This is a genomic window from Cellvibrio sp. QJXJ (assembly GCF_024452345.1).
In the GTDB taxonomy this organism is placed as follows: Bacteria; Pseudomonadota; Gammaproteobacteria; order Pseudomonadales; family Cellvibrionaceae; genus Cellvibrio.
Genome location: NZ_CP101662.1, coordinates 3,919,352 through 3,977,022, shown reverse-complemented (window position 1 = coordinate 3,977,022; position 57,671 = coordinate 3,919,352). Strand labels below are relative to the sequence as shown.

Here is a 57,671-nt window from a genome sequence, read left to right as displayed (position 1 = left end):
ATCAAGCTTCAAACCACTGCTTTACACCGCAGCACTGGAAAATGGCTTTACCCCAGCATCGATAATTAATGACGCCCCGATAGTGATTGAAAATACCAGCACTGGCGTAGCCTGGCGCCCGGAAAATGACGATGGCAAGTTTGTTGGCCCTATGCGCTTGCGTCAGGCGCTATATCGCTCTCGTAATCTCGTATCGATTCGCTTGCTGCGCAGCATTGGCATGCAGACCGCTCTCGACAGCCTTGCTCGCTTTGGGTTTAACCCCAAAGAATTCCCGCGCGACCTGACACTGGCATTGGGCACACACGCCTTGACGCCGATGCAAATGGCAACAGCTTATGCCACATTTGCCAACGGCGGATTTAAAATTGACCCCTATTTGGTGACACGCATTGAAGACGATAAAGGCAGGGTTGTTTACGAAGCCAGGCCAAAACGGGTATGCAAAGAATGTGAACAAACACAGGTGAGTTATGCCGATGACGGCTCCGAGCTACCGGCAATGCCAAGCATGGACAGCAGTGAGCGCGCACCACGCATCATAGATGCCCGCGTGGCATACCTGATGGACTCCATTCTGCGCGATGTCGTCGACAAGGGCACAGCAAGGCTTGCCAAACAATTGGGACGCAGGGATCTGGCAGGTAAAACCGGCACCACAAACGGTCCAAGGGACACCTGGTTCTCCGGCTATAACCCGAATATCGCCACTACAGTCTGGGTGGGCTTTGATCAAAACACTTTACTGGGCAAGCGTGAATTTGGCAGTTCTGCTGCGCTACCAATATGGATCGACTTTATGCGCACAGCACTTGAAGGGGTGCCAGACCAACTACCCCGCCAACCAGAAGGAATCGTGACGGTAAGAATCAACCCGGACACCGGCAAACCTGCAATGCCAGGCGACCCGGACGCCATCTTCGAGGTATTCCTTGGTGAAGATACGGCGCGCACATCGGCAGCCGGTAATGAAGTAAGCGAACAAGTCACCCTTCCAGAAGAGCTCTTTTAATTAAATCTTTAGCGCGATGCGCTCACCTGCATGGCAGCAGGTGAGCGCAATTGCACGATAAGCGGTTTGAAAGAGCGCGCTTTTCCAGTTTGGCGCACCTCGCGCACCCTAACCCAGCCACGCACATCAAGCCACTGCCCCTTTAGAGCCAGCCAATCCTGTTTGCGATAACCAAATTGCGCCCAATCGCGCTTGGCGATACGTGCCACTAAATTACCTTCAAATTCTATCCAGACCGATGAATTAACATCAACACGAGCCACACGCCCGCGCAAATGACGAAAACCACTATCGCGAGCCGAAAGCGACTTGACCGGATACGCATTCCAATAACGATTACGCCACACACCAAGAGCTTGCGCCTGCGCGCGCTGCTCAAAGGCGAGCAGACATTGCGACTGAGCCGCATTAGGTGGAACCGCTATCTGCAACACCATGCCACGCTGCAAAAGGTCAGCAGCCAGACTGCGCCCTTGCGAATCGTAAACATGGGCAAGCAAACGACCATAATGGTCCGCGCGCGCGCGCTCGAATCCGAGCCTAACCCTACCTCCGGCTCGCTGGATAAATGCTTGTGCAGCACTGTGCGCCTCGCGCCCGAGAGGCTGGGCGGGCTTTTGTCCACGGGCGATTTCCGGCGCGTTGATGCCTAATACCCTCACCGAGCGGCCATCCTCCAGTTTGAGGGTGTCACCGTCGGATACCCTCTTCACTTTCAGCAAGGCACCTGTGGGGTGACCGCAATCAGCTAGACTGCCGAGCGAGAATAGCAGGCATAAAAAAACGCCGGGAATTTTCATTCCCGGCGTTTTTACTAGCAATGCCAGCAGGCGCTGAATCAAGAAATTAGTCTTTCTTGGCACCAGCGATACGACTGCCGAAACGCTTGGTGAAGCGATCGATACGGCCACCGGTATCAACAATTTTTTGCTTACCAGTGTAGAAAGGGTGGCAAGAGCCACACACGTCTACGTGGAGTGCTTTGCCCAGGGTTGAGCGAGTAGTGAAGCTATTGCCGCAGCTGCAAGTTACAGCAACGTCAACGTAATTTGGATGAATATCTGCTTTCATGATGAATGCCTTTTGTGAGCTGTGCCGCCACCCGATCTGCTTGCCGGGCACCGCACATAGGTTAAAAAAAACGGCTGTTTTCAAGGAGCGGCGATACTACCAGAAAACCGGTAGTGCGCAACTGAAAACAGCCGTCTCGCACAAAAAACACTCAATAGAGTCGCAAATATCGTGGTTATTGCGGACGAGGTGACCACACCTTGCACCAGCCCGCTGCTTTCACTTCTTTGCCGGGGAAAATATTACAGCCAACCCATTCAGCACTTAAATCACCCTTGGCTTGCGCACAGTTGGCACAATTGCTAGCAGCCTGCGGGCTCTGCTCAACATAACCTAGTGCACTTGCCTGTGGATCGGTCGGGCTAACCTGCACTGGCGCCTGGGCCACAGCCAGATTGGTGACAGGAATCAGCGCCAAACCAGCGCCAATTCCAGACAATTTCATAAAGTCTCTACGTTTCATACACTTCACCTCTTGGGGTTATTAATTGACTAAACACGGTTTTTGCTTGTTGTAATAACTAGTTGTAATGATTCTTAAGTTGTTTATCGCGCGATACCCAAGGTGCCATTTAACTGCTGTTGCGCACAATAAACATTGATATGTATCTATAGCAGGTGTTTTCCTGCGTAGCTTTATATACGCCACAAAAAACCAATCAGGCCAACACACAAGATCGATAAGACGCAAAATCATGGCGGTTATAGGCTATTCTTGGCACCTGTTCGATTAACCCAGTCACTGCAATGACCCTCACGCCGCCATCAATCCTACTCGAAATAGCCCTGCCAGTTCCCCTGCGCCGAAGCTTCGACTATTTGCCGCCCACCAACCTGAGTCCAGAACAGTTAGCGCAACTGGAACCGGGCATATTGATTCGCGTGCCATTTGGTCGTCAGGAGCTGATTGGCATACTGCTCCGCAGCAAAAGCACCAGCGATCAACCCAGCCACAAACTGCGCCCCGCATTGGCGCTTATCGACAACCAACCCGTACTGGAGAGCGAGTTACTCGAACTCTGCCTGTGGGCGGCCGATTACTACCAGTGCGCCCCCGGCGAAGCCCTGCAAACCGCCCTGCCCGTATTGCTGCGCCAGGGTGAAGCAGCGCAGCTGCGCGGCGAACAGATTTTTCAGCTCACCACCGAGGGCAAAGGCCTGCCCGAGGGGGCACTCAAGCGCTCGCCCAAACAAGCGGCGCTGCTGGCGGCCCTGCAAACCCGCCACCAACTCAGCCGCGGCGATCTCGAACAGCTGGATATTCCCCGCACAATCGCTAAAACCCTGATCGACAAGGGACTGGTCGCCCTTGTCGAAGTGACGCCCAGCCGCACAGCACAACCCGCACAATTACTGCGCGAGCCGCCACTGCAACTGAGCGACGAACAGCACAGCGCGTTTGCTCAAATCGCATACAGCAGTTTTAAAACCTACTTGCTCGACGGCGCCACCGGCAGCGGCAAAACCGAAATATACCTGCAAGCAATCGCAGAAACGCTCAAGAAAGGTAAACAAGCGTTAGTATTGGTGCCAGAAATCGGCCTGACCCCACAGACACTGCAGCGTTTCCAGCGCCGTTTTAACCTGCCAATTGTCGCCCTGCACTCAGGTCTCAATGACCGCGAGCGGCTGGACGCCTGGCTGCAAGCGCGCGCCGGTATTGCGCGTATTATCATCGGCACCCGCTCGGCGCTGTTCACGCCACTTAAAGAACCGGGCATCATCATTATCGATGAAGAGCATGATGGCTCCTTTAAACAGCAGGACGGCTTTCGCTATTCCGCACGCGATCTCGCCGCCCTGCGCGCCCAGCGTCTCGGCATTCCGCTGATTCTCGGCTCGGCCACCCCAGCGCTGGAGACCCTGCACAACGCCCGGCAGGGGCGCTACCACCATTTGCGCCTGCAGGCCCGGGCGGGCAACGCCAAACCACCGGATATTCAACTGCTCGATATTCGCGGCGAAATCCTGCACGAGGGGTTTGCCCAGGCCAGCATCGATGCCATTGGCGACACCCTAAACAAAGGCAATCAGGCGCTGGTATTCCTCAATCGGCGCGGCTATGCGCCGGCGTTGGAGTGCCACGACTGCGGCTGGTTGGCCAACTGCAACCACTGCGACGCGCGCCTGACCGTACATCAAACCCCGCGCCACTTGCACTGCCACCACTGCGACCACCAGCGCGCCATCCCCAAGCGCTGCCCGAGCTGTAACAGCAGCAAAATCCAACCGCTGGGCCAAGGCACCGAGCGCAGCGAATTGGTACTGCAGGAATTATTTCCCGCTTACAAAGTGATTCGGGTCGACCGCGACTCCACCCGCAATAAAAACAGCATGCAAAAGCTACTGGCCGATGTTCACGGTGGCGAACCCTGCATTCTGGTCGGCACCCAGATGCTCGCCAAAGGCCATCACTTTGAAGATGTGACCCTGGTGGTGATTATCGACGCCGATGCAGGCCTGTTCAGCACCGACTTCCGTGGCCCCGAGCGAATGGGCCAGCTGTTATTACAAGTCTCCGGGCGCGCTGGGCGCGCTGAAAAACCGGGCCGGGTGATATTGCAGAGCCACCATACCGATCACCCGCTGGTGCAAACCCTGGTTCATCAGGGTTATCACGCCGTCGCCGAGCTGATTTTGCAGGAGCGCCAGATCACCCAGCTGCCACCCTATCGCCAGCTCGCACTGCTGCGCGCCGAATGCAAACAGGCTCAGCTGGCGCTGGATTTTTTACAGCAGGCGCGCCAACTGGCCGAGGCACTCCAGCCGCCCAGCCCGCAGTTGAACTATCTCGGGCCACTGCCGGCAATGATGGAAAAACGCGGCGATCGCTTTCGCTACCAACTGCAGTTCAGCGCCGCCCAGCGCCGCCCATTGCAGTTACTGCTTAGCCAATTAGCACAGCAACTTGAAACACAACCACTGGCGAGCAAAGTGCGCTGGTCGATTGATGTGGACCCGCAAGAGATGGGCTAAACGCGTCTTTAGTGACTCACCCGCGCAATCCCTTTACAATCGCGCCCTCGATCCAGCACCGACACCCAGATCCCATGAGTAGAGATTTCGCCAAAAAGAGCCGCGCCCCGGCACGCCGCCATTCAACTAGCACTGGCCAGACACCTGGCTGGCTGTTTTTTGTGGCAGGTGTCGTTTTTGGCGCCTTTGCGGCCAGCCTCTACTTTATTAAAAACCCCGCCAATACCCCTGAAACCAAAGAGCCGCCCAAAGCCAAAGTGGAGGAGAACAAAACGCCCAAACCGCGCTTTGACTTCTACAAGTTGCTGCAGGAGAGCGAGACCATAGTGCCCGCCAGCGAAACCATGGCCGAGGAAAAACCGGCGCAGGAACAGGGCAAAGAGGAATACATACTGCAAGTAGGCTCTTTCCCCAAAGGGGAAGATGCCGACAAACTACGGGCTCAATTGATTCTCATCAACCTCGATGCACGCATCGAAAAAGTGGAAATCCGCAAAGGCGAGATTTGGCATCGCGTCGTGGTTGGCCCCTTTAATACCCAGGCCGAACTGAGCACCGCGCGCAGCCAACTGGTGAACAACCAATACAATGCGCTGGTATTGAAACGCGCCAAAACCAAGTAAACCTTCCTCTTTGATTCCCGTCGCCACCGGAGCGCCTTGAAAAAGGCGCCACCGCCCCCACTTTTTGACTTCTAGCACGTAACGTATCCAACCCATTTATAGGAAGTCCTGTGACTACAATTCTCTCTGTGCGCCGCGATGGGCAAGTGGTTATCGGCGGCGACGGCCAGGTGTCGCTCGGCAATACCGTCATGAAAGGCAATGCGCGCAAAGTGCGCCGCCTCTACAAAAATCAGGTACTGGCCGGTTTTGCCGGTGGCACCGCTGACGCATTCACCCTGTTTGAACGTTTTGAGGCCAAACTCGAAGCACACAATGGCCAACTCACCCGCGCAGCGGTTGAACTCGCCAAAGATTGGCGCACCGATCGCAGCCTGCGCCGGCTGGAAGCACTTCTCGCCGTGGCCGACAAAGACGCCTCACTGATAATTACCGGCAATGGCGATGTAATCCAACCCGAAGACGATTTAATTGCGATTGGCTCGGGCGGCAATTACGCGCAAGCCGCCGCGCGTGCGCTGCTCGAAAACACCCAATTGGATGCACGCAGCATTGTGGAAAAAGGCTTGAAAATCGCCGGCGATATCTGTGTCTTTACCAATCAGACTCACACCATCGAAGTGCTCGACTATTAATTTATTCAAGAGCTTAATTCATTCTTTTAAGAGTTTTTTATGTCCTCCATGACTCCGCGCGAAATCGTGCACGAATTAGATAAACACATTGTCGGCCAGGCCAACGCCAAGCGCGCGGTGGCGATTGCGCTGCGCAACCGCTGGCGCCGCATGCAAGTGCCTGCCGAGATGCGCAATGAAATTACCCCAAAAAATATTTTGATGATTGGGCCAACCGGCGTCGGCAAAACGGAAATTGCGCGCCGCCTGGCCAAACTCGCCAATGCGCCGTTTATTAAAGTGGAAGCGACCAAATTTACCGAAGTCGGTTATGTCGGCCGCGATGTAGAATCCATTATTCGCGACCTGGTGGATGTCGCCATTAAAATGCGCCGCGAACAGGCGATGAAAGCCATGCAACACCGCGCTGCCGAAGCTGCCGAAGAGCGCATTCTGGATGTGCTACTGCCACCCGCGCGCGACCTCTCGGCAGAGGAGAGCAAACACGAGTCGAGTACACGGCAGATTTTCCGCAAAAAATTGCGCGAAGGCGAACTGGACGATAAAGAAATTGAAATTGATGTGGCCGCCGCCAGTGTAGGAGTAGAAATTATGGCACCACCGGGCATGGAGGATATGACCAACCAATTGCAGAGCATGTTCTCCAGCCTTGGGCGCGACAAAACCAAAAAAGCCAAACTCACCGTCAAGAAAGCCTTCAAACAATTGCAGGATGAAGAAGCAGCAAAACTGGTCAACGATGAAGACATCAAAACCCAGGCGATTGAAGCGGCCGAGCAAAACGGCATTGTATTTATCGACGAAATTGACAAGGTTGCACGTCGCGGTAATGTGAGCGGCGCCGATGTGTCGCGTGAAGGTGTGCAGCGTGATTTATTGCCATTAATTGAAGGCTGTACCGTCACCACCAAACATGGCTCCATCAAAACCGACCATATTTTATTTATCACCTCAGGTGCATTTCACTTGAGTAAACCCTCGGATTTAATTCCGGAATTGCAAGGCCGCTTGCCGATTCGCGTGGAATTACAAGCGCTCACGCCGGATGATTTTGAACGCATCCTCACCGAACCCAAAGCGTCACTGACCGAGCAGCAGGAAGCGCTGTTAAAAACCGAAGGCGTAACAGTGAGCTTCACCAAAGACGGCATTCGGCGCATTGCAGAAACTGCATTTGAGGTGAACGAGCGCACCGAAAATATCGGTGCGCGCCGCTTGCACACCATTTTGGAGCGTTTACTGGAAGATGTTTCTTTCACAGCGGGTGATGGCAATAACTCAGTAACTATCGATGCGGGGTTCGTCGAGAGTCACTTGGGTGAGCTTGCTAAAAATGAAGATTTAAGTCGTTTTATTTTGTAACTTACGCAAAAGCCGCGAGCCGCTTGGCTCGCGCTAAATCAGGCAAGCCATGGAAAATTTACCCACCAAAATAAAGTTGCACCAACAGTCGCAACAGCTTGAACTGCACTTCGGCGACACACATTTTTTATTATCGGCAGAGTTCTTACGAGTGCACTCACCCAGCGCCGAAGTAAAAGGTCACGGTCCGGGACAAGCAGTACTGCAATATGGCAAAAAGGACGTAACGATTATGCGCCTGGAGCGCGCAGGCAATTATGCACTTAAACTCGTGTTCAGCGACGGCCACGACACCGGTATTTACACTTGGGATTATTTCTTCCACCTGGGTAGCAATCAGGCGCAACTCTGGCAAGACTATCTGGCCGCGTTACACTCCGCAGGAAAAACGCGCGAAAAAGATACCAATATCGTAAAATTTGTTTAACCAATACCATTCATCGCCCATAAAAAAAGCCATGCTGTATCCACAGCATGGCTTTTTTTCTTTTAATATCCAGACGAATTAGTTAACCAGCACTATCGCACTTTGTGCCGGCACACTCAGCATAATAGCACCGCTGCCATTACTGCTAAAAAACGCATCGTTGGCGGGCAGCTTTTGCATAAAGTTGGCATTGTTAACTCCGGTATTCACAGTGAGATTTTGCGCAGTGAGCGATAGATTAATCAATACCGCTGCCACCTTGCCGCCCTCGCTGCGCGTGAAAATGACATGGGAATTTCCGCTGCCAGACTGCAAATTTAAATTACCACTACCCAGTAATGGAACATTTTTCCGCACGCTATACAGCGCGCGATAATGCTCAAGCAATGACCCTGCAACACCTTGCTGGGCAGCCACATTGCGCAAACTCACATTAGAAGACAGACCGCGATAGGGTGTGCCAGTGGTGAACCCGGCGTTGGTGGCATTGGCAGTCCAACTCATCGGCGTGCGTAATTTTCCATCGTCATTTTGGTTGCCATTGGCCATGCCTATCTCTTCACCGTAGTAAGCGAATGGCGTACTGGACGCTAACAATGTAATCGCTGCAGCAACTTTATAATCACCTAAATTATTCCCGCTTAATTCGCCAATGGGACGATTTCCAGCAAACGAATCATGGTTTGATAAAATGAGCGGCATGGTTTGTTTGGTTGCCGAATTGAGCAGCGTTGCCAACGAGGAATTTAAACTACGATTAGTTGCTGTGGATTTGATGGCACCTTGGTAGCCAAACGCAAAGGAATTAATACAGGATGTACGCACGGCGTATTGCGCCGGTGCGTCAGGCGCCTCACAAATCATGTAGCGATTATCGTAACTGGTAATAACCCGCTGGGCCTCAAGCATCAGCGCGTGATTTTCTGGCTGGTCGCTCCAGGCATTGCGGCCGTTTTCAAACAAGACGCCGGTTGCATCAAAACGGAAACCATCAACACCTTTGTTTAACCAAAAGCGTAAATTATCCATGTGGTAATCCACCACCGCATTATTGCGCAAATTAAAATCCGGCAAACTGGAAGTGAATACCCCGTAATAAAAACTATCGGCAGACGAATGCCAGCTGGCACTGCCACCCCAACTGCTCCAACCCGGATTAGTCGCGGAAAAAATAAACCAGTCGCGTTTGTTATTATTGGCCGCAGAAGATGCATCAATAAACAGCGGATTTGCACTGGAACTGTGATTCATCACGTAGTCAATAATCACGCCAATACCTCGGGCATGCGCTGCACTTAACAAGGCTTCAAAATCTTCCATGGTGCCGTAATCGCTTTCTACTTTGCGATAATCAATCACGCTGTAGCCATGATCATTATCGCTACTTTCCATCATCGGCATTAACCAAATACCGGTCACGCCCAACTCTTGCAAATAATCCAGGCGGCTCATTAAGCCTTTAAAATCGCCCCGCCCATCGCCATCAGAGTCTTGATAAGAGCGCACAAATATTTGCATAAAACTGGCACTTTTGTTCCAGCCGTCAGGCAATTCACTGTTCACGGTCATGGGCGCCACGGGTGTTAAATCCAGCGCAGCTGACGCATTGCCAATTAATGCAGCGGCGGCATTAGCATCTACCTCATTGAAAAATAAAGTGTTGTTGTCCTGTACCACCCACACATTTGCACCGCTGGTACTGGGTACAAAACTTAAATCGGCCGTGGGGCTTTTGAAGTCACCTTTATGCGCAATTAAATTAAACGCCACCGCCGGATTAACCACGGGCACCTGCGCTACCGCCCAACCATTTTCTACACCACTAAATGGCCGGGGCGATGCCCAGGTGGTAACGGTTGCACTGGCAATGGCATCGCCCCACAGATGCAAACCCCACCCGCTGTAATCCCCGGCACTGCGTTTGTAGTGAATGGTCACAGAAGTAATCACACCCGCAGAACTGGAATTCACACTTAACGATGACACTACTGCTGATGAAACATTTGATGAGGTAGCGCTTGAAGACGATGGCGCCACAGAAGAAATTGGCACCGACGACAATGCCACCGAGCTAGCTTCACTGCTGGCCTGTACCTCACTGCTAGCCTGCGCGGCACTACTCGGCATTTTGGATGAGGCCGCTGTAGTTGTGCTGCCACCACCACCGCCACCGCAAGCCGTTAATACGGCTGCTAGTGTAGTTACCCATAGCAGTGACTGAAGTGAACCGATTATTTTCATGGATGAAGCCTCTGGAGTTTTATTACATTTATTAATTTTTTTATTGCTCGTATCAACCGCGCAAAAAACGCGCAAATCACTAACAACATAAGGAGAATAGCGTTAGGGCTTTAATAAAAATTCAAGAATCACATCAATACGCGCCTGCCAGGCCTGTTCGTTATGCTCGGCGCCGGGAAACTTTTTAGTCACCCAATCGCGCCCCTGCACATAGCCTTTTTCAACCATTAGCGCATCCACTTGCTGTTGATGAATTTCATAATATTGATCGAGAGTGGCAGTGCCGTAATCAAAATAAATACGGTGGGTGCTTGCACGGGGTAATTGCACTTGCAGATACTGGCGAAAACTAGCCGCAGGGCCAGGATGATCGTTATTAAGAAATAATGGCCAGTGGGTGGAAACACCCGCAGCGCTGCCAAATACCTCGGGGTATTCCGCCAGCGCATAAATAGAAATCAAACCACCCATAGAACTGCCCGCAATCAGCGTGTTAGTGCGCTCGGGTAGGCTGCGATAATGGCGGTCGATATAGGGCTTTAATTCGCTGACGATAAAACGCAAATAGTCATCCGCAAGGTATTCGGTATTTTTCCCCGCACCAAGATGCTGTTTTAGCTGATCGAGCACAGCACCATCCTGCTCCGAAAAATACTGCGCGGCGCGCTCGGGAAAATATTCCATACGCCGCTGCGCGGTACTCCAAATACCCACAATAATCGCCGGTTGGATTTTGCCTTCGTCCATTAACCGCTGGGCGATATCATCCACCTCCCACGCTACGCCAAAATTGGCGCTGTGCAGGCTAAATAAATTTTGGCCATCGTGCATATAGAGCACGGGCAAAGCAGTATTGGGAGTTAAAAAATACTGGCGCGGCAACCAGACTTCTACATTGCGCGGTATGACATAGCGCGAGGAAAACGCATTGAGGTAATCAATACGCGACTGTGCAGCAGTGGCGTTGGAATGCAATGAGGGCGTTGCGCATCCATTCAAAAAGAGCAGCGAAATAAGGAGGTTTAACATTATTTTCATGGGCAGACCCGATCAAGGAACACCCAAATGGTAACAAGCCCGGCAGTTCAACAGCAGGGCTTACATACGTATTCAGCAAATTATCGGCAGATAAATCAATGGCTCCAACTTATCGCCCCGGTATATGCCGTAATCAATATCAGAATACCAAAGGCAATACGGTACCAGGCAAAAGCGATATAGGTGTGCTTGCTAATAAAAATTAACAATGCGCGCATCACCACAAAGGTAGCAATAAACGCGGTGATAAACCCGACAGCCAGAATACCTGCATCACTCCACTCCAATTGTTCACGTGCGCCCCATAAGCTGTAAAGCGATGCTGCCGATATCATGGGAATCGCGAGAAAAAAGGAAAATTCGGTGGAGGCCTTGCGCGATAAACCGAAATACATGCCACCGATAATTGTGGCACCCGAGCGCGAAGTGCCGGGAATTAACGCCAAACATTGGCACAAACCCACTTTCAGCGCATCCCTGTAACTCAGGTCATCCATCTCTTGAATGCGCGGCGCGTAAGCAAACTTTTCTACCCAGATAATCGCCAAACCACCCACAATAAATCCACTTGCTACCACATAAGGGCTGAACAAATAGGTCATGATGAAATCGCTGAGCAAAAAGCCGATCAGCGCTGCCGGAAAAAATGCCAACGCCACATTGACGTAAAGATTGCGCTCAATACCCGGGCGAACCACACCGCCCAAACTGCCAAAAATTTTGCGCCGATACTCCCACACAATTGCAAGCATGGCGCCCATTTGGATAAAAATTTCAAAAACGGTGCGCTTCTCGTTCTCCAGAAAATTCATCATATCCGCGGCAAGAATTAAATGGCCGGTACTGGATATAGGCAATAGTTCGGTAACTCCCTCGACAATACCCATCACAATCGCTTTTATTACAAGAACGAAATCCACAAAAACTCCTTTGGCCTGAAGCTGAAATAACAAAACCTGCGACAACAAAAAAATCGACGCAATTAACCGGCCAAGTCTGCGTGAAGCAGCGCTTTTTTGCAAATTCACACATTTATTACAAAAACAGCGGAGTATACTGATGCCCTACATTCCGCCATCAAAGGGACTCCACATGCGCCAACTTCACGCTCGCTTTTACGCCCTGTTCGCTATTGTCGCTGCGCTCCTATTCAGTGGCTGCGCCAATGTCCATTACGCAAATGATTACAAATCGGGCACCGATTTTAACAATCTGAAAACCTATAGCTGGCGCGCCGTGACGGTTGACATTGGCGGAACCGATCCAGCGTTACTTGAGCGTTTGGCAGACAATCAATTAGCCGCGCAAGGTTTTGTGCGCACACACGACAAGCCCGATTTACTTCTGGATATGCAAGTATTTGCGCGCCAAAGCAAAGGTGGCAATAGCAGTATTGGTATAGGTATTGGCATGCCGATTGGGCGCAATGGCAGTGTTGGCTTGGGCACATCGCAACTGCTCAATAGAGGCAAACAGGAAGGCGTGATGCTGATCGACGTTACCCGCGCCAGCGACAACACTTTGATTTGGCGCGGCAGCGCGGAAGGCATTCCACTGATTCAGTTTTCGCTCAGCGCCGAGCAAAAATTGGGCGCGACCATGGCGCAACTGCTTGGCCAATTCCCACCAGCCAAGACACCTTAATTCACTCTATTCACCCCTCCCTACCGATAAGCGATACCCATGCCCCACTCTCAGCGCCTTTCTATTGAAGGCATTTTATTGTTAATCGGTCTGGCCATTGGCTGGGGCATTAACTGGCCCATCATGAAATTCATCATCAGCGAAATTCCACCGCTGACTTTTCGCGCCTTTTGCCTGTTTTTTGGTGGATTGGGCATTCTGGGGCTAGCGCGGATGTCCGGACTATCGCTTGCCATGCCTGTGGGTTATGTGAAAAAAATCCTTTGGGTATGCCTGATCAATATCGTCGCGTGGAATGTTTTGGCCACTTATGGCCTGAGCCTGCTGCCCGCTGGTCGCTCGGCGTTGCTGGGTTACACCATGCCGATTTGGACGGTGCTGCTGTCGGTGTGGGTGCTGCACGACAAATTTACCCTGCGCATTGGTATCGCGTTATTACTGGGGATTGCAGGTATCGCGGCGTTGATGAGTGAATCGCTGATCGCCTGGTTTAGCGGGCCATTTAATTTGCAATTGCTGATGGGCGCGTTACTGATGGTAGTGGCCGCCTGGTTCTGGGGGGCGGGCACGGTACTCATGAAGCTCTGGCAGATTCCTCTCAATTCAGTGGTACTGACCGGTTGGCTACTATTGTTTGCCAGTGTGCCGATCATGATCGCCGCCGCGCTGGTAGACGGCGCCCCGCAACAAATGCCTTCCACTCTTGCGCTCTGGGGCGTGGTGTACAACGTATTTTTCGCGTTTATGTTTTGTTATTGGGCCTGGGTGCGTTTGGTGACGCTGGTGCCGGTGAGCGTGTCATCCTTATCGTCCCTGATGACACCCTTGATTGGGGTGATCTCCAGTATTTATCTGCTGGGCGAAGAACCCGGCTGGCCGGAGATCAGCGCCACCCTTCTTATTTTAGGCGCAGTGGCAGTGGTCAATTTTGGCGGTAAAAAAGCTAATGCAGCATCGGCAGCGGCCGATCCAACACTATAAGCCCCTGCGCGGGTTTAATCTGCGCCGAATAGGCGATTACCTCCACACCGGCCGCTATCGCCGCGCGCAAAGTCGCACCATAAACCGGGTCGATATGATCCGCCGGGCTCACCTGATGAATGCCCGTATGCTGCACACAAAATAGCAGCACTGCTCTATGCCCCTGCGCCACCATTAACATCAATTCGCGCAAATGTTTGCTGCCGCGCTCACTCACGGCATCAGGAAAATAACCCTGCCCTTCCGTTTCCATCAAAGTGACGTTTTTTACCTCCAGATAGCAGAGGCGCGCATCCTGCGGGTGACCTGACAATAAAAAGTCGATGCGCGATTTTTCATCACCGTAGACCACCTCGCGTTTTATCGCCGTGTAACCCTGCAACTCGCGGATCACCCCCAGGGACAATGCATCCCCCACCAGTTCATTGGTGCGCGCGGTATTGATACCGGCCAGATGCCCGCCGGGCGTGCTGACTACTTCCAGGGTCTGCGGGTATTTACGGGTTTTACTGGCGGATACCGAATACCAGCAGGGGCTGTCGGGCAGCACACAGTTTTTCATCGAGCCGGTATTGGGGCAGTGAATAGTGATTTCGCTGCCGTCGGGCAGACGCACATCAGCGAGGAACCGTTTATAGCGCTTGAGTAATTGCGCGGGGTAAAACACAGGTATAGCGGATTGCTGATCCATAAATTAACGCCAGATGTGTAACGATAAGGTGACAAAAAAGTGACAAATTGAACCACAAATGCACCATTTTGCGGCTATAGTTTTTGTTTAGGACAAAACCCGGGACAGGATTCAAGCCAACACAGCTAACGGCGCCAAAAGCTGCGAAAAAACGCTAGCACTCGCATTTGTTATCTGATAGCTTGCTCCCCCTTCTAATTCTGCCCACCCCCTGGTGCAGATGATCGATGATCCAGGATGTCTTACGAGGCGCTACATATGGCGAAAAAATCTCCCTCTACTGAAACCTTCGCACTCCGCCCTTTCACTCCCTATGTGGAGAAAAAAGGTGAAGAGTATATGAACGACAACCAGAAGCTGCACTTCAGACAATTGCTGCTCAACTGGCGCTCAGAATTGATGGAAGAAGTAGATCGCACCGTTAGCCACATGAAAGACGAAGCGGCTAACTTCCCCGATCCCGCCGACCGCGCCAGCCAGGAAGAGGAATTCAGCCTCGAACTGCGCACCCGCGACCGCGAACGCAAATTAATTAAAAAGATTGACAGCACCCTGGAGCTGATCGAGAACAACGATTATGGCTACTGCGATGCCTGTGGCGTAGAGATTGGCATTCGTCGCCTTGAAGCGCGCCCAACCGCTACCCTGTGCGTGGATTGCAAAACCCTCGCCGAAATCAAAGAAAAACAAATCGGCGGCTAAGGCCGATTTTCCGGAGGCGGGGCCACCCGCCTCTTTTATTATGTCTGCCACTCCCTCTATAGATCCCAGCGTTACGCCATCCAAGCTTGATAACACCCGCTATCGCGGACGTTTTGCCCCATCTCCCAGCGGCCCACTGCATTTCGGCTCACTGGTCAGCGCGCTTGCCAGTTATCTCGATGCCAAAGCCAATCATGGCCAATGGTTGGTACGCATGGAGGATTTGGACCCGCCGCGCGAACAACCCGGCGCTGCCAGCCTGATTTTGCATACACTGGAAGACCACGGCTTGCAGTGGGATGAACAAGTGCTCTACCAAAGCGCGCGCCATCAGTCTTATCAGGAGACCCTGGAGTGGTTGATCGCGCAGAATCTGGCCTACCCCTGCGGTTGCTCGCGTCAGGAATTAGCAGCGATGGGCGGTATTTACGATGGCCGCTGTCGCCACCGGCAAGTGGATCTTGCCAAGCCCTACGCCATTCGCCTGAAACTCTATGACATTCCCCATCACCCACAGACTGAGTGGGTGACTTTTGAGGATTTGATCCAAGGGCAGCAAACCCAAAACCTGCGCACCCAGGCGGGCGATCAAATCCTCAAGCGGCGCGATGGCTTTTATGCCTATCAACTGGCGGTAGTGGTGGACGATATCCACCAACAAATCACCCATATTATTCGCGGCAGCGATCTACTGGAGGTGACCGCACGCCAGCTATTTCTGTTCAACTTGCTCGATGCACCAACGCCCGCCTTTGGCCATGTGCCGCTCGCGCTACAATCTAATGGTCAGAAGCTGAGCAAACAAAATCACGCCAAGGCTATCGACTCAGCACAAGCGAGCAGGAATCTGTGGCATGGGCTAGGCTTTTTAGGGCAGAATCCCCCTGTTGATTTGGCGCGCGCCTCTACCAGCGAACTACTCAGCTGGGCACAAACCCACTGGCGACGCCATGTGATTACCGGCCTTGGCCATCTGTACCAAGAAGAATAACAACACCAATTGACCACCGGCCAACCACAGCGCTACAAGCCATCACTATGCACCCGCTCGCAGGTCAGCGCTAACAGGAAACAGACTTATGAACAATCAACGCCTGGTTATCTTGCTCCTGCTGGTGGCCTACATATTTTCACCCAGCTTGTTCAATTGGATTCTCGACCCCCAAGGCGCCTGGTATCGGCCCTATATTGTGTGGGTTGGGGTGATAGTGGTGGCTTTTATTATGCAGACCCGACGCAAGAACTATCACGATTTTGATTAACACCGGCAGCGCGATCTAACCGAATTGAAACCAACTACCTATAAGAACATCACCCAATGACATTTGATCTCAGCCAAGTGGCGCTAATCGGTCTCTGCTATTTATTGTTGCTATTTGGCATTGCCTATATCACCGAGCGCGGTTGGATTCCCTAAGCAGTCACCTCCCACCCCATCACTTATATTTTGTCGCTGGGTATTTTTGCCAGCGCCTGGGCGTTTTACGGGGTAATCGATCTCGCCTTTCAATACGGTTACGGTGCATTGGCTTATTACATCGGCACCGGTGCATTATTTTTGTTTGCCCCCGTGGCGCTGGCGCCCTTGGCAGAACTGGCCCGCCGCCATCAAGTGCACTCGCTCGCTGACCTGCTGGTTTTTCGCTACCACAGCCACAGCGTTGGGGCACTAACCACCCTTTGTATGCTGTGCGGTATTTTGCCGCTGATGGCACTGCAAATTCAGGCGATTGCCGACACCATGCACATCCTCACTGTAAGCGGTAACCCCGCGCTGCCGCTGCAAGGTACAGGGCTAACCTTCAAGGATTTAATGGCGCTGTGCTACTGCGCCATTTTGGCCTTTTTTACCATTTCTTTCGGCGCCAATCGCGACCAACACCGCGGCCTGATTACCGCCATGGCCTTTGAGTCACTGATCAAAGTGTGTGCCCTCTGCGCCATCGGCCTGGTGGCCGTATTTGGTGTATTTGACGGGTTGGAAGGATTGGATCAATGGCTGTTGGATCACCCGGAAAATCTCGCACTGCTGCACAGCCCCATTCATACCGACTCGGCCCACACCTTGCTGCTGGTCTTTGTTGCCACCGCCGTTACCATGCCCCATATCTTCCATTTGGGATTGGCAGAAAACCCGCTGATGCGCAATTCGCATACCGTGACCTGGGCCTTCTCGTTATTCCTGCTGTTGATGGCACTACCCATCTTCCCGATTCTCTGGGCAGGCACTGAACTCTCGGTACCATTACCGCCGCAGTACTACACCCTGGGTATTCCTATTTTGTTCAACTCGCCGGGGCTGACCTTACTCGCCTTTATTGGTGGCTTGTCGGCGGCAACCGGGGCGATGGTGGTGATTTCGCTGGCGCTCTCAACCATGGTGATGAACCACTGGCTTCTTCCCAGCCTGAAATTACGCACCCGTACCGACCTCTACAGCCAGCTCATCTGGCTGCGGCGGATTTTGATCGCCACGATATTCCTCGGTGCTTACCTGCTGTACTGGATTCTGGATAACCGCTTCAGTCTCGCCCATCTGGCCATGACTGCGTTTATCGAAACCTTGCAATTCCTGCCCGCCACCTTTGCGATTGTATTTTGGAGCAAGGGGAACCGACGTGGGGTGATAGCCGGTTTGGCTGTCGGCACCAGCGTGTGGGCTATAGGCCTGCTGTTACCCATGTTGACCGGCTTGGAGTTTGTCCCGCTTCCCTTTAATGACTGGACGATTCCAGTGGGGATTGAGTACTGGAGCCAAGTCACCCTGATTTCGATCAGTTTGAATACGCTCTGTTTTGTATTGATATCCCTGGCAACCACCCAGACGGAAGACGAACAATACAGCGCCGATGTCTGTGCTGCTGATGAACTGAGCCACCCGGTGCGCCAGGCGCTGGATGTACATTCCGCTGCCGAATTCAAACATCGCCTTGCCAAACCGTTAGGCAAAGTTACCGCCAGTCGCGAGGTCGATATCGCCCTCAAAGAACTGAGTTTGGGTATCGACGAACGCCGCCCCTACGCCCTGCGCCGCCTGCGCGACCAGATCGAGGGCAACCTGTCGAGCCTGATGGGGATTCACGTCGCCAGCGAGATTATGGACAAGTACATCCCCCATGTAGTGGCCGAAACCCACAACACCGTGGACATTAACCTGATTGAAAGCCGCCTCTCTGAATACCGCGAACACCTCACCGGTATGGCAGCGGAACTCAATACCTTGCGTCTCTATCACCGCAAAACCCTGGAAGAATTGCCGATGGCGGTCTGCTCACTCGGGCGCGACATGGAAGTGCTGATGTGGAACCGCGCCATGGCGGAATTGACGGGCATCCCCAGCGGCGATGTGACCGGTTCCTATCTGGAGGATATTCCCGAACCCTGGTGCAGCCTATTAATCGACTTCAGCCAAAGCAACGAACCACATTTTTATCGCCGCGAGATAGAGCTGGATAATCGCCCACACTGGATCAGCCTGCACAAAGCCAATATTGAAGGCACCATTACGGCGGGCGTGTACGACCAGGTAATGCTGCTGGAAGATGTGACCGAGACCCAATTATTGGAGCAAGAGCTGGTGCATTCGGAGCGGCTCGCGTCGGTTGGTCGTCTCGCGGCGGGTGTCGCCCATGAAATTGGCAACCCAATCACTGGTATCGCCTGCCTCGCGCAAAATTTGAAATATGACTCGACCGACCCTGCGGAAGTGTTGGAAACCGCGGAGCAGATCCTTAGCCAGACCGACCGCGTCGGCCGTATTGTGCAATCGCTGGTGAGCTTCTCCCACGCCGGTCACGCCAGCAAGACCGAATTTGAAGCCGTCTCCCTGCGCGACTGCGCCAATGAAGCCATCCACCTGCTCTCGCTGCAAAAGGATAAAAACCAGGTACTGTTCTGCAATGACATCCCCAAAACCGCCATTATTGCCGGCGATGCACAGCGGATGATTCAGGTTTTTATAAACCTTTTATCTAACGCACGGGATGCCAGCCCGGAGCAAGGGCGTGTTATGCTTGAAAGTAACGAAGATGAGGATTCGGTAACAGTTTTTGTTACCGATGAGGGGCATGGTATTCCGCCCGAACTGATTGAGCGCATTCTCGAACCCTTCTTCACCACCAAAGAACCCGGTGAAGGTACAGGGCTTGGATTAGCCATGGTCTACAGCATTATTGAAGACCATAGCGGCCATATGGACATCATCAGCCCCGCCGATACCGTTCACAATCGCGGCGCCCGTTTTGAGATTACACTGCCGCGCCATCTGGATTCATTCATGGATGCCTGACCTGGAAAGTGAACAAAACCAGCGACTTGCAAGACTATTTTGCAAGCTATTGACCAGTAACACTTAACGCAAGACCCGGATAGCTATGAGTAAGATTCTGATTGTTGAAGACGAAACCATCATCCGTACCGCGCTGCGCAAACTGCTTGAGCGCAACCAGTACGAGGTCAGCGAAGCGCCGTCAGTCAAAGAGGCCACGTCCAAATTCCAACTCAAGGATTTCGATCTAATAGTCAGCGACCTGCGCCTGCCAGGTGCACCGGGCACCGACCTGATAAAATTGGCAGGTGATACTCCCGTACTCATCATGACCAGCTATGCCAGCTTGCGCTCAGCAGTAGACTCCATGCGCATGGGCGCAGTGGACTATATCGCCAAACCCTTCGACCACGACGAGATGGTTAATGCCGTTAAACGCGTAATCGGCAAAGCCAAAGCGGCAAATAAGGCCGCCAACAGCACCCAAACTGCAAGTACTACCATTGCCGGCATGATTGGCACCAGCGATGTGATGCAGGACCTGTACAACCGCATCCATAAAATCGCCCCCACCAACGCCACTGTATTGATCCATGGCGAAACCGGCACAGGCAAAGAGCTTGTTGCCCGCGCGCTGCACGAAGAGAGCAACCGCAACAATCATCTGATGATCTCAGTCAACTGCGCCGCCATTCCCGACACCCTGATTGAATCCGAACTCTTTGGTTATGAAAAAGGCGCCTTTACCGGTGCTGCGACCAACCGTGAAGGCCTGGTTGCGGCAGCTGATGGCGGCACCCTGTTCCTTGATGAGATTGGCGAACTACCATTGGAAGCCCAAGCGCGCCTGTTACGCGTACTGCAAGAAGGGGAAGTGCGCCCACTGGGCTCGGTGGAATCGCGCAAGGTAGATGTGCGCTTAGTAGCAGCAACGCACCGCGACTTGCGCAAACTGGCGCGCGAAGGCAAATTCCGCGAAGACCTCTACTTCCGGATCAACGTGATGCAACTGGAATTACCGCCTCTGCGTGAGCGCGGCCGCGACATTATCAGCATCGCCGAATCCCTGCTGCAGCGTTACTGTGCGCAGTTTGGCAAGCCACAACTGAAATTATCGTCTGCCGCAATGGACGCCATCATGAGCTACAACTGGCCGGGCAACGTGCGCGAGCTGGAAAACGCCATGCAGCGCGCCGTGATTCTCTGCGAAGACAGTACTGAGATAGGCGATCACCTGCTTTCCATCGACATGGACGCCCAAGACCTGAATGACAACACGGGCAGCTCCATTTTTGAGCCAGCACGTTTGGCTAGCCGCAGTAACGGCAGCAGTGCTACTGAAGACTTATCCCTGGAGGACTACTTCCAGCGGTTTGTACTGGAACATCAGGACACCATGAGCGAGACCGAGCTGGCACGCAAACTGGGTGTGAGCCGTAAGTGCCTGTGGGAGCGCCGCCAGCGCCTTGGCATTCCCCGCACCAAAGCCGGCGCGAGCGCCAGCAGCGGCAAATAACCGCCAGAGACAAAAAATCCCCGCCAGCCAAACCGCTCGCGGGGATTTTTCATTTTAGTGACACAATTTTTTGATTTTGACGCCAATAAAGTTGAATAAGGCGCCAATTCGTTACCCCCAGTCACGTGGGTGTTACCGCAAAAATACTGTTACCCACCCCATATCCGGTAACAATCGCACACCGATTATGTAACCGTCCGAAATAACCAAAAGACATATGGCGCACCACGAAAAAGTTAACCATATGATTACATTGAACTTTTCAATTCTGGCACAACAACTGCTTTTAGAGCGCCATAACAAAAACAAACAATAAGAATTAAATGTGAAAATCTAATAACAACAACAAATAATAAAAAACAGAAAGAAACGCAAAATAAGAACAATAGATAATAAAAAACTGAACATTACAAATAACAACAAGAAACAATAAGAAATGGAAAAAAGAACATAACAACAACAAACAATAACAACAGAAATAACATAATAATAACGAAAACAATAACTTAGACGTAGATTGGCCACGCTAGAAAACAAGAGCAATAAGACACTAAAATAAAGCGGATACAAACCAGGCACTGGATGGGATAGCACGCGAGATTGGATATGGGCACGGAAGCACCCCATTGAATGCCATTAGCACCTCGGTGCTCCCTCCAACGGGAAAGCGAAAGCTTTCCCGTTTTGCTTTTTGGGTTGTCCATTTTGGCTTTTGGCGATAACAGAATCACCTTGGCAGTGGCGGTCAAGGTCGTAAAAAACCTCACTCATCTGCTAAACTCGCGACTCTTGTGCAACTGACTGCCTAACCCCCCAGCGAGACACCATGCTCAAACGCTTGCTAAACCTCTTCACCTCCGGCACCAAGGATTCCGCCAAGGCATCCATTTCGCGCAATAGCGATGGCGCCGCAATAATTCCCCGCGACCAACATACGATCTCGCGCAAGAACATTAGTTCTGCCGCCATCAAAATTATCAAACAATTGGAAGATGCCGGTTTTGCTGCCTATCTGGTGGGCGGCGGTGTACGCGACTTGTTGCTGGGCGGTCACCCGAAAGATTTTGACGTGGCCACTAACGCCACCCCGGATGAAGTCAAACGTATTTTCCGCAGCGCGCGCATTGTTGGTCGCCGCTTCCAGATTGTGCATGTGCGTATGGGGCGCGAAGTCATCGAGGTAACTACCTTTCGCGGCCATCACGACGACAGCTCCCAACATGCCGCCCGCAGCGAAGATGGCATGCTGCTGCGCGATAATGTGTACGGCACACTCGAAACCGATGCAATGCGCCGCGACTTTACGGTCAACGCCCTCTATTACACCTTGAAAGATTTCTCGGTTATCGATTACTGCGATGGTATGAGCGATCTCAAAACCCGCACCCTGCGCATGATTGGTGACCCGGCCACCCGCTACAAAGAAGACCCGGTGCGCATACTGCGCGCGCTGCGTTTTGCCGCCAAACTCGGTTTTACGTTGGAGCCCAATACCGCCAAACCCATCCGCGAGCTGGGCGGCTTATTACTCAATGTGTCCGATGCACGCCTGTTTGAGGAGGTACTCAAACTATTCCTCAATGGCTCGGCCACAGCCACTTTTGCACTGATGCGCGATTATGATTTGCTGGTCCACCTGCTCCCAGGTACCGACAAGGCACTCAAGGCTGGCGATGAAGTTGGCGCCAACCTGATTGAACAGTGCATGATTAATACTGACAAACGTGTCCGCAGCGGCAAAACCGTCACTCCCGCGTTTATTTATGCCGCGTTACTCTGGCCCGCACTGCAACAACAGTTCAAGGTATTGAGCAGTCAGATGCCACATACCCAGGCATGGTCACAAGCGGCCCAAAATACGGTGAACCTGCAATTGACCCGCACCGCTATCCCCAAACGCTTTCTGATTCCGATGCGTGAAATTTGGGATTTGCAACAACGCCTGCCCAGCCGTCTGGGAATGCGCGCCCTGCGCACACTGGATCATCCGCGCTTTCGCGCGGCTTACGACTTCCTGTTAATGCGCGAAGCCGCTGGTGAAGCGCTGGATGGCTTGGGGGTATGGTGGACCAATTACCAAACCGCTAACGACGAAGAACGCGAAGAGATGGTGAAAAACCTGGCCAAACAAAGCCCAAAAAGTGCGAGCAAACCGCGCCGTCGCCGCCCACGCAAACCGGCCGCCGCCCCCGGCGGGAACGAATAAACCATGACGCTGGCCTATATTGGTCTGGGCAGCAATCTGGAGGATCCACTGGCGCAGGTAACACGCGCCTTTGATGACCTATCAGCACTGCCGGATACACAGCTGCTTGAACGCTCTGCGATCTACAGCAGCAAGCCGGTCGGCCCCGCGCAACCCGACTTTATTAATGCCGTTGCGCTGCTGGATACCCAATTGGCGCCACTCGCCCTACTGGACGCGCTGCAAGCCATTGAGCAGGCGCACCAGCGGGTGCGCATTGAGCACTGGGGGCCGCGCACCCTGGATTTGGATCTGCTGCTCTATGGCGATCTAGTTATCGCCCATGAGCGCTTGACGGTGCCTCACCCCTACCTTACCCAGCGCAGTTTTGTGCTCTACCCGCTGGCAGATATCACCCCTGAATTACACCTGCCGGATGGCAGCCAATTGAGCAACTGGTTACACCAGTGTGCCCCTGATGGCCTGACTAAATTGCCATCCAACCCTGAGTGTTGATTGCTGCAAGGAGTTATCGTGGACGCTGTATTTGAAGAACTCGGTCTGGATTTAACCAACACCCAACTGCCGCGCTATATCGCGGTAGAGGGTTGCATTGGGGTGGGCAAAACCACACTGGCACGCAATATTGCGCAACTCTTTAATTACGACACCCTCCTCGAACAACCGGAAGAGAATCCGTTTCTGGAGCGTTTTTATCGCGCCCCCAAATCCACCGCCCTGCCCACCCAATTATTCTTTTTATTCCAGCGCGCCAATCAGCTGCAGGCGCTGCGTCAGGACGATATTTTTGAGCCGGTGCGCGTGGCTGATTTTTTAATTGAGAAAGACCAGTTGTTTGCGCGCACCACACTCGATGACGACGAATTAAATATCTATCGCCAGGTCTACGACAAGCTGGTTATTAATGCCCCGCGCCCGGATCTGGTGATTTATTTGCAGGCACCACCCGATGTATTGCTGGAGCGCATTCGCCAGCGCGGTATCAGCGCCGAGCAACATATCAGCGCCGATTATTTAAAAGCACTCAGTGATGCCTACACCGAATTTTTTCATTTTTACGACGGCGCACCACTGCTGATTGTGAACGCCAAGGATTTAAACCTGGCGCAAAATCGCGATCACTTTAAACAGCTGGTGCAATATATCCTGACCATTAAAAGTGGTCGCCACTACTACAATCCGGTGCCCGCACTGTAATTTAGCCGCGGCTCACACTTTATTTGGGGAGCAGACTATGCCCTACGCAACGATCAATAGCGGCACCTCCACGGCCAATACCGCACTGGTAAAAAACATCACCACCAACTCCTTGTACAAACTCAAAGCCAGCGGTGAAAAGTTTGTGGTGATCTCACTTTACGACGCGCATATGGCCGCGATGGCTCAGCGCTGCGGCGTGGAAGTAGTCTTGGTGGGCGACTCCCTGGGCATGACGGTGCTGGGGTACGACAGCACCATTCCAGTCACTATGGAGCAGATGATTTATCACGTGGAAGCGGTGGCGCGCGGCAACAAAAAGTCGCTCATTATTGGCGACCTGCCGTTTATGACCTACGCCACGCCGGACGATGCCATGCGCAACTGTATGCGCATCATGCAAGCGGGCGCGCAGATGGTAAAACTCGAGGGCGGCGCCTGGCTGGCCGATACCGTGCGCATGCTCGCCGAACGCGGCGTGCCGGTGTGCGCGCACCTGGGGTTAACCCCGCAATCCGTCAATAAATTTGGCGGTTTCCGGGTACAAGGGCGGGATGCCGCAAGCGCTGAAAAAATTCTCGCCGACGCTAAATTACTCGCCGAAGCCGGCGCCGATTTGCTGGTGTTAGAGTGCGTACCCGCCGCTCTGGCCGCGCGCATTACCCGCGAGATCGCCATCCCGGTGGTCGGCATAGGCGCCGGGCGCGATACCGATGCGCAAGTATTGGTGATTAACGATATTCTCGGCCTCACCGAGCAGCCGCCCAAATTTTCCAAAAACTTTTTGCTGGAAGCCCAGGATATTCCCGGCGCCATGCAAAAATACGTGGCCGATGTAAAGTCAGGTTTATTCCCTGGCGATGACAACATCTTCCTCTAAACTAGGTTTTCACAACATGGCCGCCAGCATAGGGCGACCAGTATCCCCCACCATTCGGCATGGTTTCGGTCAATACCTTGGTAACTGCAACGATTACAAAAAAGCAGTTAACGAATCACCCACTCATCGCGCACAGACGCATGGGGATTATCAACTAAGGTATTTAATATGCATTTATCGCTAAAACTCGCTCTGGCATTGGTCGCCCTTTGCCAGCTACCCCTCGCGCTCGCCGCCGCACCGGCAAACAGCGCTGCACCAGCCCAAGCCGCAGTAGATGCGCAGTGGCAAACCTACATGGCGCGCTCCGACGAGCTGCGCAAACTGGACAATGATTTTATCCGCACCGAGATAAAACGCCTCGGTTTAAAAAAGCCTCTGCAACCTGCTTACACCAAAGAATTTGGCTTTGAACCCAACCAGCCCGCACCCTGGTTTAAAAGTGCCGAGGGCAAGGCGACAATGGCCGCCATACTCTCGCTGCAAACGCCCTCAGGGGGCTGGTCCAAACGCACCGACATGACTAAAGCACGCCAACCAGGCATGGCCTTTGGCAGCGAAAAAGGCTACATCCCCACCTTTGATAATGGCGCCACCAGCACTCAAATGACGCTGCTGGCCAAAGCCTATAGCGCTACCGGTGACAAAGCCTATCAGGATGCATTTGCGCGCGGCCTGCAGCTGATCCTTGACGCCCAGTACCCCAATGGCGGCTGGCCACAAAACTATCCGCTGGTGGGCGATTACCACAACTACATCACCTATAACGATTCGCTGATGGTGAACCTGATGTTCCTGTTGCGCGATATTGCCAAGGGTGAAGGCGATTACGCCTTTGTCTCCCCGGCGCAGCGCCAGCTGGCACAACAAAGTCTGGATAAAGCCATCCAGTGCGCGCTGAATACCCAGGTATTAGTCAACGGCAAAGCCACCGTGTGGGGTGCACAACACGATCCACTCACACTGATGCCCGCCAAAGCGCGCGCCTATGAAATGGCCTCGCTCACCAGCGCGGAAAGTGTATGGATGGTGGAGTTCTTTATGGGATTGGAAAACCCCAGTGCGGAAGTTATTGAATCGGTTCATGCGGCAGCGGACTGGTATGACGCTACCAAAATTACCGGCAAGGTATGGGTACGCGGCGATGCAGACCTGAAAGACGACCCTAATGCCCCACCCATGTGGTCGCGGTTTTACGAGTTGGGCAGCAACAAGCCCATTTTTGGCGACCGCGATGGCGCAATCCACTACGAGGTAGGTAAAGTATCCAAAGAGCGCCGTGAAGGTTATGCCTGGTATGCCACATCGCCCAACAAAATCCTGAAACATTATGCGAAGTGGGCAAAGAAATACCCACGCGCGCAATAGCTTGTTACTGACGGAAATCAGTGGAAATAATAAGGCGCCCCGGTGGCGCCTTATTAATTTGCTGATAGTCGCTGCGAGCAGACTTACTGGCTGTCACTCGACCACACTTTCATTGTTTGTACCGCCAACAACTTGCATTCATCCTCCACTGCTACATAGGTGCGCATAAATTGATAGCGCGAGGTGCGGTGGGTTTTGCCGTCGTCATTCCATTTATCCACACTGCTTAAGCCCTGCAGCACGACAGTATTACCAAGGCGCTGGGCGGTGATGTCATGGGAACGGCGCTGCTTGGCCTGCTCGGTCGGCTGCTTCACCCGCGCGATTAATGCCGCCTTATCTTCTTTGAGGCTGGCAAGGTTATGTACCCAATAAAATTCGGCAGCTAACAGGGTCTGCAAAAAATCCGCATCGCCACGTTGCAGTGCCGTTTCATAGCGCGCATCCAGGGCCACTAGTGCCTCAGTCTTCAAACAGTCTTGGGCGGCGGCCTGATTTCCCCACAGCCAGGCAACCAGCGCTGCCATCAATAATCGTTTTTTCATGAACAGATTCCACAAGTAAAAGGCAAAAATAACACATAAAAAAAAGCCGACACCATAAGATGCCGGCCAAGACCATACTAGATAACAAATAAAGGGGAATCCAAACCGGGCCTTTAAAACCCGCCCAAAAGCACTACCCATTCCTACATCAATGAGGCAACCAAAAAACCTTGCGCTCACAGGAACTATTTGCTTCCGGTTATTCAAGTATTGTTCGCTTTTTGTTCATTGCCAGTTTTTGTCTGATAATGTTTAAATTATTTTGCAATAACCAAAACTGACTCATACGAAATGGCTATAACTTCAAACCACGGCTGCAGCCGTTTACAGCAGCCCGCTATTGCGTCCCATCAATACCAGTGTTTGATTAATCAAATTTTCAAGGCGCACGGCTGTGGTTGAACGCAGGGCAAAGTCATCCACCAATTTACGCAGGCGACTGAGTTTAGGCCGCGCGGCGCGAAATTCTTCAGTGACCGACTCATACTCCAAGTGATGATCCTGCACACTCAATTTATTCAACTCCGATAACTCGGCATGCAAAGCACTAATCAAATCATAAAAAAAATCTTTGCGATCCAAACTATTGGCTTCCCAATAAGCTTGATCCAAGCCATTGAGCAACTCCTCAAGTGTCTGGATTGCATTTGAAATACTGTTGCTGGACATAAATCACCTATTACCCGTCTATAGTTTCGTTTGAGTATAGAAGACTTTAGCGACGCTGCGCGCAGCTCTGCTAGACTGCGCGCCTCGCCCAAGGACCCGCTATGTCACTCGAACAACTCTGGTTATTCACCAGCATCACCCTGATTGTTTCCGCCAGCCCCGGCCCGGTCATGCTCGCCTGCATGATCGATGCAGGTCGTTATGGTTTTACCAAATCCCTCTACACCATGGCAGGCGCCACCCTGGGCAATTTGGTATTGGTGGTGTTGTCAGCGCTGGGATTAGGTTTTGTCGCTGAACAAGCCGAGTGGATTTTCCATGGTATTAAATGGATTGGTGCGGCCTATTTAGTGTATTTAGGTATTGAACTGATGCGTGCCGCGCCGCTGGATACCAGCCTCGCCGCTCACACCATTCGCAGCCAACAATTATTTAGCCGGGCATTTATCGTTGCGGTCACCAACCCTAAAGGGCTCATTTATTTCGGCGCACTTTTTCCGCAATTTATCGACATCAACCACAGTTTGCCGCCGCAGTTTGCACTGCTCACCACTATTTTTGTGTTGATGGATTTTATTTGGATGAGCATCTACGCCCTGGGCGGGCGCAGCATTATGCACTGGCTGGGAACACCGAAGCACCAACGCTGGTTCAATTGGATTTCCGGTGGTTTATTAATTATTGCCGGTATCGCACTCGCATTCAGTAAATTGTAATTGATTAAAAAAAATATCGAAAAAGATCAAAAAAATCAGACCCAAAAATATCAAGGCTGCAAAAATATCTTTGATGCTGTCGGTTTTGCATAGAGTGCAGCACCCACCGTTAAATTCAAACTGCGCTCCTGCGCGCGCGGTAACTCCACGTGCAGCACGTCATTATTTAACTGATGCAATAACTCAATCCGCAATACCGACCCTGCCGTGCTCACATGTGCAACGCGCGCGGGAATTGCACCTTCACTATTGCTCTCACTCAATTCAATATCGTGCGGGCGCACATAGGCAACGGCGGATTGACCTTGCACATGATGGTGTTCCGGCGCGGGCAATTTGTAATCGCCAATAAGCGCCCAGCCATCATCCACACGGCTGTGAAATAAATTCACCTGGCCGATAAAGTCATACACAAATGGACTGGCGGGGTTGTTGTAAATATCATCCGGTGAACCGATTTGTTCGATATTGCCTTTGTTTAACACCACGATTTTATCGGCCACTTCCATCGCCTCTTCCTGATCGTGGGTTACGAAGATTGACGTGATGTGTAGTTCGTCGTGCAAGCGCCGCAACCAGCGGCGTAAATCCTTGCGCACTTTGGCATCGAGTGCACCGAAGGGTTCGTCGAGTAATAATACTTTGGGTTTAACCGCCAGCGCGCGCGCCAATGCGATGCGCTGCCGCTGTCCGCCGGATAATTGATGTGGGTAGCGATCCGCCAACCAATCCAATTGCACCAGCTCCAGTAATTCATGCACACGTTTTTTGATAAATTCTTTTGAAGGTCGGGTTTCTTTGGGGCGCACGGTTAAACCAAAAGCGACGTTATCGAAGACAGTCATGTGCCGGAACAGTGCGTAGTGTTGAAACACAAAACCGACATTGCGTTCGCGCACATGCACATTAGTAGCGTCTTCCCCATGAAAATGCACACTGCCTGCATCGGGGTTTTCCAACCCGGCGATAATGCGCAGCAGGGTGGTTTTTCCGCAGCCGGAGGGGCCAAGCAGTGCAACCAATTCGCCGGAGGGAAAATCCAGTGAGACGTTATTCAGGGCAGTAAAATTGCCAAAGGTTTTATGCAGGTTTTTAACTTCGATACTCATAGGTTTTCTCGATAAATATTTTTCGGGAATTCTGGAAAAATCTCTCTGTGTGAAGCGCGATAAGCTATGGCAGACCATCGGAGGCAGGATGCCGACGCTGAGCGTACAGGGACGTATTCACAGCGTGTCTGACATGGCTTATCGGGATTCGCACCTGCGACTGGTTTTCTGCACGAGTGAGCGCCTACTGCGCATTCGCCGCGCGCACCGCCAATTCATGTTCACGCGCTGCTTTCCACTCCAACAAACTTTTTAATACCAGCGTCACCAATGCCAATAGGGCAAGTAGCGAGGCAACTGCAAATGCGGCTGCAAACTGGTATTCGTTGTACAGAATTTCAATGTGCAGTGGCAGAGTGTTGGTTTGCTCGCGGATTTTTCCCGAGACCACACTCACCGCACCAAACTCACCCATGGCGCGTGCATTACACAAAATCATGCCGTACAAGAGCGCCCACTTCACCGAGGGCAAGGTCACGCGCCAAAACATTTTCCAACCGCTGGCACCCAGGGTAATTGCCGCTTCCTCTTGCTCTTTGCCCTGCTCTTGCATCAACGGAATTAATTCCCGTGCGATAAACGGAAAAGTCACAAACACTGTCGCAAGCACTATGCCGGGAATGGCAAACATAATTTGATAATCGTTCTCGCCCAGCCAGTCGCCAAAAAATCCCTGCCGACCAAATAACAACATGTAAATCAAACCCGCAATTACCGGCGATACCGCAAAAGGTAAATCGATTAGCGTGATCACAAATTGTTTGCCGCGAAACTCAAATTTAGCGATAGCCCAGGCGGCGGCCAAACCAAAAATTAAATTACAGGGCACCGCAATTGCTGCGGCGATTAACGTGAGTTTTATGGCATGAGCCGCTGCAGGCTCAGTAATGGATGCCCAATAAACACCTGCACCTTTAGCAAAGGCTTCGCTAAAAACGACAAATAAAGGTAAAAATAAAAACAGCGTTAAAAACGTAAGCGCAACAGCAATTAATACCACCCGCACCCAGGGTGCTTCGCTGGTGGCAGAATTGCGCGTCGCAGTCTTTTGCGCGCCGAACGATGAAATAGCACCGGCCATGATTAACCTCCTGTGCGCTTATGGCTCCAATGCTGGAGCAGGTTAATGAGCAGTAACAACACGAAGGAAAAAATCAACATGACGGTGCCGAGTGCAGCCGCACCGGCGTAATCAAACTCTTCCAATTTGGTCATAATCAGTAACGGGGTGATTTCCGTTTTGTAAGGCATATTGCCGCTAATAAAAACCACTGAGCCATATTCACCAATGGCGCGCGCAAACGCCAAGGCAAAACCGGTTAATAGTGAAGGCAAGAGTGCGGGCAATAAAATTCGCTTAAAGGTTTGCCAACGCGATGCGCCTAAACTCGCCGCTGCCTCTTCAATTTCCGCTTCCAAATCAGCGAGCACCGGCTGCACAGTGCGCACCACAAACGGCAAACCGATAAAGGTTAATGCCACGGTGACACCAATCCAAGTGTAGGCAATTTTAATATCCACCAACCAAAACCACTGCCCTACCCAACCCTTGGTGGTGTAAAGCGCGGTGAGTGCAATACCGGCCACCGCAGTGGGCAAGGCAAAGGGTAAATCCACCAAAGCATCCACCACGCGCTTGCCAAAAAATTGGTAGCGCACTAATACCCAGGCGACGATAAAACCGAACAATAAATTCAAACTGGCAGCCACAAACGCTGCACCAAAAGTGAGCTTATAACTGGCTAGCGCGCGTGCATTGCTCACCACCGCCCAGAGTTCAGGCCAGCTGAGTTCCAATGATTTGATCACGAGACCCGCGAGTGGGATAAATACAATTAAACTGGCATAAAGTGCAGCAAGGCCAAGGGATAAACCAAAACCGGGTAATACACTTTTTTTAACCCAGGGGTTTTTGGGGAAAACGACTGGCGTCGTTGCCAGTGTTGATGCGGAAGTTTCACTCATCGATAAATCTCTTTTTGTACCTGTGGTCAGGAAACAGATTATTTAATCCCTCCCCAGCCTTCCCTTTTTCAAAAGGGAGGGCTGGAGGGGATTGGTTTTATTGATAAATCTGATCGAAAATTCCGCCATCGCCAAAATGAAATGGCTGTGCTTTTACCCAACCGCCAAAATCGTCGATGGTGACTAAATCCAGTTTTGGAAATGTATTCGCATAAACTTCGGCAACTTGCGGGTCGCGTGGGCGGTAATAATGTTTGGCCGCTAGGTTTTGGCCTTCTTTGGTGTAAAGGTATTCCAAGTAAGCTTTGGCAACCTCGGCATTGCCTTTGGCGGCTGCATTTTTATCGACCACCGCCACCGATGGTTCAGCCAAAATGGAAATGCTCGGCACCACAATTTCTACTTCGTCTTCACCCAATTCGTTGATTGCCAAAAACGCTTCGTTTTCCCAAGTCAGCAACACATCGCCAATACCGCGTTGCACAAAGGTGGTTGTTGAGCCGCGTGCGCCGGTATCTAATACGGGAACGTTTTGAAACAATTGACGAACAAATTCCTGCGCACCAGCGTCGTCTTTACCCTGTTTTTTTGCAAAGGCCCAAGCGGCTAAATAATTCCAGCGCGCACCGCCTGAGGTTTTAGGGTTTGGCGTAATAACTTCTACGCCCTTCTTCACCAGATCGTCCCAATCCTTAATATTTTTTGGGTTGCCTTTGCGTACCAAAAATACAATCGTAGAGGTATAAGGCGCGCTGTTGTTGGGCAATTTCGTTACCCAATCCTCTGGCAATAAACCGCCAATTTTGGCGATAGGATCGATATCACCCGCGAGTGCCAGTGTCACCACATCGGCACGCAAGCCATCGATTACCGCGCGCGATTGCGCACCGGAACCGCCGTGGGATTGATCCACTTTGACGTTATCACCGGTTTTTTCTTTCCAGTGTTTGGCAAAGGCCGCATTGAATTCGCGATAGAGTTCGCGCGTAGGATCGTAGGAGACATTCAGCAGCGTAATGTCTTTGGCAAAAACGCTGACGCTAATTAAGCTGGCCACCAATACAGCGGCCGATTGTGCAAATAATTTCATAATTTTTTTCTCGCTAAGAAATAAGGTGGCGTCATACCTGCGAACGCAGGTATGCATCGTTTTTAAATCCAAAATTTTTAAAAACGGAAATCCAGACCCAGTGCAAAGGTGCTATCCGTGGTCGCCTTGGTGCTGATTTGGGCATCACCTTCCGCTTCCAAACTTGCGTAATAACCAAACACACGCGTTGCCGAATTGAAGTTGTAATCCACACCGACGGCTAACGCATCGGCGTCGACATCGCTGTAGCTATCATTGGTGGGAGTGCTGGTGGAGTGGCCGTATTGCACCCGTGCGCTCCAGGGGCCGGCAATTTTCCACAGCGCGTTGAGTACATAACCATCTTGTTCCTTGTAGGCATTGCCTGTAGCGCCGTCCCATTCTGAGAGCGGATTCAACCCATTTTGTGCACCGAGATTGGTGCCATTGGTGCCGACAAACGTAGAGAAACCACCGAGTGAATCAACGTCTTCATGACGCTCTGCGGTTTGGTAAATCGCCGCGAGTTTTACCGGGCCCAGTGATACTTCACCCAATGCGCGGAACACATCGCTGGTCACTACATTGCGATCAAACGCGGCGCCGACAAACCATTTGGATTTGCCGTAAACCACCGACACCGATTGCCCCGAGGCAAAACCATTATCGTCCTGCGCATTGGTTGGGCTCACTTCCACACCGGTTTCTTCCGCTTGAATCGCGGCGATGTTCACTTCCAAACCACCCAGCAAAATGGGCGAGGCGTATTGGATAACATTGTCGGGGCGATTTTCACCGACGAGGTAAGAACCTATATCGGCCAGGGGTGCGTCATTAAAACGATCGATGTCGCTACGCAGTACGCTATTGGTTTGCAGGGTTTTTAGCGGGGTGTCATTTTTACCGGCGAGCAGCGAACCCCAATCGCCACGGATACCGGCAAAAATATTGCGCTGGGTTAATTCGCGGCCATTGCTGTTGGTGCCGTTATCCACATCAATACCGTATTCCACACGGTAAAAAACCTGCACCTCGGCATTTGCATCAAAGTCGCCCTGCACACCCAAGCGCGAACCGGTGCTTTCCAACACAAAGGTATCCAACTCTGTGGCAATACCGGTTGCGCCAATATGGCGGTAAGTTGTGGCGCCGGGTGCAGTGAGAGAAAAATCATTTTTTTCCAGATCATACTGGCCAGCGGTTAAATACACCTTGCCGTAGAGCGTTGGAAAACCGGCAAATGTATTGGCCGATAATGCAATACCGACAGCGGTGGTCAATAGATTGCGTTGAAAGGCTTTTTTTGAAACAAGTGATCGAGCAACCGACCACGATTTTTGAAATGACATGCTAATCTCCAGATTTTACATATCACTTCCGGTGGTCCGGTCAGTGGAATTTTGTGTGTTTAATAATTAATAGAAACGCCAAATTTATTTAGTGTGGACACTTTTATCCCAGCGCTTTTTTTCACGTCGTTCGAGCTGCACTACCTGGCCATTGTGAATTTGAATTTCCAATGAGCCGTATTGAATTTGTGCCAGTTGATCTTTTATTTCTTCCAGCACATCGTCCGCGATAGTGACAGGCTCAGCATGATGGTTTGCCATAACAGAGCCTCATAATAAAAAACCGGACGACTTATAAAACCCTAAGTGCCCAGCGACGGCGCCATAGTATTCAGATGTTTTTAAAATCAAAAATACCGTTTTTCTATTAGCTTATAACTGTTCACCACTGCAATTTTTAAGCATAAGCACATAAAAATTGGTTCTTTTTAAAATGCTGCCGCTGCCACTAAGCTGCGCGCATCAATCAATGCTATTCGCAGCGGAGCCCCAAGGTGACTACAAATATCAGCCATACCTTCAGCGATACCACCAGCGCTACAAGGCAGCGCCCGGTACTGCACTTGCCGCATCAACTGGAAACTTTTCCGGTCATCATTGTGCCCGGCTTGCGCAATAGCGACGAACAACACTGGCAGAGTTTGTGGCAAGCACAATTGCCACACAGCAAACGTATCGCGCTGGATAATTGGGATACGCCGGATTTGGAAGCATGGAAAGCAGGCATTCGCGCTGAACTCAGCAAGCTCAACAAACCGGCGCTGATTATTGCCCACAGTTTTGGCACCTTGGCGAGCGCCAGTATTGCGGCGGAATTTCCGGACAAAATTGCGGCACTGTTTTTAGTGGCACCGGCAGACCCAGACAAATTTCATATTGCCCAACAATTACCACAGCACTCGCTCGCGGTGCCCACTAAAGTGATTGCCAGCAGCAATGACCCTTGGTTGACAGAAGCCAAGGCGGCCTATTGGGCATTACTCTGGGGCGCGGATTTTTTGCGGATTAAAAACGTCGGGCATATTAATAGCGACTCCGCATTAGGTGTGTGGCAACAGGGGATTCATGAATTACACGGTTTGCTGCGCAAAACGATAAAAGCACAGCATCAGGTATTATTCGCCGGCAAAAAAAATCGCGCCGCGTAATAAAACGGGCGCGATTTTTAGTTTTACTAACCGTTAATTAAATGATACCAAATGCCACCATCGCTTCGGCAACGCGGCGGAAACCAGCGATATTAGCACCGACCACATAGTTGCCGGCGTGCCCATATTCTTTGGCAGTTTCATAACAATCGCGATGGATATTGCACATGATTTTATGCAGACGCTCTTCGGTGTACTCAAAAGACCAGGTATCGCGACTGGCGTTTTGTTGCATCTCCAACGCCGAGGTTGCCACACCACCAGCATTGGCCGCTTTGCCCGGCGCATAGGAAACACTCGCCGTTTGCAGCACTTTAATCCCGCCAGGCGTCACCGGCATATTCGCGCCTTCACTCAACGCCATCAGGCCATTGGCTACCAACATGGTTGCCGAGGCTTCATTCAATTCATTTTGTGTCGCGCAGGGAAATGCCACTTGGCAGGGAATATCCCAAATATTGCCGTTCTCTATGTATTGCGCATCCTGATGGGATTTTACATATTCGCTCACGCGCAAGCGCTTCACTTCTTTCAACTGTTTTAGCAGCGCGAGGTCAATGCCTTTGCGATCATAAATCACCCCGTTTGAGTCAGAACAAGCAACAACCTTGGCACCCAACTGCTGTAATTTTTCAATCGCGTAAATGGCTACGTTACCCGAGCCAGAGACCACACAGGTTTTGCCTTCAATGGATTCACCACGGGTTTTCAACATTTCTTCCGCAAAAAATACCGCGCCGTAACCCGTTGCTTCACGACGCACCAGAGCGCCACCCCAGCTTGGGCTTTTACCCGTTAACACACCGGACTCGTAGCGATTGGTGATGCGTTTGTATTGGCCAAATAAATAGCCGATCTCGCGCCCACCCACCCCAATGTCACCGGCGGGTACATCCGTGAATTCACCAATATGGCGATAGAGTTCGGTCATAAAACTTTGGCAAAAGCGCATGACTTCGCCATCGGATCTGCCTTTGGGGTCAAAATCAGCACCGCCTTTGGCGCCGCCGATTGGCATGCCCGAGAGCGCATTTTTAAAGGTTTGTTCAAAACCTAAAAATTTAATCGTGCCCAACGAAACCGATGGGTGAAAACGCAAACCGCCTTTATAGGGGCCGAGTGCGCTATTAAAACCGACGCGAAAACCACGGTTAATTTGCACCTCGCCCTTGTCGTCCTGCCAGGGCACCCGGAAGATGATTTGACGCTCAGGCTCACAAATTCGCTCGATGATTTTATGCTGTGCATATTCAGGGTGTTTCACCAATACCGGGCCAAGGGTTTCAACCACCTCCTTTACCGCTTGATGAAACTCCAGTTCGCCCTGATTACGACGCACCACCTGCTGGAATATTTGCTCTAACCTTACGTTTACATCACTCATCGACATCGCCCTGACAGAAATAGTAGGTAACAATGCATTACACCAATGCACCACCGGCCTCAATTTCCCCCATCGACTGGCAGTAGTCAACCGCAAATGAACCAAAACGGTGCAAAACAGTGTTAAGCATAAAATCCGCTCTGATCAATACCGTTTTCAGGCGCGATAAAATCCACATTGGCAGCGCTTAGCTGGCGCGAAAAACGTCTATACTCTTTAGTATTCCCACTGCCCACCTGCTTCGCATCTGCCTCTGGGAGACGTCCCAATCTGCACGATTTGCCTACGAGCTGTTTATGCTGCGCCTGCCGTTTAATTGCCTTGCAGGGAGCCTTGCCCATGATGGAATCGCCCTACTGGCACTGCTGATGCTGCTGGCAATGCCTGTCCGCGCCACAGAAACGGTGGTCTACTCCTGGGCAGAATCACGTATTTTGGATGAACGCGGCCACTATCCGGTCGCGCTGCTCAAACTGGCGCTGGCTAAAGCGGGGGGCGATTACCAACCCAAAGCCGCAAGCCATGACATGGCGCAATCGCGCACCCTGCGCCATGTAGAACTGGGGCGCGAACTGGATATCACCTGGACACTCACCACCCCCGAACGCGAGCAGCGCTTGCTGCCCATTCGTATTCCTATTGATCGCGGCTTGTTAGGTTGGCGGCTCCTATTAATTAACCCCGAGCACCGCGACTTGTTTGCCTCTCTCAGCCTCGACGAACTAAAAAATTTGCGCAGTGGACAAGAGCAGGATTGGCCGGATTACCAGATTCTGCGCCACAACGGTTTTAAAATTACCCCCACCACCAACTATCAGGGCCTGTTTTATATGTTGAAGCGGGGGCGCATTGCCTATTTTCCCCGCGCCATTACCGAGGTGTTACCGGAGATAAAAACCCAAGCGCAAATTCCGCTGGCGATAGCACCGCGCTGGGTGCTTTACTACCCCGCACCGGTTTACTACTTTGTTAACAAACAGCGCCCCGAGCTGGCCGATGCCATTCAACGTGGTTTAATCATGGCGATGGAAGACGGCAGCATGCGCGCATTATTTCTGCAGCACTTTGGCGAGAGCATCAAACGCATGGAATTGGATAAACGCGAAATTGTCCGTTTGGAAAACCCACTGCTACCGGCGGAAACGCCGCTCGACAATCCCGCTTTGTGGTACGACACCACACGAGGTTTTTGAATGCCCTTAGCTGTTCCGCCGCATCAGGCCAGCCATCAAGCTAACCCTCCTGCACCACACAAAACACGCCGTCGTCCGCAGGGGTTGGGGCTGCGGATTGTATCCACCGTGCTGCTCAGCACGTTGCTGTTCGCAGTGATTATTTCCAGCCTGCAAATTTACAGCGCCTATCAAAATGCACTGCAGGAAACCCGCTTGCGCGCGCAGGATATAGAGCGCAATTACCTGCCACTGTTAGCCGCCGCCATGTGGTCGGTGGATGAGCCGCGCATCGCCGTCTTAGTAAAAGGCATCGCCGAATTAGCTGACGTGGGCGAGGTGACATTGCAGGATGACATAGGCAACCGCTGGGAAAAGCGTCACCCCGATTTTCAACAACCCCTAGCGCAGATTGCACTGCCCGTACACTTTGAAGATAACGGCGAAAATTTTTTACTCGGCCAATTAAATGTGTCGCTGATGGATAACCGTATTACTGCCGATCTCATTCGAACCGCGCAGAGCATTGCCATCACCACCCTTTCCAGCCTGCTCCTGAGCGCTGTGTTTGTACTGTTTATTATTCACTGGTGGGTGAGCCGTCACTTGGAAAAAATGGCGCACTACGCCCGGCATTTGGATCTCACCAACCTGGAGCAACCGCTCATACTCGCGCGCCATAAACTGCATCAGGCGGACGAGTTGGATACCGTGGTGGAAGCCATCAACCAAATGCGTATTCGTATTCGCGACGACCTGGATAATCGCACGCGACTAATGGAAGAGTTGCGTCTACACCGCGAAAAACTCGAAGAACTAGTTGCCCAACGCACTCAGGCATTGGAGGAAAAAACCCTCGCGCTGGAAGAAAAAACGCAAATTCTGGAACAACAATCCGCCGCACTGCTGGAGCAAAATTACGAGCTGGATGCCTACGCCCACACAGTCGCCCACGATTTAAAACAACCGCTCACCACTATGGCTGCAAGCGCCGCCATGCTCAGCGCAGTAGGCATTGGCATTAATTTAGCCGAAACCAAAAAGCGCGATTTGCTGCTGGGCTTGCAGCGCTCGGCGCAAAAAATGCAGGCGATTATCGACTCCCTGCTACTGCTTGCCAGCCTGCGCAAAACGGAACAAGTGCGCCTAGTGCCACTGGATATTCGCAACATTGCCGAAGAAGCCTGCAGCCGGCTGGAACCGCTGATTGAAAAAAATCACGCGCGCATTGAATTCGCCAGCGACTGGCCGCAAGCGCTCGGCCAGGCGCAATGGGTGGAGGAAATTTGGGTGAATTATTTATCCAACGCCCTCAAGTACGGCGGCACCGCACCGCAAATTCAACTCGGCGCCACTGTCATGGACAACGGTACAGTTAAATGCTGGGTAAAAGATTTTGGCCCCGGCCTCAGCGAATTGGAGCAACAGCAGTTATTTGATTTATTTGTGCAGTTTGAACACAAATCTGCCGACGGTCACGGCTTGGGTTTGTCTATTGTCAAACGTATCGCCCGCGCTTTAAGCGGCGATGTAGGCTATGAAAAAACGCCCGATGGCGGCAGTGTATTTTGGTTTAGTTTGCCGGCTTTAGTATGAATTTAATGGCCAACAAAAAAACGCGCGACCATCACTGATCGCGCGTTTTTTTATTCGATATTGTTAGTGCACAGGGATTATCGCCAGATTTTTTTCAACAACCATTACGCTGGCGCGCTGGTGCGAATCAAATGATCAAACGCACCGAGCGACGCGCTAGCACCTGCGCCCATGGCAATAATAATTTGCTTGTAGGGCACGTTGGTGCAATCACCAGCAGCAAATACACCGGGCACAGAAGTTTCACCGCGTGAATTGATTTCAATTTCACCGCGATTAGTCAGCTGCACAGTGCCTTTTAAGAAATCGGTATTGGGCAGCAAACCGATTTGGACAAAAATCCCCTCCAACTCAACAGTCGCGATTTCATCGGTATTGCGGCTTTTGTATTTAAGCCCGGTAACTTTTTCGCCGTTGCCGATCACTTCGGTGGTCATAGCCTCAGTGATCACCGTCACGTTGGGCAAACTGAATAATTTACGTTGCAATACCGCGTCGGCGCGCAATTTTGAATCGAATTCGATCAGGGTGACATGGGCGACTATACCGGCCAAATCAATTGCCGCTTCCACACCGGAGTTGCCGCCACCGATTACCGCGACGCGTTTGCCTTTAAATAAGGGGCCGTCGCAATGTGGGCAGTAGGCAACGCCTTTACCGCGATATTCCTGCTCGCCGGGTACATTCATTTCACGCCAGCGTGCACCGGTGGCGAGAATAATACTTTTGCTTTTTAAACTCGCACCGCTGGCGAGTTTTACTTCAATCAAATCACCGGGATTATCACCAGGAATAACCTGCGCCGCTTTTTGTAGATTCATTACATCCACGTCGTATTCTTTAACGTGTTGTTCCAAGGCCATCGCCAATTTCGGGCCTTCGGTTTCTTTCACCGAAATAAAATTTTCTATGGATACTGTATCCAACACCTGACCGCCAAAACGCTCGGCGACTACACCAGTGCGAATACCTTTGCGCGCAGAATAAATTGCCGCCGCTGCACCTGCTGGGCCACCGCCGATAACCAATACATCATAAGGTGCGCGTTCGCTCAGCGCTTTTGCATCGCGCTCAGCCGCACCGGTATCCACTTTGGCGATAATTTCTTCCAGCGTCATACGGCCTTGACCGAAGTGGTCGCCGTTAACAAATACCGTGGGCACCGCCATGATTTTGCGAGCATCAACTTCTTGTTGAAACAATGCACCGTCGATCATGGTGGCAGAAATGTTGGGATTTAACGCGGCCATTAAATTAACGGCCTGCACTACATCCGGACAGTTGTGACAAGAGAGCGATACAAATACTTCAAAATGCAATGGTGTATCTATCGCTTTAATTTGTTCGATGGTTTTTGCATCCACTTTGGGCGGATGACCACCGCTGTGCAGCAATGCCAACACTAAAGAAGTAAATTCATGGCCCATCGGAATGCCCGCAAATTGAATGCGCGCACTGGAACCCACAGCGCCAATATGAAATGAAGGCGTTAATGTTGCGTTGCCGTTTTGACGCAGGCTGACTTTATTGGAGAGCGTCGTAATCTCTTCCAACAGGCTTAACATTTCGGTGCTTTTGGCTCCAGAATCCAAGCTCGCTATCAGTTCGATAGGCGCTTGCAGTTTTTCAAGGTAGGCAGTGAGTTGGCCTTTGATCGCGGCGTCTAACATGGTCGTCTCCGTGGGATTTTTTTGTGAAAGCCCGCCTTGTGAGCGGGCTTTTTTGCGCATCTTTTTTATCTGTCGTCATGCCCGCGAACGCGGGTATCCATAAAACCAACTGGACTCCTGCGTTCGCGGGAGTGACGAATAAATTAGCGTTAGATCTTGCCAACCAAATCGAGTGATGGCGCCAGAGTCGCTTCACCTTCTTTCCATTTCGCCGGGCACACTTCACCTGGGTGCGCTGCAACGTATTGCGCGGCTTTTACTTTGCGCAACAGTTCAGACGCATCGCGACCAATACCGCCGGCGTTAACTTCGATAATTTGGATCTTGCCTTGTGGGTCGATCACAAACGTACCGCGATCAGCCAAACCAGCTTCTTCAATCATCACACCGAAATTGCGAGTGATAGTGCCGGTTGGGTCGCCAATCATTGGGTATTGAATTTTGCCGATGGTTTCGGAACTGTCGTGCCAGGCTTTGTGAGTGAAATGGGTATCGGTCGATACGGAATAAATCTCTACACCCATTTTTTGGAATTCGGCGTAGTTGTCGGCCAGATCGCCCAATTCAGTGGGGCACACAAAGGTGAAGTCGGCTGGGTAGAAAAACACCACTGCCCATTTGCCTTTAACGTCAGCTTCGGTCAGATGAACAAATTTGCCCTGATGATAAGCTTGGGCACTGAAAGGTTTGATTTCTGAATTGATAGTTGCCATGAGTCACACTCCTAGATCTATATGGGCTACGCCCGTGGGTTAATTGCTTCAACGGGGTGCAGATTAGGGAGTTAAACGCCATGGGGCTAATTGTATGTGGCCATACAGGCCATTTACAAAACCTATCGATACAAATACACCAATACCAAAATGCTATTAAATATAGAAACCCGCTCTCCGGTCGCAAGCAATGGCTTCCCTTCCGGTGGTCAATAAAGTAATGCACCGTAATACCGACTGGCACAGCATAACGCTATGGTATCTAATCAATTTCACGCCATTGCCCTGAGGGCAAATTAGCGGGCTGAATTTGTAAATAGCGATGGATTTAAAAGGTAGCAGTATGCCCGTAGGTTGCTGGTGAGTTTACGAACCGCAACAGGTTTTAAGATTGGCTGTGTGTCCAAAACGGACAGTCAGCCAAATGAGCGCAGTAACCAATTGAGATTGTTTGTGCTGTATAACTCCATAATTAATTCGGAGTGACAGTTAACCCTTTGATTTAGCGCGAACTAAATCGAATGAAGATTCATCTACTTTTGGAGTTATACAGCACCACACCAAATTAGTTGGAATAACATTCTGTGGGTTATATAGTTGGTGCAATTTAATAAACTGTTATGTATTTAATAGGTGCAACGGCATCACCTTTTGAAATGCCGTAAACAAAAATGTGGAGGCGGAAAAATGAGCGAAAATACTGTAGAAAATGCGGAAGGCCAAGATTCTATTGATGGTAGAAAGAGGTACCAAAAAGATTTATCTCTGAAGGCCGGCGAACAAAAAAACTTTGGCGAAGTTAAAAAATGTCGAAAAATTTATACTAGTGTAAAAAAAGGAACTATAAAATTTGAAGTTAGCGGGCGCTATTCATCAGATTTGGAGTGTAGTGCTGGATTCACTGGTGGGGTTCTTTCTAGTGGTGGTGGCGATTTTGAGCCTGGAACTCTAAATATTAGGATTATCGCTCTGGTTGATTCCGACTTTTACATCCATATTGAGTGGCTTGAAGGCAGCATTATCACGGTCGGTGGATAATCAAGAAACACATAACAATTCAGTCAAGCGGATGGTTTGTGCGTCGCCGTTTTGCGCATGGCTTCGCCATTATTGCGCAAAGCGTCAACACACAAACCACCGCTTACTTCGGCGTTAGGTGACCGAGTTACCCACCAACTGTAGACACCCTGTATAGTTAGAAAATCCTATATGGAGGTGCTCATTATGGCACGCAAGAAAACACAAGCTTACACCGAAGAGTTTCGCCGTGAAGCAGTTAAACGTGCAGAGAAGGAAGGTAACACTACTGCATCTGTTGCCCGCGATCTTGGAATTAGCGCACAACAGATCTATAACTGGCGCCGTCAGTTTACCCGCCTTTCTGAAAAACAATTTAATTCTATTGCTGGTGTTGATTATTCAAAAAATGAAAGTGATGAGTTACGTCAGCTAAAACGAAGAAACGCAGAACTGGAAAAAGAGCTAGCCTTCTTAAAAAAGGCAGCTGCGTACTTTGCGAACCAGCACGAGTAAAGTACGCGTTAATTCGTGAGCACTGGGAGACTTTTCCTGTATCGCTGATGTGTCGTGTGCTGTCTGTCTCTCGCAGTGGTTATTATCGCTGGATTGATCGGGAAAAGAGTCAACGACAACTGCAACGGGAATGCCGTGAACGCCAGATAATTGATACTTATGCGACTTACAAGGCGCGCTATGGTGCACCGCGAATCGCTAAAGAGTTGCATGCAATAGGTCAGCCTTGTTCAGTTAACTTTGTTGCCAATGTGCTGAAATTACAAGGTTTAAAGGCCCACAACGGGAAAGCATTTAATTATGGAAGCCATGCGTTGACGATGCATAATGTATCGGAGAATTTACTCTGGCGTCGCTTCGGTGCGAGCAAACCCAATGAGAAATGGACAACGGATATTACGTATATCTGGGTTGAAAAACAGTGGCTCTATCTGGCGGCAGTGATGGATTTGTACTCGCGCAGTATTGTTGGTTGGTCGCTGGATACCAGCATGACGGAGGCGCTGATTACTGATGCATTACGTATGGCATTTGAACGCCGGGATGTCAAACCTGGGCTAATCATTCACTCTGATCGAGGTGTCCAGTATCGTGCCCAAAAATATATTGACTTTATGCGGTGTCATGACGCCATTCCGAGTATGAGTCGCAAAGGGAACTGTTGGGACAATGCGCCGATGGAGTCCTTCTTCAGTCGCCTGAAGGTTGAGTTGATTTATACCCGGCAATTCCACTCGATTGAAGATGCTAGATCGAGTATCTTTGAATACATAGAAATTTTTTATAACCGCTTACGCAGGCATTCCAGTATTGGTTATGTTGCACCAGCAGAGTTTGAACGAATGACAGCCTTGGCTGCATAGTTAGGGTGTCTACTTTTTGTGGGTAAGACCAAAGCCTTGAGGAATTTAGCGCATTGGAAATTTTAACTTTAATTCTACAAATACTCGTTCTCTTTGCTATTGGTTGTATTTTCCTTTTTAGAAAGTATTTATTCAGCTACTCCTCTGAAAAAGGGAAGAATCTGGCTACAAAGGAAGATATAAGCGAGATAACCGGAAAAATTGAAGCGGTTAAACTTGATCATGCCAGACAGCTTGAAGCTGCTCGTGCCGAACTTTCTTCCCAGATCAATACGCATGGATTTAGATATGAGAAGGAATATGATGTTTTATCAGAGCTTTCAGCTCTTTTGGTTGATGTCAGGGACGCAAGTTTAAGCTTGAGGCCTGCAATGGACTTCATTGACCCAAACAAGTCTAAAGAAGAAATAAAAAGAGAGAGACTTGGCAGGTTTTACGAAGCGTTACGAGCACTTTATCTTGTACGTGAAAAGAAAAGGCCTTTTTATCCAAAAAATATATACGAGGCAATACGAACAATAGAAAAGGAGAGCCGCTCAGAGTCCATCCAATATCAGTACAAAGACCCTATGGATAACAAGAACTATATAGAGTATTGGGAACAAGCCGAAAAAAATCAAGAAACTATAACCAAGCTTGCTGAAACTGCAATGAGTAACATTAGGGATAGGGTGACAAAATGGGAATCCCTTTCAGACGGCTTATAACAAGCGACTGTGGTAAAAAATCGGCAGCCCGGCATCAAAATCGGCCTTTTCTCTTGCTGAGCACCCCGTCACCTAGGTCCGCCATTTGCCGAAAGCCGCCCCCAACAAAATTAATCTACGGTGCCACTTAGAATTAAACAACTCTTTTCCCTGACACAGATCGCGTTAAGAACACCAAAAAATAAATAAACAATTAGTTCAAAGGATTATTTCATGACTGCCAACAACCAACTACAAGGTATAGACGTTTCCCATTATCAAGGCGCGGTGGATTGGAAAAAAGTTAAGGCGGCGGGAATTGCGTTTGCTTACGCAAAAGCTACCGATGGTAATACCTACACTGACCCGCAGTTCCATACCAACTGGCAAGGTATACAAGCAGCCGGCATTTTGCGCGGCGCTTATCATTTTTACGAAACGAATGGTGACCCTGTTAGCCAAGCTAATAATTTTATTACTGCCGTAGGTTCACTCGCTGCGAATGATTTGGCGCCGGTTGTGGATATTGAAATTTTTAAAGGCAATTACGGCAGCAACAGCGTCGCCGCGAATTTGCAAATCTGGCTGGACGCCGTGGAAAAAGCTCTGGGCCGAACGCCGATGATTTACACCGCCCCTTCATTTTGGAATCAAACTATCAATACTGATTTTTCCAAGTACCCACTCTGGGTTGCGGAATATGGTGTGGCTGCACCAAAAATTCCATTTGGTTGGAGCACATATAATTTTTGGCAGTATTCGCAAAGCGGGAGTGTTGATGGGGTTACAGGGAGTGTTGATTTGGATGTTTTTTTGGGGACGCCATAAAAAAATGCTCCGCAAGGCATACATTTACACAGGCACCAGCAGACAATCCAGAAACGCAAAATTCACCTAGAGTACAAATGCGAACGCAAGTGCTAAGCGCACTTGCGTTGCAATATTCACGGCAAAGTTCACCTGATTTTTCTGTCCGGTTCACAAGCCTGGCTTGGGGAGCTGACGGGATTAATTTCCCAGCAACAAATCCAAACGCAGTAAACCTTGGGCGGCGTCTGAGCCTGGGGTGGCAAAGCGTTTGCCTTGTTGCACAAACATTTTGGCTTTATCGGGGGAACCCAACTGCACATAACTTTGTGCGAGCACCAAATACAAATCTGCCGCGCGACGCTCTATGCGCAAGCCGCGTTCGGCAGTGGCGATGGCGCCTTGGTAGTCTTGCGCTTGATACTGGCCGCGCGCTTGTTTGGCGAGGCTAACAGCAGCAGGGTTAAGTACCATCGCCGGTGCCGGGACAGGTGCAGGCGTAACCGCGCCGGGTTGGGGCTGGACAACTACGGGCGCTGGTTTAACCGGCTCTTGCGGTTGGGGCGCTGGGTAACTTGGGTAGTCAGAGTGGGTTGCACAGCCGGCCAACACAAATAACAGACCAGCCAGACACAATTGGGAACAACGTTTGATCATCAGATAACTCGTTTGTGTGATGTGAGACATTAACCGCAGAGCGATCATTCACTTTCTTTGGCCGCGGCTTTCAGCAGGCGCGCTATTTCTTTCCACAGATCGAGATAGGCCAGTGCCGCGCGGCTGCGTTGATTGTAGCTGGTAAGTGGTGCGCGTCGCAGCCCCATTTGCTCGACGGCGGAGTCGTTGGGAATCCAGGTTTTGAGCATGGGCACCGGCATTTTTTTGCTGTTGTCTATCGCCTCGCGGTGCAGGTTGCGGCGCATATCCACCTGATTAAAAAAACCGACAATGCGCTTGGGGGCGGATTTTTTGCTGGCGAGAAACTCCACCACTTGCTCCATCGCGCGGATCGATAGCGGGCTGGGAATCATCGGGATCAACAGAATATCCACTTCCTGCAACAGTTGCTCAACGCTGGGCGAGAGCGTGGGCGGGCAATCAAAAATCAGCACATCGGCTTTTTCGCTCAGGGGTTTAAGCAGCTGTTTGAAGAATTTTTTGTCTTTGCTCAGCTCATCAAACTCGCTATCCAAACTGCGCAGGCTCAAATCGGCAGGGATTAACATCAGGTTGGGATAGGGACTGAACAACTCCATCTCACCGATGGATTTGCCTTTATTAAAAAGTTTTATCGCCTTGCCTGAACCCGGTTCTTGCTGACAAAACCAACTGGCCGCCGCCTGCGGGTCTAAATCCCAGAGGATGACATTCTTTTTCGCCGCGGCCGCCATGTAGGCCATGTTGACCGCGGTGGTGGTTTTACCCACGCCGCCTTTGAGGTTGTAGAAGGCAATTTTAATCATAGGAATTCCGTTTGTTAGCTGTGGCTATTGTTGGAGGCTTTGGCAAACAGTGCGTCTATTCTGATCGGCAGAATGTTACTTGTAGCATTTTTAACCGCTTCCTTCAAAATTTAGCCAGGATAAAACGATCTGCACCGCAAAATCGGCTTGGGCAAGCACGCCAGCGCGTAGCGGCGTACAATCGCGGCTTACTTTTGCGAGCGCTCCCCATGAACCAAGCCCACCCTTACGAACTGCTCACGCCCGATATGGTGTTGGATGCTATCGACAGCACCGGTTTTTTAACCGATGCGCGCATTCTGGCGCTCAACAGTTACGACACCCTTAACGTGCACATATAGACTCGACACCCCTAACGTGATTAAATGTATGTACAAATTTGCAAGTGGGGTCACTGATGCGGGCAGACAAAATATCCAAACAAGCGTTAAATTCGAACGCACGCCTCTCCTATATTGATGTCTTTGTTCCCTCAGTAATCACATTCGCCAAAAACTGCGACCACAGATTTGTCCACTTTTCCAAGTTCAAGCACACCGATCTTTCCCTTCAATTGTCAAATGTTGATGGTGGAGTGATTCGTAATTTTCCGATAATGATTCGCGGAGACGGTACCCCTTGGGATTTGGGTAACCTGTACTTAATGGGCAAGTTCTTGGAAATGGCGAAGCTTGCGCCCCCGGTAATAGCGACTCTGAAATCCAACGCTAAGCACCTAGTGATGTATCTGCGATGGATTGAACATTTACGTGCGGAAGGAATTGATATCCACGAATTGCACTTCCCGCGAGAGGAGGAGCAACGTGTTACATGGGCCTATTATCGCTATTTAAAAAGACTTTTACGTCAAAAGAATGAGCAACCTATTTCTTTGAGTGTGGCAAGAGCTCGTATGCAATCCGTAGTCGGATTTTATCGCGGGCTCATCGGATGGGATCTGATAAAAGAATCTGCAATCGAAAACGTCCCGTATAAGAGTACCGCTATCGGAATACCTATTGTGAGCTCTGTAGGAGTTCAGATTATCAAAACAGTACAGACCACCAACTTCAAGATCCCCAAACCACAGCGTGAACGTTTGGGCGTGATTGCCGATGGAGGGCTGCTAAGACCACTCACGGAGGATGAACAGTCCCTAATCCTTGAACAGCTCAGAGTATGCGGCAATCGAGCCTTCCAGCTTATGTGCTTGTTAGCTCTTTACACCGGTGCCCGAATTCAAACCGTCTGCACACTCAAAATAAAGGATGTTTACGCTCTTTTAAACAAGCCTCCCAAGAATGGTGAAGTCCTATTGTTAATTGGCGAAGGCACCGGAGTCGATACTAAAAACCAAAAACGATATCGACTCCACATCCCAATCGCGCTGGTTCGCAAACTGCGGGACTATATAGAATCAAAAGAATGCCATGATCGACGCGCTATCAGCTTCTATGGGGAGAGCCGCGAGAACTACGTTTTTCTAACGTCAAATGGATCTCCGTATTACACCAGCACCTCTGAAACTTTTGATCGCCAAAAAGGCCCGTTCAGTAAACGAATTTCGGCAAAGGAACGGGTTTCATTCCCTATTCATCAAGGAAATGCGGTTCGCAATTATTTGAGCCGGTTAATTAGGGATATACGATTGAAGCACCCTGATTTTAATTCGTTTCAATTCCATGACTTTCGAGCGACATATGGTATGAATTTTGTTCGGGATTCCGAAGCCTCGGGCGCTAAAGATGTGCGCGATGAACTCAAAGCCCGCATGGGACACTCAAGCTTTAATACGACTCAGAGCTATTTGAATTACGATGTTAATAGCGAACTCATTAGAGCAGCCACTGTATTTCACCACAACCGAATCAACGGCATCATTGAGCATTTTGCTTTATGACAGCCGACGTCATCACATACACCACTCCTGAACTCCAGACATTTCGGACAGGCAGTTTTGACGCGGCACCGGAGTTCAGACCTGAACTGACTAGACTCGTCACGACTTTGAGCGGGAGCACTCGTTATTTGCGGCCCTACCGCGTTTGTTATCTCGACCGGCACTCTATCGATTCGTCCATTACATCCAAAATTGAGAGAGATAAAGTTAACCCGCTGAGCCTCTGTGTAAAGCGGGTCGAGTTAATTAAACCCATCATTAAAGGATTGCTGGAGGGACGCTCAGGCGTTCCAGACTTTCGTGTGATCGAGTCCGCGCTTAATTGGATAGACCAGCAATGTCGCGAGGGAGAGCTGTATACTCTTGCAGGAGCACGCCAACTTTACCAAGATTACACGGTCCATTTACGTCACCGAACCCTTTTATCGAATGTGGGTGATTCGGCCAAATCGATAGGTTTTGCGACGGCACAAACATTACAACTCGGAATGGCATATCTATGTGGAATAGCCTGTAAACTGGATATTGATGTGATCCAAAGTTGGGCAATCCGAATATCTTACAAAGGATCTCATGTAAAGGAGTTACCTGCACCCGTCACCACAGCGGAGGAGCATGAAACAGCCTACGCACTACATAAACGTTTCTTTTACGCTTTCAGTCAAGCTGTCCTCGATAATTCCACGCCCCCTGTGGTGGTAGAATTAAAGGATCTTGGCTTTGAAGATTTAATTTACTACCACCGAGATGCTAACAACTGCGGAGGCGAGTGGTCTAAGTCAACTTCTGAGAGGCGACGTGTCGATTGGCACCCCTTCTTCTACCAACGCGACGGAGTATTTCAAGGGAAATTTAGAGATTTCAAAACGCATCTGGCTGCACACGGCATCGCGCCGACGAATGAAAAGTCATTCAGGAAGATGCAGAAACACAATCTTCAATATTCTTCAAGCACGCTACGTGAACTGGCAAACCATGCCACCCGCCATTTTGGATACCTTTTACTCTCAGAGGCTGGAAACAACGCAGCGCATCTGGCAACTGTCGACTGTCGCAACGACAAACTGGATAAGGCACTCGGGCTTGCATTTACACGCGCAATCAAGGGCCGTGCTGGCTACGAAGTGCAAGACCAACTTGTCGACATTCGCTTCGCTCAAACCATCTGGAAGCAATACCGCAAACTGCGTGAGTGGATGAGCCTACAGCTTCAGTCCCCCCCGGACGTAGGGATATTTCTTCTGACGAAGAGGAGCAGGAGTCCGTATAGATTACTCTCGCAAGAATCTTTGAGGCAATTGCCTCTTTGGCCCGAAAGAGGTCCTTCATTAACAACGCGATCAGCTCGCAAGCATAAAACAGTGAACATTCTCGAAAGCTCAAGCGGAAATGTCCTTCTGGCGGCGAACATGCAGTTTGCTACGCCCCAAACCATCGAACGGCACTACGCTTTTAAAAATCGCGAAGAAGCTGCGAAAGTAATGAACGAGTACTTTGACGCACAAGCAAAGGCTGCGGAACTGCGCAGTATGGGCATCAAACCCGTGCGAATAATCGAAGGCGGTGAAAAGACACATTCAGGAATTTGCGATGCTGACACGAATGATCCCAAATTGATTCCGGATTTCGAGGAGCTGGGCATCGAACCTCGGTGCGGTGCACCTGTCACGTGTATTTTTTGCGTCCACTTCGGACTGCATGCCGATATTGAAGATATATTGCGCTTGCTGACCATCAAACTCTGGATCGAGGTTCAAAGCCGCATTAGCTCTATCAACATTGATGACCACTTCCGCAAGTTCTCGCCTTATATCAACCGTCTTCAACAAATACTAAACGAACTTTTGAACGCAAGTGGCAGAGTTTCTGAATTGGCAAATAATGCGCTTTTTCGATTCGAGCGAGGCGAGCGAGACGCGTATTGGAACGCCAAGATAAGCGGTTTGCTCGAAATGGAAGAGATTTAAAATGACTTTTCGCATCCTTATCGCAACGCCTGACCCCCTTACAGCCCCCGATAGCCTTGAGCAAATAGCCCGTTCTGGGATCGATCCAGAGTTTGTCATTTCTCGCGATAAATTAGGAAATGTAATTAGCCGATTCAAGCATAATAAGTGGGATTGGCGTATCTACGGAGCAAGTAATACATACAACTTTGAGTCCTGGTGGGATATCAACACTCGCGGGGCGATGGATACTTTAGCACTTCAAATTGTAGAAGAAATGAAGACTCTCGTCTGGCTGTGCATGTTCGAATCCACCGCGAACGCGGGACGGTCGCGAGGAATAAGTCGCTTGAACCAAGTATTATGTATTCTGCGCGCACTTGCTAAGATCGCCCACGCGCTTAACACAACTCTCGGCGGAGCGGAGAGCAATGCACAATTTCAAGTGGCACTTAGAAGCTCGATCGTAAACGCAGACAAAGGGTTCTCCTATCAATTCGTAACTATTAAAGGACTATTGATAGATGCGGCCTTTTGGCATACAACAAAGAATATCAAATGCGAAGTGCCTCGCATCGTCCCCGAAGCTGATTTGTCCGATATGCTGTCTGTCTTACTTAAGAACAGTCTCCTAGCAGAAGATAAACGAGAGCAACACCCTCTAATACCTACACGGCTGTTTGCCAGAGTCATAAGTGGCGCGCAGCAACGCCTAAAAGCGATTGAACCATTTTTCCCGAGCATAGAGGCCTACATTGTCGCGCTCCAAACAGACCCGACATATTGTGTCGACCACTACATTGACTACCAAATAAATACTCGCCGCATCAGGTTGCACCGTTCGAATAACAAATTCCTCGCTTGGAAAGAAGCGATGAATCAATGCCTTAGTACTGCCGAAACGATTAAGCGGTTTGGTTTGGACACTTACGTCGAACGAAAGGCTCTCGAGCAACTACGAACCTTGGATACACATATCACAGAGTTGCAAACACTTTGCGTGATCCTCATTCATGCCTTTTCCGGAATGCGAAGTTCGGAAGTTAAAGTAATGCCTTTCGAACCGATAGCCCATTCATCAGCCAAAGGATTCGGTGATTTACCCGTATTAGTGTCACACCTAAAAAAATTTACGGATAAAGGCAATTATAGTAGCCCGCTGATTTGGGCAACGTCAAAGGAAGGGGTATATGCAGTGAGAATTGCGCAGCAACTCGCTCGCCTCAAATGGATCCGCAGAAACACCACTTCGAACTCATTTCCGAGCGATGCTCCTCTTTTTATCGGGGAGTGCTGCGATAAGACCTCCGTGAAACCTCATTATCAAATACCGATAGCAAATACCATATTCAGTTCAAGACATTGGCGTAACGCCTCTGAATCACTTGGATTAACAATTGAGGCCGAGGATCTGGATGAATTGCGTGTTTTCGATGCATTTAGAGCATGGGACGATAATCCGGAATTCGAAGCTGGGAACTATTGGCCACTTACTTCCCACCAATTCCGACGCTCTGTGGCGGTCTATGCAAGTCGTTCGGGTATGGTGTCTCTGCCGACACTTAAAACACAGTTCAAGCACTTATCCGAAGTGATGACAGCACTTTACTCAGAAAACTCAACGTACGCACAAAACTTTCTAATCGGAGAGAACGGAAAACCGATTGATGGTGGCAGTATACTGCAGTCATTCCGCGATGCAGCCGCATTCAACATGAGTGTTCGCTTCCATGAACAAGTTATTCAATCTGAGAACTTACTGAGTGGGCCAATTGGAACTCAGATCCAGCGCGCAAAAGAAAAGAATACGCTGCCTAAAATATTCACAAGTAAAGATGAAACTCAAAAAGCCGTAAAACAAGGTCGATTTAGTTATAGAGAAACCCCAGTCGGTGGATGCGTAAAGAAAGGAAGCTGCACACACTTTGCGATTGATTTAGTCCTACCTTGTACCAGCGGGTGTGAGCACGCAATTTTAAAGCCAGATAAGCTTGATACCTACATTGAAAGTCTACGATTTGATATGAAAACATTATCACCCAACAGTCGTCCCTACCAACTTATTGTTAAGGAGATCGACTTTATAAATTCAACATATTTCAAATCAGCGGAAGCTGAAAAATGAAAACAACTAATGCCGTCATGGAATACCTCGCCGCGCTGGAGCGCCTCAAAAAAAATGCGCCTGTTCATGTACCTAAAGGATCGCCCATCAATAAGGACCAAGTCGCACTTGAGGCGGGACGCAAGCGCGGCACTATTCGTAATCGCCCAGGCTTTGAACAACTTATCGCTGAAATCGAATCCGCCACAAGCGAGCAATCTCCTTCAGTCAAAAAGAAGCGGCTCCAGAGCAATCCAAATCAGTCTGCTGAAATTGAGCAACTTAAGCGTGATCTAGATGTGGCACGCAGTCGCTACATGTCTCTTTTATATCTTAATGCGGAGATGGCAAAGACGATTAGTAAACTTGGCGGAGAAGTGGCTCAATATGGCGTGGTAACAGATCTACAAATAGATCCCAATAGCACCGATGTACCTTACTAATGAGTTCAAAATATGTCAGACCATCCCTACAGCACCTTAACACCAGAACGAATTCTTGATGCCGTTGAGCGCTTGGGATATCAATGTGATGGTCGTTTAAATGCATTGAATTCTTACGAAAATCGCGTATTTCAAATCGGAATTGCCGACTCTGCTCCCCTCATAGCAAAATTCTACCGCCCCTCCCGATGGTCCTTCGAACAGATTAAGGAGGAACACGACTATTCAAAAGAGCTCGCATCGGCGGAGTGGCCAATTGTGCAGCCACTCATACACGAAAGCGGAGTAAGTGCGCATCGAGATGGCGAATTCACTTTCGCGCTATTTCCCCGTTTCGGGGGACACGCACCGGAACTGGACAGCCTCGATACTTTGGAGTTGCTCGGACGCTCGCTTGGAAGATTGCACGCAATTGGATCAGTTCAGCCGTTCAATCATCGCCCTAGTCTTAATATTCAAAGCTTTGGCATTGATAGTCGCGAGTTCCTGCTTAACAATGATTTCATCCCGTCGAGTCTTTTTCATGCGTACGACTCGTTAACAAAAGACCTCATTAAAATCATCGAGCAGCAATTCAGCGAGTGTGCCTACACACCGATTCGAATTCATGCTGATTGTCACCCCGGCAATATTTTGTGGCGAGATGATCGCGGGATATTCGTTGATTTCGATGATTGCCGAATGGGGCCAGCCGTACAAGATTTATGGATGCTGTTGAGTGGCGAACGCCAAGATCAAACTACGCAGTTGGATGCACTGCTAGAAGGCTATGAGATGTTTCATGAGTTCAACGATTCTGAGCTAATTCTCATCGAGCCACTCCGAACTCTGCGTATGATGAATTATGCTGCGTGGATTGCACGACGCTGGACCGACCCAGCATTTCCTTCAACGTTTACGTGGTTCAACACCGAACGTTACTGGGCAGAACACATTCTTCAGCTACGAGAGCAGTTTGCAAATCTGCAAGAACCTGTACTTGTAAGATCTTCAGGAAATTACTGAAGAACGTGAGAATTGAAAGCTTTAGGGGTTAAATATGGATTCGAAATATGGCATCACCTAAATGAGGAAGATTATGTTGGTACATTGATTGTCTTTATCCAAATAGGGCAACACATCAGCTAGCGAGCTAATTTGAAATTGTTGAGTTGCGCCACATCGAGTTAGATTTAGAGCGCTGATACCAACTGATATTGGACAAATTCCTTTTACTTATCAGATAGGCATTGGGATTAGTTTAATGGCCACGAAGTGGATTTAATTGCCGTCAGGCAAGTCCACATGCGTGTTTAGAAGACGCTTGTGGAGCTTTATACCAATGAGTAAATTTCTGTCTATCGGGACGCTGAGACCTCATAATCGCTTCAATAAAATCGAATATTTTTTGTTCCCCCGAGCTATAACTTAAACAATATCCGAACCAAACTGGCACATTAATTTACGAAATTGATACAATGTACCCAAAATAGGTACAGCGAAAACTTGGCTATGACCGCTCCGGCAAACATTCACCTGAAAGAGCATTTAGTCCTCACCGCCATTTGGCAGTGCTTTCACAGCAACGAAACCATTTTGAGTCTCCATCAACTGATGCTGAGAAGATTGACTCCGACAGAAGCAATGTCTCGGCATTACATAGGCGTTCTGCTACGCCTCGGCCTGATTAAACCATCAGATGTTTTAGACGAACCAGGTATTTTTTTAAGTATTAAGGGCGGAAAGTCATATTTTACTGCGGTTGGAGCTTTAACCGAACCAGCACCTACATTAAGTAGGAGCGCGCTCACGACGAATTATCGCGCTTCACACGCATCTCTCCTTGAAATCATATTTGAGCTATTAGCTGCTAACGTGGTCGAATACGTAAAGTATTTTGCTGAAAGAGAACAGTTAAATGTCAAAGGGCTGGATGTTGATTTGCGTTTAAAACTGACCCACCTTTTGCGTTGAATTTTGACCCACCCTTAATGGTTTATTTTACAGGTTTGGGTTGTGGATAAGTTGTCGTCTTTTTCTCCTTTTTCGGTTGTGCTGAACTCTCTTTGAAACGATAGCTATCATTGCCGGTTTCAACAATATGGCAATGATGGGTGACTCGATCCAATAACGCTGTAGTCATCTTTGCATCACCAAATACATTCGACCATTCAGCAAAGCTGAGGTTGGTGGTGATGATCATGCTGGTGCGTTCATACAACTTGCTCATTAAGTGGAACAACAAAGCCCCACCAGTTTGACTGAGGGGTAAATAGCCCATCTCATCCAGAATCACTAAATCGGTATGCATTAAACGTGATGCAATTTGTCCGGCTTTGCCTTGCTGTTTTTCCTTCTCTAATGCATTCACCAATTCAATGGTCGAGAAGAAACGAACGCGGCGATGTAGTTGCTCAATCGCTTGAATGCCGATGGCACTGGCAAGGTGGGTTTTGCCCGTTCCAGGGCCACCGACAAACACGACATTCTGCGCGTTATCCATAAAGTCACCGGCACACAATTGCCGGATCAATGCTTCATTGGCCATGCTGCTCGTAAAATCAAAGCCACTCAGATCCCGGTACGCTGGGAATTTGGCAGTCTTCAGTTGATAAGCCACCGAACGTACTTCGCGCTCGGCCAGTTCTGCTTTGAGTAAATGATCAAGGATGCCGGTGCTCGCCTGGAATGCTGGTGAATCCTGTTCAGCAAGATCGTTCAGTGCATGGGCCATGCCGTAGAGTTTGAGTGACTTCAGTGCGGGGATCATGGGATTAGTGTGCATGGTGTCCTCCTTGAGTACTGATGGTTTGAGCGCGCAGGTTATCGTAGCGAGTGACGTTAGCCAGTGGTTCCACTCTCAGTGCTAATGCAGGCGGTACTTCAATCGGTGGGATGGGTGTTCCCTCTACTAATCGACTCAGGATATTGATCACGATTTGTTTGGAGGGTGAACCGGTTTCCAATGCAAGTTCTACAGCGGTGAGAACATCTTGCTCATCGTGCAGCAGCACGAGTGCAAGAATATCCACCATCTCGCGGTCACCACCGACACGCTTTAACAAAATGGTTTGCAGTGATTGAAAGGCTTTGGGCAATTCTGCGAAGGGAGCACCGTTGCGAATGGCTCCGGGTTTGCGCTGCAACACCGAGAGGTAATGTCGCCAGTCATACACTGTCGTTACCTGCTCATGCCTGCGGTTAAACACGCGGGTATGCACCGCGATGATATTGCCTTCCGCAATCACCTCCAGGTGATCATGATAGGTATGCAAACTCACCGGTCGATTAGCGAAGGAAGACGGTACGCTGTAACGCGTGCGTTCGAAGGTGATTAAACAGGTGGGCGATACGCGCTTGGGCTGCTCGACAAAACCATCGAACGGTTGCCCCACCGGCATCAGGAAAGATCGCTCATGATCCAATGCCGCTTGAATGGTTAATGCTTCAGTGGGATGGGTGGATTCACTCCAGAGTTGAACGCAGCGCTCGTGTAACCAGTCATTCAAAGCAATCAATGAAGGTTGGGCGGGCACCTGTTGCCAAAGCCTTCTTCGCGCATCCTGCACGTTCTTCTCGACCTGACCCTTCTCCCAACCCGCAGCAGGATTGCAGAACTCTGCATCAAATAAGTAGTGACTCACCATCGCTGCAAAGCGCGCATTCACATCACGCTGCTTGCCACGTTTTACCTTATCGACAGCCGTCTTCATGTTGTCGTAAATCCCGCGTTGCGGAATGCCACCCCAAGCCATAAAGGCATGATGGTGCGCATCGAACAACATCTCGTGGGTTTGCAGCAAATAAGCGCGGACAAAGAAAGCTCGGCTGTAACTCAATTTGAAGTGAGCGACTTGCAGCTTTACCCGTTCGCCCGCAATTACCGCCCAGTCTTCACTCCAATCAAACTGGAATGCTTCACCGGGTTTGAATTGCAATGGGATATAGGTGTGCTTGCTCGCACCTTTACTCGATTCCAACTGCTGGCGGCGCCAATCGCGGGCAAAGACAGCAACGCGATCATAG

At 50.4% G+C, this 57,671-nt stretch carries 55 protein-coding genes and 2 pseudogenes (2 of these 57 running past the window's edge); 35 read left to right on the top strand and 22 right to left on the bottom strand.

Annotated features, from left to right (window positions below):
* On the top strand, positions 1–1,012 hold the 3' end of the coding sequence (locus NNX04_RS17200) for a penicillin-binding protein 1A (RefSeq protein ID WP_261946587.1). Its footprint begins 1,454 nt before the window's first position; the window shows 1,012 of its 2,466 coding nt (coding positions 1,455–2,466); its start codon lies off the left edge, out of view; its stop codon occupies positions 1,010–1,012.
* Between the two features lie 8 nt (positions 1,013–1,020).
* Here NNX04_RS17200 and NNX04_RS17195 read toward each other — a convergent pair whose 3' ends face one another.
* From NNX04_RS17195 to NNX04_RS17185, 3 genes are all read right to left on the bottom strand, one after another.
* Complete coding sequence (locus NNX04_RS17195; protein ID WP_261946586.1) at positions 1,021–1,854, bottom strand: thermonuclease family protein; 834 nt, start codon at positions 1,852–1,854, stop codon at positions 1,021–1,023.
* Between the two features lie 4 nt (positions 1,855–1,858).
* A complete protein-coding gene (gene rpmE, locus NNX04_RS17190; protein WP_007645273.1) occupies positions 1,859–2,083 on the bottom strand; it encodes a 50S ribosomal protein L31 in 225 nt (74 codons plus the stop codon).
* Positions 2,084–2,258: 175 nt separating this feature from the next.
* On the bottom strand, positions 2,259–2,546 hold the full coding sequence (locus NNX04_RS17185) for a high-potential iron-sulfur protein (protein ID WP_040393334.1): 288 nt from the start codon (positions 2,544–2,546) through the stop codon (positions 2,259–2,261).
* Between the two features lie 284 nt (positions 2,547–2,830).
* Between NNX04_RS17185 and NNX04_RS17180 the strand changes: the two genes are divergently transcribed.
* The 5 genes from NNX04_RS17180 to NNX04_RS17160 all read left to right on the top strand — a co-directional run bounded on the left by NNX04_RS17180 (position 2,831) and on the right by NNX04_RS17160 (position 8,106).
* Positions 2,831–5,059: a primosomal protein N' gene (locus NNX04_RS17180; protein ID WP_261946585.1), complete on the top strand. Its 2,229-nt coding sequence runs from the start codon at positions 2,831–2,833 to the stop codon at positions 5,057–5,059.
* Positions 5,060–5,133: 74 nt separating this feature from the next.
* Positions 5,134–5,682, top strand: coding sequence for an SPOR domain-containing protein (locus NNX04_RS17175; protein ID WP_151055960.1), 549 nt, complete (start codon positions 5,134–5,136; stop codon positions 5,680–5,682).
* A 110-nt stretch (positions 5,683–5,792) separates the two neighbouring features.
* Positions 5,793–6,317, top strand: a complete 525-nt coding sequence (hslV, locus tag NNX04_RS17170) for an ATP-dependent protease subunit HslV (protein WP_007645281.1) — start codon at positions 5,793–5,795, stop codon at positions 6,315–6,317.
* Positions 6,318–6,356: 39 nt separating this feature from the next.
* Positions 6,357–7,679: an ATP-dependent protease ATPase subunit HslU gene (gene hslU, locus NNX04_RS17165; protein ID WP_261946584.1), complete on the top strand. Its 1,323-nt coding sequence runs from the start codon at positions 6,357–6,359 to the stop codon at positions 7,677–7,679.
* Between the two features lie 49 nt (positions 7,680–7,728).
* Positions 7,729–8,106 carry a DUF971 domain-containing protein gene (locus NNX04_RS17160; protein ID WP_261946583.1) on the top strand — a complete coding sequence of 126 codons (378 nt, stop codon included), beginning with the start codon at positions 7,729–7,731 and terminating at the stop codon, positions 8,104–8,106.
* A 78-nt stretch (positions 8,107–8,184) separates the two neighbouring features.
* On the opposite strand, the gene NNX04_RS17155 is transcribed toward NNX04_RS17160, so the two are convergent.
* Positions 8,185–10,044 (bottom strand): alpha-amylase family glycosyl hydrolase, encoded by a 1,860-nt coding sequence (locus tag NNX04_RS17155; RefSeq protein WP_261946582.1) that lies wholly within the window; start codon positions 10,042–10,044, stop codon positions 8,185–8,187.
* Between NNX04_RS17155 and NNX04_RS17150 the strand changes: the two genes are divergently transcribed.
* Complete coding sequence (locus NNX04_RS17150) at positions 10,037–10,327, top strand: hypothetical protein (RefSeq protein ID WP_261946581.1); 291 nt, start codon at positions 10,037–10,039, stop codon at positions 10,325–10,327. The two genes, NNX04_RS17155 and NNX04_RS17150, sit on opposite strands and share 8 nt — an antisense overlap.
* Before the next feature lie 122 nt (positions 10,328–10,449).
* On the opposite strand, the gene NNX04_RS17145 is transcribed toward NNX04_RS17150, so the two are convergent.
* The gene (locus NNX04_RS17145) at positions 10,450–11,385 is read right to left on the bottom strand and encodes an alpha/beta hydrolase (RefSeq protein WP_261946580.1); all 936 of its coding nucleotides are present in this window, start codon (positions 11,383–11,385) and stop codon (positions 10,450–10,452) included.
* A gap of 95 nt (positions 11,386–11,480) precedes the next feature.
* Positions 11,481–12,305, bottom strand: coding sequence for an undecaprenyl-diphosphate phosphatase (locus NNX04_RS17140; protein ID WP_040393337.1), 825 nt, complete (start codon positions 12,303–12,305; stop codon positions 11,481–11,483).
* A 172-nt stretch (positions 12,306–12,477) separates the two neighbouring features.
* On the opposite strand from NNX04_RS17140, the gene NNX04_RS17135 reads away from it, so the two are divergent.
* Positions 12,478–13,029 carry a DUF4136 domain-containing protein gene (locus tag NNX04_RS17135; RefSeq protein ID WP_261946579.1) on the top strand — a complete coding sequence of 184 codons (552 nt, stop codon included), beginning with the start codon at positions 12,478–12,480 and terminating at the stop codon, positions 13,027–13,029.
* A gap of 39 nt (positions 13,030–13,068) precedes the next feature.
* Entirely contained in the window at positions 13,069–14,010 is a 942-nt protein-coding gene (locus NNX04_RS17130; protein ID WP_261946578.1) for a DMT family transporter, read from the top strand.
* On the opposite strand, the gene sfsA is transcribed toward NNX04_RS17130, so the two are convergent.
* Entirely contained in the window at positions 13,973–14,701 is a 729-nt protein-coding gene (sfsA, locus tag NNX04_RS17125) for a DNA/RNA nuclease SfsA (RefSeq protein ID WP_261946577.1), read from the bottom strand. The two genes, NNX04_RS17130 and sfsA, sit on opposite strands and share 38 nt — an antisense overlap.
* 258 nt (positions 14,702–14,959) lie before the next feature.
* Here sfsA and dksA point away from each other — a divergent pair, with 258 nt between their 5' ends.
* From dksA to pelA, 10 genes and pseudogenes are all read left to right on the top strand, one after another.
* Entirely contained in the window at positions 14,960–15,403 is a 444-nt protein-coding gene (gene dksA / locus NNX04_RS17120) for an RNA polymerase-binding protein DksA (protein ID WP_007645291.1), read from the top strand.
* Between the two features lie 40 nt (positions 15,404–15,443).
* Positions 15,444–16,394 (top strand): tRNA glutamyl-Q(34) synthetase GluQRS, encoded by a 951-nt coding sequence (gene gluQRS / locus NNX04_RS17115; RefSeq protein WP_261946576.1) that lies wholly within the window; start codon positions 15,444–15,446, stop codon positions 16,392–16,394.
* A gap of 88 nt (positions 16,395–16,482) precedes the next feature.
* Positions 16,483–16,665, top strand: a complete 183-nt coding sequence (locus tag NNX04_RS17110) for a hypothetical protein (RefSeq protein WP_007645294.1) — start codon at positions 16,483–16,485, stop codon at positions 16,663–16,665.
* A 56-nt stretch (positions 16,666–16,721) separates the two neighbouring features.
* Positions 16,722–19,691: pseudogene (locus NNX04_RS17105) on the top strand (ATP-binding protein).
* 85 nt (positions 19,692–19,776) lie between these two features.
* Positions 19,777–21,186 carry a sigma-54-dependent transcriptional regulator gene (locus NNX04_RS17100; protein WP_007645298.1) on the top strand — a complete coding sequence of 470 codons (1,410 nt, stop codon included), beginning with the start codon at positions 19,777–19,779 and terminating at the stop codon, positions 21,184–21,186.
* A gap of 826 nt (positions 21,187–22,012) precedes the next feature.
* Entirely contained in the window at positions 22,013–23,392 is a 1,380-nt protein-coding gene (gene pcnB, locus NNX04_RS17095) for a polynucleotide adenylyltransferase PcnB (protein ID WP_261946575.1), read from the top strand.
* A 3-nt stretch (positions 23,393–23,395) separates the two neighbouring features.
* Positions 23,396–23,887 (top strand): 2-amino-4-hydroxy-6-hydroxymethyldihydropteridine diphosphokinase, encoded by a 492-nt coding sequence (gene folK, locus NNX04_RS17090; protein WP_261946574.1) that lies wholly within the window; start codon positions 23,396–23,398, stop codon positions 23,885–23,887.
* Positions 23,888–23,905: 18 nt separating this feature from the next.
* Positions 23,906–24,589, top strand: a complete 684-nt coding sequence (locus NNX04_RS17085) for a deoxynucleoside kinase (RefSeq protein ID WP_261946573.1) — start codon at positions 23,906–23,908, stop codon at positions 24,587–24,589.
* Between the two features lie 37 nt (positions 24,590–24,626).
* A complete protein-coding gene (panB, locus tag NNX04_RS17080) occupies positions 24,627–25,469 on the top strand; it encodes a 3-methyl-2-oxobutanoate hydroxymethyltransferase (protein WP_007645306.1) in 843 nt (280 codons plus the stop codon).
* A 168-nt stretch (positions 25,470–25,637) separates the two neighbouring features.
* Positions 25,638–26,837 carry a pectate lyase gene (gene pelA / locus NNX04_RS17075; protein WP_151055937.1) on the top strand — a complete coding sequence of 400 codons (1,200 nt, stop codon included), beginning with the start codon at positions 25,638–25,640 and terminating at the stop codon, positions 26,835–26,837.
* Positions 26,838–26,920: 83 nt separating this feature from the next.
* On the opposite strand, the gene NNX04_RS17070 is transcribed toward pelA, so the two are convergent.
* Both NNX04_RS17070 and NNX04_RS17065 read right to left on the bottom strand, forming a co-directional pair.
* Positions 26,921–27,382, bottom strand: a complete 462-nt coding sequence (locus NNX04_RS17070) for a nuclear transport factor 2 family protein (protein WP_261946572.1) — start codon at positions 27,380–27,382, stop codon at positions 26,921–26,923.
* 324 nt (positions 27,383–27,706) lie between these two features.
* A complete protein-coding gene (locus NNX04_RS17065; RefSeq protein ID WP_007645309.1) occupies positions 27,707–28,051 on the bottom strand; it encodes a hypothetical protein in 345 nt (114 codons plus the stop codon).
* A gap of 101 nt (positions 28,052–28,152) precedes the next feature.
* Between NNX04_RS17065 and NNX04_RS17060 the strand changes: the two genes are divergently transcribed.
* Positions 28,153–28,767: a LysE family translocator gene (locus NNX04_RS17060; protein ID WP_007645310.1), complete on the top strand. Its 615-nt coding sequence runs from the start codon at positions 28,153–28,155 to the stop codon at positions 28,765–28,767.
* A gap of 50 nt (positions 28,768–28,817) precedes the next feature.
* Here the strand turns inward: NNX04_RS17060 and NNX04_RS17055 are convergent, their stop codons facing one another.
* The 6 genes from NNX04_RS17055 to NNX04_RS17030 all read right to left on the bottom strand — a co-directional run bounded on the left by NNX04_RS17055 (position 28,818) and on the right by NNX04_RS17030 (position 34,520).
* A complete protein-coding gene (locus NNX04_RS17055; protein ID WP_261946571.1) occupies positions 28,818–29,876 on the bottom strand; it encodes a sulfate/molybdate ABC transporter ATP-binding protein in 1,059 nt (352 codons plus the stop codon).
* Between the two features lie 184 nt (positions 29,877–30,060).
* Positions 30,061–30,957 carry a sulfate ABC transporter permease subunit CysW gene (gene cysW / locus NNX04_RS17050; RefSeq protein WP_261946570.1) on the bottom strand — a complete coding sequence of 299 codons (897 nt, stop codon included), beginning with the start codon at positions 30,955–30,957 and terminating at the stop codon, positions 30,061–30,063.
* 2 nt (positions 30,958–30,959) lie between these two features.
* Complete coding sequence (cysT, locus tag NNX04_RS17045) at positions 30,960–31,841, bottom strand: sulfate ABC transporter permease subunit CysT (RefSeq protein ID WP_261946569.1); 882 nt, start codon at positions 31,839–31,841, stop codon at positions 30,960–30,962.
* 97 nt (positions 31,842–31,938) lie between these two features.
* Entirely contained in the window at positions 31,939–32,931 is a 993-nt protein-coding gene (locus NNX04_RS17040) for a sulfate ABC transporter substrate-binding protein (RefSeq protein WP_151055929.1), read from the bottom strand.
* Positions 32,932–33,008: 77 nt separating this feature from the next.
* Positions 33,009–34,259, bottom strand: a complete 1,251-nt coding sequence (locus tag NNX04_RS17035; RefSeq protein ID WP_261946568.1) for a porin — start codon at positions 34,257–34,259, stop codon at positions 33,009–33,011.
* Between the two features lie 84 nt (positions 34,260–34,343).
* Positions 34,344–34,520, bottom strand: a complete 177-nt coding sequence (locus NNX04_RS17030) for a YezD family protein (RefSeq protein ID WP_151055925.1) — start codon at positions 34,518–34,520, stop codon at positions 34,344–34,346.
* A 233-nt stretch (positions 34,521–34,753) separates the two neighbouring features.
* On the opposite strand from NNX04_RS17030, the gene NNX04_RS17025 reads away from it, so the two are divergent.
* Positions 34,754–35,407 (top strand): RBBP9/YdeN family alpha/beta hydrolase, encoded by a 654-nt coding sequence (locus tag NNX04_RS17025; RefSeq protein ID WP_261946567.1) that lies wholly within the window; start codon positions 34,754–34,756, stop codon positions 35,405–35,407.
* A 37-nt stretch (positions 35,408–35,444) separates the two neighbouring features.
* Here the strand turns inward: NNX04_RS17025 and gdhA are convergent, their stop codons facing one another.
* The gene (gene gdhA / locus NNX04_RS17020; protein WP_261946566.1) at positions 35,445–36,791 is read right to left on the bottom strand and encodes an NADP-specific glutamate dehydrogenase; all 1,347 of its coding nucleotides are present in this window, start codon (positions 36,789–36,791) and stop codon (positions 35,445–35,447) included.
* Positions 36,792–37,087: 296 nt separating this feature from the next.
* On the opposite strand from gdhA, the gene NNX04_RS17015 reads away from it, so the two are divergent.
* Both NNX04_RS17015 and NNX04_RS17010 read left to right on the top strand, forming a co-directional pair.
* Entirely contained in the window at positions 37,088–37,984 is an 897-nt protein-coding gene (locus tag NNX04_RS17015) for a substrate-binding periplasmic protein (RefSeq protein ID WP_261946565.1), read from the top strand.
* On the top strand, positions 37,985–39,559 hold the full coding sequence (locus NNX04_RS17010) for a sensor histidine kinase (RefSeq protein WP_261946564.1): 1,575 nt from the start codon (positions 37,985–37,987) through the stop codon (positions 39,557–39,559).
* A 104-nt stretch (positions 39,560–39,663) separates the two neighbouring features.
* On the opposite strand, the gene ahpF is transcribed toward NNX04_RS17010, so the two are convergent.
* Both ahpF and ahpC read right to left on the bottom strand, forming a co-directional pair.
* Positions 39,664–41,229 carry an alkyl hydroperoxide reductase subunit F gene (gene ahpF / locus NNX04_RS17005; RefSeq protein WP_261946563.1) on the bottom strand — a complete coding sequence of 522 codons (1,566 nt, stop codon included), beginning with the start codon at positions 41,227–41,229 and terminating at the stop codon, positions 39,664–39,666.
* A gap of 149 nt (positions 41,230–41,378) precedes the next feature.
* Positions 41,379–41,942, bottom strand: a complete 564-nt coding sequence (ahpC, locus tag NNX04_RS17000; RefSeq protein WP_094984558.1) for an alkyl hydroperoxide reductase subunit C — start codon at positions 41,940–41,942, stop codon at positions 41,379–41,381.
* A 687-nt stretch (positions 41,943–42,629) separates the two neighbouring features.
* On the opposite strand from ahpC, the gene NNX04_RS16995 reads away from it, so the two are divergent.
* The 5 genes and pseudogenes from NNX04_RS16995 (at position 42,630) to NNX04_RS16975 (ending at position 45,852) form a co-directional block, all read left to right on the top strand.
* Entirely contained in the window at positions 42,630–42,980 is a 351-nt protein-coding gene (locus NNX04_RS16995) for a hypothetical protein (protein ID WP_261946562.1), read from the top strand.
* 186 nt (positions 42,981–43,166) lie between these two features.
* Entirely contained in the window at positions 43,167–43,475 is a 309-nt protein-coding gene (locus NNX04_RS16990; RefSeq protein WP_007646377.1) for a transposase, read from the top strand.
* Positions 43,475–44,338: pseudogene (locus NNX04_RS16985) on the top strand (IS3 family transposase); the annotation flags it as partial. The gene NNX04_RS16990 and the pseudogene NNX04_RS16985, both read left to right, overlap by 1 nt.
* Before the next feature lie 53 nt (positions 44,339–44,391).
* Positions 44,392–45,045 (top strand): hypothetical protein, encoded by a 654-nt coding sequence (locus NNX04_RS16980; RefSeq protein WP_261946561.1) that lies wholly within the window; start codon positions 44,392–44,394, stop codon positions 45,043–45,045.
* Between the two features lie 213 nt (positions 45,046–45,258).
* Entirely contained in the window at positions 45,259–45,852 is a 594-nt protein-coding gene (locus NNX04_RS16975; RefSeq protein ID WP_261946560.1) for a glycoside hydrolase family 25 protein, read from the top strand.
* Between the two features lie 180 nt (positions 45,853–46,032).
* On the opposite strand, the gene NNX04_RS16970 is transcribed toward NNX04_RS16975, so the two are convergent.
* Positions 46,033–46,488, bottom strand: a complete 456-nt coding sequence (locus NNX04_RS16970; RefSeq protein WP_261946559.1) for a tetratricopeptide repeat protein — start codon at positions 46,486–46,488, stop codon at positions 46,033–46,035.
* A gap of 44 nt (positions 46,489–46,532) precedes the next feature.
* Positions 46,533–47,294, bottom strand: coding sequence for a ParA family protein (locus tag NNX04_RS16965; protein WP_078044144.1), 762 nt, complete (start codon positions 47,292–47,294; stop codon positions 46,533–46,535).
* A 209-nt stretch (positions 47,295–47,503) separates the two neighbouring features.
* Between NNX04_RS16965 and NNX04_RS16960 the strand changes: the two genes are divergently transcribed.
* From NNX04_RS16960 to NNX04_RS16930, 7 genes are all read left to right on the top strand, one after another.
* On the top strand, positions 47,504–47,635 hold the full coding sequence (locus NNX04_RS16960; protein WP_315973054.1) for a hypothetical protein: 132 nt from the start codon (positions 47,504–47,506) through the stop codon (positions 47,633–47,635).
* A 56-nt stretch (positions 47,636–47,691) separates the two neighbouring features.
* Positions 47,692–49,173: a tyrosine-type recombinase/integrase gene (locus tag NNX04_RS16955; protein WP_261946558.1), complete on the top strand. Its 1,482-nt coding sequence runs from the start codon at positions 47,692–47,694 to the stop codon at positions 49,171–49,173.
* Positions 49,170–51,140: a hypothetical protein gene (locus NNX04_RS16950; RefSeq protein WP_261946557.1), complete on the top strand. Its 1,971-nt coding sequence runs from the start codon at positions 49,170–49,172 to the stop codon at positions 51,138–51,140. The genes NNX04_RS16955 and NNX04_RS16950 overlap by 4 nt, the downstream gene beginning before the upstream one ends.
* Before the next feature lies 1 nt (position 51,141).
* Positions 51,142–53,244 (top strand): hypothetical protein, encoded by a 2,103-nt coding sequence (locus tag NNX04_RS16945; protein WP_261946556.1) that lies wholly within the window; start codon positions 51,142–51,144, stop codon positions 53,242–53,244.
* Positions 53,241–53,666, top strand: a complete 426-nt coding sequence (locus NNX04_RS16940; protein WP_261946555.1) for a hypothetical protein — start codon at positions 53,241–53,243, stop codon at positions 53,664–53,666. Before NNX04_RS16945 ends, NNX04_RS16940 begins: the two co-directional genes overlap by 4 nt.
* Before the next feature lie 12 nt (positions 53,667–53,678).
* Positions 53,679–54,671, top strand: a complete 993-nt coding sequence (locus NNX04_RS16935; RefSeq protein ID WP_261946554.1) for a serine/threonine protein kinase — start codon at positions 53,679–53,681, stop codon at positions 54,669–54,671.
* A 486-nt stretch (positions 54,672–55,157) separates the two neighbouring features.
* Positions 55,158–55,619 (top strand): hypothetical protein, encoded by a 462-nt coding sequence (locus NNX04_RS16930; protein WP_261946553.1) that lies wholly within the window; start codon positions 55,158–55,160, stop codon positions 55,617–55,619.
* A gap of 22 nt (positions 55,620–55,641) precedes the next feature.
* Here the strand turns inward: NNX04_RS16930 and istB are convergent, their stop codons facing one another.
* Together istB and istA are read right to left on the bottom strand one after the other, a co-directional pair.
* A complete protein-coding gene (gene istB, locus NNX04_RS16925) occupies positions 55,642–56,430 on the bottom strand; it encodes an IS21-like element helper ATPase IstB (protein WP_261946238.1) in 789 nt (262 codons plus the stop codon).
* Positions 56,420–57,671: the 3' portion of an IS21 family transposase gene (gene istA, locus NNX04_RS16920; RefSeq protein WP_261946239.1), read on the bottom strand. Its footprint extends 290 nt past the window's final position; 1,252 of the gene's 1,542 nt are visible here — the last part of the coding sequence; the start codon falls outside the window, past its right edge; its stop codon occupies positions 56,420–56,422. Before istA ends, istB begins: the two co-directional genes overlap by 11 nt.

What these genes read in the sequence shown, in the direction of transcription:
- rpmE (WP_007645273.1), bottom strand. Translation starts at nt 2,083, where the DNA reads ATGAAAGCAGATATTCATCCAAATTACGTTGACGTTGCTGTAACTTGC.
- NNX04_RS17185 (WP_040393334.1), bottom strand. Translation starts at nt 2,546, where the DNA reads ATGAAACGTAGAGACTTTATGAAATTGTCTGGAATTGGCGCTGGTTTG.
- NNX04_RS17180 (WP_261946585.1), top strand. Translation starts at nt 2,831, where the DNA reads ATGACCCTCACGCCGCCATCAATCCTACTCGAAATAGCCCTGCCAGTT.
- NNX04_RS17175 (WP_151055960.1), top strand. Translation starts at nt 5,134, where the DNA reads ATGAGTAGAGATTTCGCCAAAAAGAGCCGCGCCCCGGCACGCCGCCAT.
- hslU (WP_261946584.1), top strand. Translation starts at nt 6,357, where the DNA reads ATGTCCTCCATGACTCCGCGCGAAATCGTGCACGAATTAGATAAACAC.
- NNX04_RS17160 (WP_261946583.1), top strand. Translation starts at nt 7,729, where the DNA reads ATGGAAAATTTACCCACCAAAATAAAGTTGCACCAACAGTCGCAACAG.
- NNX04_RS17150 (WP_261946581.1), top strand. Translation starts at nt 10,037, where the DNA reads ATGGTCACAGAAGTAATCACACCCGCAGAACTGGAATTCACACTTAAC.
- NNX04_RS17145 (WP_261946580.1), bottom strand. Translation starts at nt 11,385, where the DNA reads ATGAAAATAATGTTAAACCTCCTTATTTCGCTGCTCTTTTTGAATGGA.
- NNX04_RS17135 (WP_261946579.1), top strand. Translation starts at nt 12,478, where the DNA reads ATGCGCCAACTTCACGCTCGCTTTTACGCCCTGTTCGCTATTGTCGCT.
- NNX04_RS17130 (WP_261946578.1), top strand. Translation starts at nt 13,069, where the DNA reads ATGCCCCACTCTCAGCGCCTTTCTATTGAAGGCATTTTATTGTTAATC.
- sfsA (WP_261946577.1), bottom strand. Translation starts at nt 14,701, where the DNA reads ATGGATCAGCAATCCGCTATACCTGTGTTTTACCCCGCGCAATTACTC.
- dksA (WP_007645291.1), top strand. Translation starts at nt 14,960, where the DNA reads ATGGCGAAAAAATCTCCCTCTACTGAAACCTTCGCACTCCGCCCTTTC.
- gluQRS (WP_261946576.1), top strand. Translation starts at nt 15,444, where the DNA reads ATGTCTGCCACTCCCTCTATAGATCCCAGCGTTACGCCATCCAAGCTT.
- NNX04_RS17110 (WP_007645294.1), top strand. Translation starts at nt 16,483, where the DNA reads ATGAACAATCAACGCCTGGTTATCTTGCTCCTGCTGGTGGCCTACATA.
- NNX04_RS17100 (WP_007645298.1), top strand. Translation starts at nt 19,777, where the DNA reads ATGAGTAAGATTCTGATTGTTGAAGACGAAACCATCATCCGTACCGCG.
- pcnB (WP_261946575.1), top strand. Translation starts at nt 22,013, where the DNA reads ATGCTCAAACGCTTGCTAAACCTCTTCACCTCCGGCACCAAGGATTCC.
- folK (WP_261946574.1), top strand. Translation starts at nt 23,396, where the DNA reads ATGACGCTGGCCTATATTGGTCTGGGCAGCAATCTGGAGGATCCACTG.
- panB (WP_007645306.1), top strand. Translation starts at nt 24,627, where the DNA reads ATGCCCTACGCAACGATCAATAGCGGCACCTCCACGGCCAATACCGCA.
- pelA (WP_151055937.1), top strand. Translation starts at nt 25,638, where the DNA reads ATGCATTTATCGCTAAAACTCGCTCTGGCATTGGTCGCCCTTTGCCAG.
- NNX04_RS17070 (WP_261946572.1), bottom strand. Translation starts at nt 27,382, where the DNA reads ATGAAAAAACGATTATTGATGGCAGCGCTGGTTGCCTGGCTGTGGGGA.
- NNX04_RS17065 (WP_007645309.1), bottom strand. Translation starts at nt 28,051, where the DNA reads ATGTCCAGCAACAGTATTTCAAATGCAATCCAGACACTTGAGGAGTTG.
- NNX04_RS17060 (WP_007645310.1), top strand. Translation starts at nt 28,153, where the DNA reads ATGTCACTCGAACAACTCTGGTTATTCACCAGCATCACCCTGATTGTT.
- NNX04_RS17055 (WP_261946571.1), bottom strand. Translation starts at nt 29,876, where the DNA reads ATGAGTATCGAAGTTAAAAACCTGCATAAAACCTTTGGCAATTTTACT.
- cysW (WP_261946570.1), bottom strand. Translation starts at nt 30,957, where the DNA reads ATGGCCGGTGCTATTTCATCGTTCGGCGCGCAAAAGACTGCGACGCGC.
- cysT (WP_261946569.1), bottom strand. Translation starts at nt 31,841, where the DNA reads ATGAGTGAAACTTCCGCATCAACACTGGCAACGACGCCAGTCGTTTTC.
- NNX04_RS17040 (WP_151055929.1), bottom strand. Translation starts at nt 32,931, where the DNA reads ATGAAATTATTTGCACAATCGGCCGCTGTATTGGTGGCCAGCTTAATT.
- NNX04_RS17035 (WP_261946568.1), bottom strand. Translation starts at nt 34,259, where the DNA reads ATGTCATTTCAAAAATCGTGGTCGGTTGCTCGATCACTTGTTTCAAAA.
- NNX04_RS17030 (WP_151055925.1), bottom strand. Translation starts at nt 34,520, where the DNA reads ATGGCAAACCATCATGCTGAGCCTGTCACTATCGCGGACGATGTGCTG.
- gdhA (WP_261946566.1), bottom strand. Translation starts at nt 36,791, where the DNA reads ATGAGTGATGTAAACGTAAGGTTAGAGCAAATATTCCAGCAGGTGGTG.
- NNX04_RS17015 (WP_261946565.1), top strand. Translation starts at nt 37,088, where the DNA reads ATGCTGCGCCTGCCGTTTAATTGCCTTGCAGGGAGCCTTGCCCATGAT.
- NNX04_RS17010 (WP_261946564.1), top strand. Translation starts at nt 37,985, where the DNA reads ATGCCCTTAGCTGTTCCGCCGCATCAGGCCAGCCATCAAGCTAACCCT.
- ahpF (WP_261946563.1), bottom strand. Translation starts at nt 41,229, where the DNA reads ATGTTAGACGCCGCGATCAAAGGCCAACTCACTGCCTACCTTGAAAAA.
- ahpC (WP_094984558.1), bottom strand. Translation starts at nt 41,942, where the DNA reads ATGGCAACTATCAATTCAGAAATCAAACCTTTCAGTGCCCAAGCTTAT.
- NNX04_RS16995 (WP_261946562.1), top strand. Translation starts at nt 42,630, where the DNA reads ATGAGCGAAAATACTGTAGAAAATGCGGAAGGCCAAGATTCTATTGAT.
- NNX04_RS16990 (WP_007646377.1), top strand. Translation starts at nt 43,167, where the DNA reads ATGGCACGCAAGAAAACACAAGCTTACACCGAAGAGTTTCGCCGTGAA.
- NNX04_RS16975 (WP_261946560.1), top strand. Translation starts at nt 45,259, where the DNA reads ATGACTGCCAACAACCAACTACAAGGTATAGACGTTTCCCATTATCAA.
- NNX04_RS16970 (WP_261946559.1), bottom strand. Translation starts at nt 46,488, where the DNA reads ATGATCAAACGTTGTTCCCAATTGTGTCTGGCTGGTCTGTTATTTGTG.
- NNX04_RS16965 (WP_078044144.1), bottom strand. Translation starts at nt 47,294, where the DNA reads ATGATTAAAATTGCCTTCTACAACCTCAAAGGCGGCGTGGGTAAAACC.
- NNX04_RS16960 (WP_315973054.1), top strand. Translation starts at nt 47,504, where the DNA reads ATGAACCAAGCCCACCCTTACGAACTGCTCACGCCCGATATGGTGTTG.
- NNX04_RS16955 (WP_261946558.1), top strand. Translation starts at nt 47,692, where the DNA reads ATGCGGGCAGACAAAATATCCAAACAAGCGTTAAATTCGAACGCACGC.
- NNX04_RS16950 (WP_261946557.1), top strand. Translation starts at nt 49,170, where the DNA reads ATGACAGCCGACGTCATCACATACACCACTCCTGAACTCCAGACATTT.
- NNX04_RS16945 (WP_261946556.1), top strand. Translation starts at nt 51,142, where the DNA reads ATGACTTTTCGCATCCTTATCGCAACGCCTGACCCCCTTACAGCCCCC.
- NNX04_RS16940 (WP_261946555.1), top strand. Translation starts at nt 53,241, where the DNA reads ATGAAAACAACTAATGCCGTCATGGAATACCTCGCCGCGCTGGAGCGC.
- NNX04_RS16935 (WP_261946554.1), top strand. Translation starts at nt 53,679, where the DNA reads ATGTCAGACCATCCCTACAGCACCTTAACACCAGAACGAATTCTTGAT.
- NNX04_RS16930 (WP_261946553.1), top strand. Translation starts at nt 55,158, where the DNA reads ATGACCGCTCCGGCAAACATTCACCTGAAAGAGCATTTAGTCCTCACC.
- istB (WP_261946238.1), bottom strand. Translation starts at nt 56,430, where the DNA reads ATGCACACTAATCCCATGATCCCCGCACTGAAGTCACTCAAACTCTAC.